The organism is Phenylobacterium composti DSM 19425, assembly GCF_059568645.1.
The window spans coordinates 110,692-165,416 of the sequence record NZ_JCANTT010000016.1 but is presented as its reverse complement, the minus strand read 5'-3'; the positions used below and the strand labels follow the sequence as shown (position 1 = coordinate 165,416).

52 protein-coding genes, 1 tRNA gene and 1 riboswitch (2 of these 54 only partly in view) are annotated in these 54,725 nt (G+C 70.0%); of the genes, 21 read left to right on the top strand and 32 right to left on the bottom strand.

Going from position 1 to position 54,725, the window contains the following annotated elements; translation table 11 throughout:
* On the top strand, positions 1 to 612 hold the 3' portion of the coding sequence (locus tag BO64_RS12440; protein ID WP_496403625.1) for a hypothetical protein. Its footprint begins 129 nt before the window's first position; 612 of the gene's 741 nt are visible here — the last part of the coding sequence; its start codon lies off the left edge, out of view; the stop codon is at positions 610 to 612.
* Between the two features lie 103 nt (positions 613 to 715).
* Positions 716 to 2,332 carry an FAD-dependent oxidoreductase gene (locus tag BO64_RS12435; RefSeq protein WP_496403624.1) on the top strand — a complete coding sequence of 539 codons (1,617 nt, stop codon included), beginning with the start codon at positions 716 to 718 and terminating at the stop codon, positions 2,330 to 2,332.
* On the opposite strand, the gene BO64_RS12430 is transcribed toward BO64_RS12435, so the two are convergent.
* The 3 genes from BO64_RS12430 to thiC all read right to left on the bottom strand — a co-directional run bounded on the left by BO64_RS12430 (position 2,329) and on the right by thiC (position 6,103).
* Positions 2,329 to 3,384: an acyltransferase family protein gene (locus tag BO64_RS12430; RefSeq protein WP_496403623.1), complete on the bottom strand. Its 1,056-nt coding sequence runs from the start codon at positions 3,382 to 3,384 to the stop codon at positions 2,329 to 2,331. The genes BO64_RS12435 and BO64_RS12430 overlap by 4 nt on opposite strands.
* A gap of 83 nt (positions 3,385 to 3,467) precedes the next feature.
* Positions 3,468 to 4,208 (bottom strand): FkbM family methyltransferase, encoded by a 741-nt coding sequence (locus BO64_RS12425; protein ID WP_496403622.1) that lies wholly within the window; start codon positions 4,206 to 4,208, stop codon positions 3,468 to 3,470.
* Between the two features lie 44 nt (positions 4,209 to 4,252).
* Positions 4,253 to 6,103, bottom strand: coding sequence for a phosphomethylpyrimidine synthase ThiC (gene thiC / locus BO64_RS12420; protein WP_496403621.1), 1,851 nt, complete (start codon positions 6,101 to 6,103; stop codon positions 4,253 to 4,255).
* 41 nt (positions 6,104 to 6,144) lie between these two features.
* A riboswitch (TPP riboswitch) is annotated at positions 6,145 to 6,252 on the bottom strand.
* Between the two features lie 122 nt (positions 6,253 to 6,374).
* On the opposite strand from thiC, the gene BO64_RS12415 reads away from it, so the two are divergent.
* From BO64_RS12415 to cuyB, 4 genes are all read left to right on the top strand, one after another.
* Positions 6,375 to 7,409, top strand: coding sequence for a DUF2804 domain-containing protein (locus tag BO64_RS12415; protein ID WP_496403620.1), 1,035 nt, complete (start codon positions 6,375 to 6,377; stop codon positions 7,407 to 7,409).
* Positions 7,410 to 7,479: 70 nt separating this feature from the next.
* Entirely contained in the window at positions 7,480 to 7,905 is a 426-nt protein-coding gene (locus BO64_RS12410) for a DUF6491 family protein (RefSeq protein ID WP_496403619.1), read from the top strand.
* A gap of 46 nt (positions 7,906 to 7,951) precedes the next feature.
* Complete coding sequence (gene cuyA, locus BO64_RS12405) at positions 7,952 to 8,968, top strand: D-cysteate sulfo-lyase (RefSeq protein WP_496403618.1); 1,017 nt, start codon at positions 7,952 to 7,954, stop codon at positions 8,966 to 8,968.
* On the top strand, positions 8,968 to 9,684 hold the full coding sequence (gene cuyB / locus BO64_RS12400; protein WP_496403617.1) for a cysteate racemase: 717 nt from the start codon (positions 8,968 to 8,970) through the stop codon (positions 9,682 to 9,684). Before cuyA ends, cuyB begins: the two co-directional genes overlap by 1 nt.
* A 15-nt stretch (positions 9,685 to 9,699) precedes the next feature.
* On the opposite strand, the gene ypfJ is transcribed toward cuyB, so the two are convergent.
* From ypfJ to BO64_RS12355, 9 genes are all read right to left on the bottom strand, one after another.
* The gene (gene ypfJ, locus BO64_RS12395; RefSeq protein WP_496403616.1) at positions 9,700 to 10,539 is read right to left on the bottom strand and encodes a KPN_02809 family neutral zinc metallopeptidase; all 840 of its coding nucleotides are present in this window, start codon (positions 10,537 to 10,539) and stop codon (positions 9,700 to 9,702) included.
* A gap of 41 nt (positions 10,540 to 10,580) precedes the next feature.
* On the bottom strand, positions 10,581 to 10,949 hold the full coding sequence (locus BO64_RS12390) for a hypothetical protein (protein WP_496403615.1): 369 nt from the start codon (positions 10,947 to 10,949) through the stop codon (positions 10,581 to 10,583).
* 48 nt (positions 10,950 to 10,997) lie between these two features.
* A complete protein-coding gene (locus BO64_RS12385; protein WP_496403614.1) occupies positions 10,998 to 11,561 on the bottom strand; it encodes a tetratricopeptide repeat protein in 564 nt (187 codons plus the stop codon).
* 65 nt (positions 11,562 to 11,626) lie between these two features.
* Entirely contained in the window at positions 11,627 to 12,529 is a 903-nt protein-coding gene (locus tag BO64_RS12380; RefSeq protein ID WP_496403613.1) for a DMT family transporter, read from the bottom strand.
* A gap of 60 nt (positions 12,530 to 12,589) precedes the next feature.
* The gene (locus tag BO64_RS12375; protein WP_496403612.1) at positions 12,590 to 13,693 is read right to left on the bottom strand and encodes a sensor histidine kinase; all 1,104 of its coding nucleotides are present in this window, start codon (positions 13,691 to 13,693) and stop codon (positions 12,590 to 12,592) included.
* Positions 13,694 to 13,916: 223 nt separating this feature from the next.
* Positions 13,917 to 16,994, bottom strand: a complete 3,078-nt coding sequence (locus tag BO64_RS12370) for a TonB-dependent receptor (protein WP_496403611.1) — start codon at positions 16,992 to 16,994, stop codon at positions 13,917 to 13,919.
* 162 nt (positions 16,995 to 17,156) lie between these two features.
* Entirely contained in the window at positions 17,157 to 17,894 is a 738-nt protein-coding gene (locus BO64_RS12365; protein WP_496403610.1) for a LytR/AlgR family response regulator transcription factor, read from the bottom strand.
* A 396-nt stretch (positions 17,895 to 18,290) separates the two neighbouring features.
* Positions 18,291 to 18,602 (bottom strand): TM2 domain-containing protein, encoded by a 312-nt coding sequence (locus BO64_RS12360; protein WP_496403609.1) that lies wholly within the window; start codon positions 18,600 to 18,602, stop codon positions 18,291 to 18,293.
* Positions 18,603 to 18,978: 376 nt separating this feature from the next.
* Positions 18,979 to 19,053, bottom strand: a tRNA-Gly gene (locus tag BO64_RS12355).
* Positions 19,054 to 19,176: 123 nt separating this feature from the next.
* Between BO64_RS12355 and BO64_RS12350 the strand changes: the two genes are divergently transcribed.
* From BO64_RS12350 to BO64_RS12340, 3 genes are read left to right on the top strand one after another with little or no spacing between them, the layout of a single operon-like run.
* Positions 19,177 to 20,595: a M20/M25/M40 family metallo-hydrolase gene (locus BO64_RS12350; RefSeq protein ID WP_496403608.1), complete on the top strand. Its 1,419-nt coding sequence runs from the start codon at positions 19,177 to 19,179 to the stop codon at positions 20,593 to 20,595.
* A gap of 44 nt (positions 20,596 to 20,639) precedes the next feature.
* The gene (locus tag BO64_RS12345; protein ID WP_496403607.1) at positions 20,640 to 21,431 is read left to right on the top strand and encodes a tryptophan 2,3-dioxygenase; all 792 of its coding nucleotides are present in this window, start codon (positions 20,640 to 20,642) and stop codon (positions 21,429 to 21,431) included.
* A complete protein-coding gene (locus BO64_RS12340; protein ID WP_496403606.1) occupies positions 21,407 to 22,606 on the top strand; it encodes a kynureninase/PvdN C-terminal domain-containing protein in 1,200 nt (399 codons plus the stop codon). Before BO64_RS12345 ends, BO64_RS12340 begins: the two co-directional genes overlap by 25 nt.
* On the opposite strand, the gene BO64_RS12335 is transcribed toward BO64_RS12340, so the two are convergent.
* A complete protein-coding gene (locus BO64_RS12335) occupies positions 22,603 to 23,622 on the bottom strand; it encodes a 2'-deoxycytidine 5'-triphosphate deaminase (RefSeq protein ID WP_496403605.1) in 1,020 nt (339 codons plus the stop codon). The two genes, BO64_RS12340 and BO64_RS12335, sit on opposite strands and share 4 nt — an antisense overlap.
* A gap of 239 nt (positions 23,623 to 23,861) precedes the next feature.
* Between BO64_RS12335 and metZ the strand changes: the two genes are divergently transcribed.
* Positions 23,862 to 25,046, top strand: a complete 1,185-nt coding sequence (gene metZ, locus BO64_RS12330) for an O-succinylhomoserine sulfhydrylase (RefSeq protein ID WP_496403604.1) — start codon at positions 23,862 to 23,864, stop codon at positions 25,044 to 25,046.
* 54 nt (positions 25,047 to 25,100) lie between these two features.
* Here metZ and BO64_RS12325 read toward each other — a convergent pair whose 3' ends face one another.
* The 7 genes from BO64_RS12325 to BO64_RS12295 form a co-directional block, all read right to left on the bottom strand.
* Positions 25,101 to 26,009, bottom strand: a complete 909-nt coding sequence (locus BO64_RS12325) for an Hsp33 family molecular chaperone (RefSeq protein WP_496403603.1) — start codon at positions 26,007 to 26,009, stop codon at positions 25,101 to 25,103.
* Positions 26,010 to 26,053: 44 nt separating this feature from the next.
* Positions 26,054 to 27,652 carry a serine hydrolase domain-containing protein gene (locus BO64_RS12320; protein WP_496403602.1) on the bottom strand — a complete coding sequence of 533 codons (1,599 nt, stop codon included), beginning with the start codon at positions 27,650 to 27,652 and terminating at the stop codon, positions 26,054 to 26,056.
* A 26-nt stretch (positions 27,653 to 27,678) separates the two neighbouring features.
* Positions 27,679 to 28,617: an ornithine carbamoyltransferase gene (gene argF, locus BO64_RS12315; protein ID WP_496403601.1), complete on the bottom strand. Its 939-nt coding sequence runs from the start codon at positions 28,615 to 28,617 to the stop codon at positions 27,679 to 27,681.
* A complete protein-coding gene (locus BO64_RS12310) occupies positions 28,614 to 29,798 on the bottom strand; it encodes an aspartate aminotransferase family protein (protein WP_496403679.1) in 1,185 nt (394 codons plus the stop codon). The genes argF and BO64_RS12310 overlap by 4 nt, the downstream gene beginning before the upstream one ends.
* A 222-nt stretch (positions 29,799 to 30,020) precedes the next feature.
* Positions 30,021 to 33,113, bottom strand: a complete 3,093-nt coding sequence (locus BO64_RS12305) for a TonB-dependent receptor plug domain-containing protein (protein WP_496403600.1) — start codon at positions 33,111 to 33,113, stop codon at positions 30,021 to 30,023.
* Positions 33,114 to 33,383: 270 nt separating this feature from the next.
* The gene (locus BO64_RS12300) at positions 33,384 to 34,007 is read right to left on the bottom strand and encodes a hypothetical protein (RefSeq protein WP_496403599.1); all 624 of its coding nucleotides are present in this window, start codon (positions 34,005 to 34,007) and stop codon (positions 33,384 to 33,386) included.
* On the bottom strand, positions 34,004 to 34,510 hold the full coding sequence (locus BO64_RS12295; RefSeq protein ID WP_496403598.1) for a hypothetical protein: 507 nt from the start codon (positions 34,508 to 34,510) through the stop codon (positions 34,004 to 34,006). Before BO64_RS12295 ends, BO64_RS12300 begins: the two co-directional genes overlap by 4 nt.
* A gap of 223 nt (positions 34,511 to 34,733) precedes the next feature.
* On the opposite strand from BO64_RS12295, the gene BO64_RS12290 reads away from it, so the two are divergent.
* Complete coding sequence (locus tag BO64_RS12290; protein ID WP_496403597.1) at positions 34,734 to 35,555, top strand: helix-turn-helix transcriptional regulator; 822 nt, start codon at positions 34,734 to 34,736, stop codon at positions 35,553 to 35,555.
* On the opposite strand, the gene BO64_RS12285 is transcribed toward BO64_RS12290, so the two are convergent.
* Positions 35,545 to 36,366, bottom strand: coding sequence for an ABC transporter permease (locus BO64_RS12285; RefSeq protein WP_496403596.1), 822 nt, complete (start codon positions 36,364 to 36,366; stop codon positions 35,545 to 35,547). The genes BO64_RS12290 and BO64_RS12285 overlap by 11 nt on opposite strands.
* A gap of 260 nt (positions 36,367 to 36,626) precedes the next feature.
* Here BO64_RS12285 and gcrA point away from each other — a divergent pair, with 260 nt between their 5' ends.
* The 3 genes from gcrA (at position 36,627) to BO64_RS12270 (ending at position 38,995) form a co-directional block, all read left to right on the top strand.
* Positions 36,627 to 37,139, top strand: coding sequence for a cell cycle sigma 70 cofactor GcrA (gene gcrA / locus BO64_RS12280; RefSeq protein ID WP_496403595.1), 513 nt, complete (start codon positions 36,627 to 36,629; stop codon positions 37,137 to 37,139).
* A 157-nt stretch (positions 37,140 to 37,296) separates the two neighbouring features.
* Positions 37,297 to 38,754: an exodeoxyribonuclease VII large subunit gene (gene xseA, locus BO64_RS12275; protein WP_496403594.1), complete on the top strand. Its 1,458-nt coding sequence runs from the start codon at positions 37,297 to 37,299 to the stop codon at positions 38,752 to 38,754.
* 28 nt (positions 38,755 to 38,782) lie between these two features.
* Entirely contained in the window at positions 38,783 to 38,995 is a 213-nt protein-coding gene (locus tag BO64_RS12270; RefSeq protein WP_496403593.1) for a DUF2093 domain-containing protein, read from the top strand.
* A 10-nt stretch (positions 38,996 to 39,005) separates the two neighbouring features.
* Here BO64_RS12270 and BO64_RS12265 read toward each other — a convergent pair whose 3' ends face one another.
* A complete protein-coding gene (locus BO64_RS12265; protein ID WP_496403592.1) occupies positions 39,006 to 39,914 on the bottom strand; it encodes a lysophospholipid acyltransferase family protein in 909 nt (302 codons plus the stop codon).
* An 87-nt stretch (positions 39,915 to 40,001) separates the two neighbouring features.
* Here BO64_RS12265 and BO64_RS12260 point away from each other — a divergent pair, with 87 nt between their 5' ends.
* Complete coding sequence (locus BO64_RS12260; RefSeq protein ID WP_496403591.1) at positions 40,002 to 40,391, top strand: helix-turn-helix domain-containing protein; 390 nt, start codon at positions 40,002 to 40,004, stop codon at positions 40,389 to 40,391.
* Between the two features lie 32 nt (positions 40,392 to 40,423).
* On the top strand, positions 40,424 to 41,251 hold the full coding sequence (gene hisN, locus BO64_RS12255; protein ID WP_496403590.1) for a histidinol-phosphatase: 828 nt from the start codon (positions 40,424 to 40,426) through the stop codon (positions 41,249 to 41,251).
* Between the two features lie 39 nt (positions 41,252 to 41,290).
* Here the strand turns inward: hisN and BO64_RS12250 are convergent, their stop codons facing one another.
* From BO64_RS12250 to BO64_RS12235, 4 genes are all read right to left on the bottom strand, one after another.
* A complete protein-coding gene (locus BO64_RS12250) occupies positions 41,291 to 42,793 on the bottom strand; it encodes an alpha/beta fold hydrolase (protein WP_496403589.1) in 1,503 nt (500 codons plus the stop codon).
* A 10-nt stretch (positions 42,794 to 42,803) separates the two neighbouring features.
* A complete protein-coding gene (locus BO64_RS12245; RefSeq protein WP_496403588.1) occupies positions 42,804 to 43,112 on the bottom strand; it encodes an SCP2 sterol-binding domain-containing protein in 309 nt (102 codons plus the stop codon).
* A 105-nt stretch (positions 43,113 to 43,217) separates the two neighbouring features.
* Entirely contained in the window at positions 43,218 to 44,120 is a 903-nt protein-coding gene (locus BO64_RS12240; RefSeq protein ID WP_496403587.1) for a class I SAM-dependent methyltransferase, read from the bottom strand.
* A gap of 89 nt (positions 44,121 to 44,209) precedes the next feature.
* Complete coding sequence (locus tag BO64_RS12235; RefSeq protein WP_496403586.1) at positions 44,210 to 45,040, bottom strand: class I SAM-dependent methyltransferase; 831 nt, start codon at positions 45,038 to 45,040, stop codon at positions 44,210 to 44,212.
* Between the two features lie 216 nt (positions 45,041 to 45,256).
* Between BO64_RS12235 and BO64_RS12230 the strand changes: the two genes are divergently transcribed.
* Positions 45,257 to 45,709, top strand: coding sequence for an Hsp20 family protein (locus BO64_RS12230; RefSeq protein WP_496403585.1), 453 nt, complete (start codon positions 45,257 to 45,259; stop codon positions 45,707 to 45,709).
* Positions 45,710 to 45,779: 70 nt separating this feature from the next.
* Here the strand turns inward: BO64_RS12230 and BO64_RS12225 are convergent, their stop codons facing one another.
* From BO64_RS12225 to gpmA, 3 genes are all read right to left on the bottom strand, one after another.
* Positions 45,780 to 47,000, bottom strand: coding sequence for a pentapeptide repeat-containing protein (locus tag BO64_RS12225; protein WP_496403584.1), 1,221 nt, complete (start codon positions 46,998 to 47,000; stop codon positions 45,780 to 45,782).
* A gap of 111 nt (positions 47,001 to 47,111) precedes the next feature.
* Positions 47,112 to 47,561 carry a riboflavin biosynthesis protein RibD gene (locus BO64_RS12220; RefSeq protein WP_496403583.1) on the bottom strand — a complete coding sequence of 150 codons (450 nt, stop codon included), beginning with the start codon at positions 47,559 to 47,561 and terminating at the stop codon, positions 47,112 to 47,114.
* Between the two features lie 9 nt (positions 47,562 to 47,570).
* Positions 47,571 to 48,281, bottom strand: a complete 711-nt coding sequence (gene gpmA, locus BO64_RS12215) for a 2,3-diphosphoglycerate-dependent phosphoglycerate mutase (protein WP_496403582.1) — start codon at positions 48,279 to 48,281, stop codon at positions 47,571 to 47,573.
* 82 nt (positions 48,282 to 48,363) lie between these two features.
* Here gpmA and BO64_RS12210 point away from each other — a divergent pair, with 82 nt between their 5' ends.
* From BO64_RS12210 to BO64_RS12200, 3 genes are all read left to right on the top strand, one after another.
* Complete coding sequence (locus BO64_RS12210) at positions 48,364 to 48,609, top strand: hypothetical protein (RefSeq protein WP_496403581.1); 246 nt, start codon at positions 48,364 to 48,366, stop codon at positions 48,607 to 48,609.
* On the top strand, positions 48,606 to 49,571 hold the full coding sequence (locus BO64_RS12205; protein WP_496403580.1) for a KpsF/GutQ family sugar-phosphate isomerase: 966 nt from the start codon (positions 48,606 to 48,608) through the stop codon (positions 49,569 to 49,571). Before BO64_RS12210 ends, BO64_RS12205 begins: the two co-directional genes overlap by 4 nt.
* 133 nt (positions 49,572 to 49,704) lie before the next feature.
* Positions 49,705 to 51,207: a phosphomannomutase/phosphoglucomutase gene (locus tag BO64_RS12200; RefSeq protein ID WP_496403579.1), complete on the top strand. Its 1,503-nt coding sequence runs from the start codon at positions 49,705 to 49,707 to the stop codon at positions 51,205 to 51,207.
* A gap of 6 nt (positions 51,208 to 51,213) precedes the next feature.
* Here BO64_RS12200 and BO64_RS12195 read toward each other — a convergent pair whose 3' ends face one another.
* Complete coding sequence (locus tag BO64_RS12195) at positions 51,214 to 52,158, bottom strand: hypothetical protein (protein ID WP_496403578.1); 945 nt, start codon at positions 52,156 to 52,158, stop codon at positions 51,214 to 51,216.
* Between the two features lie 125 nt (positions 52,159 to 52,283).
* Between BO64_RS12195 and BO64_RS12190 the strand changes: the two genes are divergently transcribed.
* Positions 52,284 to 53,588 (top strand): UDP-glucose dehydrogenase family protein, encoded by a 1,305-nt coding sequence (locus BO64_RS12190; RefSeq protein WP_496403577.1) that lies wholly within the window; start codon positions 52,284 to 52,286, stop codon positions 53,586 to 53,588.
* 28 nt (positions 53,589 to 53,616) lie between these two features.
* On the opposite strand, the gene BO64_RS12185 is transcribed toward BO64_RS12190, so the two are convergent.
* Together BO64_RS12185 and BO64_RS12180 are read right to left on the bottom strand one after the other, a co-directional pair.
* A complete protein-coding gene (locus BO64_RS12185) occupies positions 53,617 to 53,778 on the bottom strand; it encodes a hypothetical protein (RefSeq protein WP_496403576.1) in 162 nt (53 codons plus the stop codon).
* A 90-nt stretch (positions 53,779 to 53,868) separates the two neighbouring features.
* Positions 53,869 to 54,725, bottom strand: the 3' portion of a protein-coding gene (locus tag BO64_RS12180) for a c-type cytochrome (protein WP_496403575.1). It continues 1 nt past the right edge of the window; only the last 857 of its 858 coding nucleotides appear in the window; the start codon is cut by the window's right edge — 2 of its three bases fall inside, at positions 54,724 to 54,725; it ends in the stop codon at positions 53,869 to 53,871.

Here is a 54,725-nt window from a genome sequence, read left to right as displayed (position 1 = left end):
GATCTTGCGGCCCGGATGATGGCCGGCCTGCACATGCGCGGCGGCGATGTTCCCGAGAGGCGCCCTGCGCGCAGTTCCGGCTGGCGCGTGGGCCTGGCCGCCCTGGGCGTGGCCGGCTGCCTGGCGTCCGGCATGCTCGGCTGGACCGTCGCCGGCGAACGCGAGCTGGACGGCTGGCGCGAGGTCGATGGCGATGCGCCGCCCGGCTATGTGGAAGACGCCGCCGAATCCCGCCTGGCCATGGGCGTGCGCAGCCGGATGGCCTCGCAACGGGGAACGGCCACCTTCGACGCGGCCGAGGTCGCCCGGGTCCTGAACATGAAACCCCCGCGCCTGCCCGCCGACTGGCGGGTGCTGGACGCCCAGGTCTTTCCCACCGACGAGGGCCCGGGCCTGAACCTGCTGGTGGAGACGCCAAAGCAGGAACGCCTCATCCTCTTCGCCGTCAGGGCGCGCACCCTGGCCGGCGGGCGGCCCGAAATCGCCGTACGCGGCCGGGAAGCGGCGGTGTTCTGGGAACGCGGCCGGTCGGCCTATGTGCTGAGCGGCGATCTCGCCCACCATGAGCTCATGGCCAGGGCCGAGACGCTTCGGGCGGCCGAGGCGCTCTGATCGCCCGGAAGGCGCAGCCGCAAGGCCACATCCACAAGATAACGTCCGGTGAAATTGCCGGACGCCATTGGATCGGCGGCCGCTACGTCCTAGCTCTCCGCCCATGCATCGCGACCTGAACGACGCCGACGACCTGCGCCACCTGGACGCCGAGGTGTGCATCGTCGGCTGCGGCGCCGCCGGCATCACCACGGCCCGCCGCCTGCTGGAGCTTGGCCACTCGGTCCTGCTGCTGGAAAGCGGCGGCCTGGACTACGAGCGGTCCACCGCCGCCCTCAACGCCGGCGAGAACATCGGCGAGACCTACTACGACCTGGAGGACGCGCGGCTGCGCTTCTTCGGCGGCACCACCGCCATCTGGGGCGGCCGCATCGCCGAGTTCGACCCCATCGACCTGGAGCGCCGGGACTGGGTGCCGCACTCGGGCTGGCCGATCTCCTGGGATGAGCTTGCCCGCTACTACGGTCCGGCCAGGCGCGTGTTCGACGAGCCGGAAACGGCCCCGACGGTGGACGACCTGCGCGCGGCCGGCGCCCCTGCGCCCGATTTCGACGCCCGGCGGCTGGAGATCGGAGTGTGGAGCTTCGACCGGCGGTTCAACCGCTTCGTCTTCGAGGCCTGCGAAGACCTGGTGCGCCATCCCCGGTGCAAGATCATCACCCACGCCACGGTGACGGAGATAAAGCTCGACGCGTCGGGGCGGCATGTGACCGGCCTGGAGGCCCGCTCCCTGCGGCAGGGCGCCCTGAGCATCCGGGCGCGGGCCGTGGTGCTGGCCGCGGGCGGGCTGGAGAACCCCCGCCTGATGCTGGCCTCCGACAGCGTGGCGCGACACGGGATCGGCAACGACTACGACCAGGTCGGCCGCTACTTCATGGAACATCCCCACGCCCGCGGCGGACGGATCGTCGGCGGCAGCGCCTGGCGGCTGCTCAAGGCCTTCGGCCGCACCCACCGGCTGGGCGCCCGGGAGCTGGCCGGGCTCATCAAGCCCAGCCGCGAGACCCAGGCCGAACGCGGCCTCCTGAACACCTCCCTGACCATCGCCGCCCGCCAGGCGCCGGGCGCCGCCACCAACTGGGGCATGGCCGCCTATTCGCACCTGAAGCACGAGCTCGACCCGACCCGGGGCGGGCGGGCGCTATGGATGCTGACCAAGCAGGCGGTGAAGTGGGCGCAGCGGCGCACCGATCCCCTGCGCCCCTGGCTGCTCTACCGGCTGGGGCTGCGGGATCTGGCGCTGTCGATCCGCGCCGAACAGGCCCCGAACCCGCTGAGCCGCGTCCGGCTGACCACCCAGCGCGATCCCCTGGGCGTGCCGCGTCTCGCCCTCGACTGGCGGACAACGGCCCTCGACGTCCAGAGCGTGGCCGGGCTGGTGGATGTGCTTGACGGCGAACTGACGCGCCTTGGCCTCGGCCGGGTGGAGCCGGCGGACTGGCTGGCCGATCCCGAGGGCGGCTGGCGCACCGATCCGCTGATCGGCGCCCACCACATCGGCGGCTACCACCACATGGGCACGACCCGGATGTCGGATGATCCGCGCCACGGCGTCACCGACGCGACCGGGCGGGTGCACGGGGTCGAGAACCTCTTCATCGCCGGCAGCTCGGTGTTCCCGACCTCGGGCTGGGCCAACCCGACCCTGACCATCGTGGCCCTGGCCCTGCGCACCTCCGAATTCGTGGCGCAGTCGGCGGTGAAGGCGAAGGCGGCCTAGCCGCCCGCCGCGCCGTTGGCGGCGGCGGCCCGCGAGGCGCCCGGCAGCCGCAGGCGCAGCAGCGCCTTCAGCATCGGCCGCTCCACCCAGCGGTGGATGGCCCCGCCCGCCAGGACGGACAGGCCGACGCCGAGCCCCATCAGGACCAGGAACTGCGGCCAGCCCTCCAAGGGCAGGTCGCGGCCTCCCCACATGACGACGGCCAGGACGAGGGTGTGGAACAGATAGATGGCGTAGCTGGCGTCGCCCAGGGTCTCGAGAGTCTTCGGTCGATGCGCCCGCAGGAGCGGTTCAAAGGCTAGGCTCCCCGCCACCAGCGCGGCGCTGGAGGCCACGACCCACACCTTGGGCAGGTCGATCAGCGGCGTGGCGTGCGCCAAAAGGCCCAGGACGCCGAGGACCGCCAGTGGCCAGGCCCGGGCGAAGCTGACCCGGGCATGGGCCCAGGCGATCAGCACGCCGGAGAGGAAGGCCAGGAGAATGGGGCCGGTGAAGGCCCGGAGCACCGTGACGTCGGGCTTCAGGATGAAGCCCGACGCCACCAGACCGACGATGACCGCCGTCACCACCGGCACGACCCGGCGCACCGCAAGCCCCACGGCGAAGAGCACATAGAAGGCCATCTCGAAGGTCAGGGTCCAGCCGGGCACAAGCACCGGCCAGACGGTGTTGGGATGCGACGGGCTCTGGTGCGGGATCAGCCCCAGCGACAGCCACAGGTGCCCGGCGTCAGGCGTCGGCAGGCCGCGCAGCAGCAGCCAGATCAGCCAGGTGAGGGTGGCGATCCAGTAGAGCGGCGCGATGCGAATGACCCGGCGGCGCATGAACTCCGCCGGCGCCTGCTCGCGGGCGGTCGCATACATGATGAAGCCGCTGATCACGAAGAACACATCGACGCCGGTGGTGAGGTTCCACCCCACCATGGGATCGAACATCCAGGCCTTCGGATTGCGGGCGTGGTGGATCAGCACCATCAGGCAGGCCACGGCCCTCAGGACCTGGATCGACACCAGGACGCCGGGACGCGGCGGGGCTTCTGACGCGGGCTGCATCGGGGCCAATTAGCGCTTGTTCCCTCTCACAGAAAGCGGCGCCGCGTCGCAGCGCCCCCCAGTCAGTCCCGCAATGCGGTCGGTCAGGCGGGGTTGCGAAGAGAGAAGGAAATGTCCGTGGGCGGCTGAATGAAGTCGCGGCCGCGTTCGCTGACGCACTTCAGGAACGGCGCGGCGCTGGCCTGGCCCGGAAGCATCCAGTCGTGCAGCTCGATGGCGATCGCCGGGAAACGGTCCACCCAGTCGGTGTTGCTGGCGAACAGCTCGGCTTCGGCGCCCTCGATGTCGATCTTCGCCAGCAGCGGGGAGGTGTCTGGCGCCAGGTCGAGGATCGTCGCCATGGACATGGCCTGGACCGTGCCGATCTCCTGCCCTTCGGCGGCGGCGCCGGTTCGGTAGGCGTCGGTGGAACGGCCCGGATCCGTCAACCGGACGAAGCCATTGGCCGAAGCCACCGCAGCCTGGTGGCATTCCACTCCCGGCACGCCCGCCACATTGGTCTTCAGCAGGACGAAATTTCCCGCCTCAGGCTCGATGGCGATGATGTGGGCTTCCGGATAGTACGCGCGGAAGGCGCGGACGCTGGCCCCGATGTTCGCCCCGGCGTCAACGATCAACGGCCGCCTGCCCTCCGCGAGGATCCGCAGGTAGGTCTCGTCGATGAACAGGCGCCGGGCGATGCCGCCGTACCGGGCCAGCCGGTACGGATGATTCGTCCAGATATCCTCGATCGTTTTTCGGTCGCGGGTATTCGGGCGATAGAGCAGGTTGAAGCGCTCATCGCCTTCCAGACGGATGGTCAGGGACCGGGCTTGTTGCGTCATCGGCCGCGAGCCTTAGCACGCGGCCGTTTTCCAGACGACAACGACTACTCCGCCGGCGCGAGGGGCACCTGAATTTCGCTGCCCGCCTCGCGGAACTTCTGAGACATCTCGGCCATGCCCCGCTCCGCGTCCTGGGCCGCCACGTCGTTCTGCCCCCGGGCGGCGTCGCGGATGTCCTGGCTGATCTTCATCGAGCAGAACTTCGGGCCGCACATGGAGCAGAAGTGGGCGGTCTTGAACGCCTCCTTCGGCAGACTCTCGTCGTGGTACTCGCGGGCCGTCTCGGGATCGATGCCGAGGTTGAACTGGTCCTCCCAGCGGAACTCGAACCGGGCGCGGGAGACCGCATCGTCCCAGGCCCGGGCGGCGGGATGCCCCTTGGCGAGGTCGGCGGCGTGGGCGGCGAGCTTGTAGGTCATCACGCCGACCTTCACGTCCTCGCGGTTCGGCAGGCCCAGGTGCTCCTTGGGCGTGACGTAGCAAAGCATCGCCGTGCCGAACCAGCCGATCATGGCCGCGCCAATGGCCGAGGTGATGTGGTCGTAGCCGGGCGCCACATCAGTGGTGAGCGGGCCCAGGGTGTAGAAGGGCGCCTCGCCGCAGGCGGCGAGCTGCTTGTCCATGTTGGCCTTGATCTTGTGCATCGGCACGTGGCCGGGCCCCTCGATCATCACCTGGAGGTTGTGCTTCCAGGCGATCTGGGTGAGTTCGCCCAGCGTCTCCAGCTCGCCGAACTGGGCCGCGTCGTTGGCGTCGGCGATCGAGCCCGGCCGCAGGCCGTCGCCCAGCGAGAATGAGACGTCGTACGCCTTCATGATCTCGCAGATCTCTTCGAAGTGCTCGTAGAGGAAGTTCTCCTTGTGGTGCGCCAGGCACCACTTGGCCATGATCGAGCCGCCGCGCGAGACGATGCCGGTGACGCGCTTGGCGGTGAGCGGGATGTAGGCGAGCCGGACCCCCGCGTGGATCGTGAAATAGTCGACGCCCTGCTCGGCCTGTTCGATCAGGGTGTCGCGGAACACCTCCCAGGTGAGGTCCTCGGCCACGCCGCCCACCTTCTCCAGCGCCTGGTAGATCGGCACCGTGCCGATCGGCACCGGGCTGTTGCGGACGATCCAGTCGCGGATGTTGTGGATGTTCCGGCCGGTGGAGAGATCCATCACCGTGTCGGCGCCGCAGCGGATGGCCCAGACCATCTTGTCCACCTCGTCCGAGACGTGGCTGAGCACGGCCGAGTTGCCGATGTTGGCGTTGATCTTCACCAGGAAGTTCCGGCCGATGATCATCGGCTCAAGCTCGGTGTGGTTGATGTTGGCCGGGATGATCGCCCGGCCCCGGGCGATCTCGTCGCGGACGAACTCCGGCGTCACGAAGTCGGGGATCGAGGCGCCGAAGTCCTCGCCGTCGCGGATGAAGGCCTCGCCGGCCTTGCGGCGCATGTTCTCGCGGATGGCCACATATTCCATCTCGGGCGTGATGATGCCGCGCCGGGCGTATTCCAGCTGGGTCACGTTGCGCCCCGCCTTGGCCCGGTAGACGCGCCGGGGCGCCGTGAAGGCGGGGGCCAGATGCTCGCCCTTGGCGAAGCCGTTGTCCTCGGGCTTCACCTCCCGCGGAGTCTCGACGATCTCCACGTCGCCGCGCGACACCACCCACGGCTCGCGGACGCGGGGCAGCCCTTGCTCGATGTCGATCCTCACCGCCGGGTCCGTGTAGGGACCGGACGGGTCATAGAGGGTCAGCGGCGGCTCGCCGGCGGACGGATGCACCGCCACCTCGCGGAACGGGACCCGGATGTCGGGCCACAGCACCCCGGGCTCATAGACCTTCCTCGATCCCGGGCGCTCCCCGGTGGGAATGGCGGCGGCCTGGAGGGTTCCGGCAGGCTTGTTCATCGCGTGGCTCCGAATGGACGGATCACGGGCGCCGGTTGGGTCTTTGACTTGAGGCCCTTCCCTTCGCCGGCATGACCCGGATCAGGTTCGACGGGTCGTGGGCTCACCCACCTCTCAGCCGCTTGCGCGCGGCCCCCCGAGGATCGGCGAACGCTATCTCCGAACGGAGTTTTGGGGAAGAGCCAATGACGCGGCGGCAGGATCGCATCGCCCATCGACCTTCCCGCCGACGCTTGGTTTCATGGGCCGAACGAGAACGGGGGGAAATCTGATGGCTCAGATCGAGCTTGGTCCCGGCGACCTGCTGGACCGCCGCGGACGGCTGGCGCAGGCGGGATGGGCCCGGAACGAGGCCCGGCGCTACAGCCGGGCGGCCATCGCCGCCTCGCCCCTGCGGATCAAGGAGTGGGACTACTACTGCGTCCTCGCCGGCGACCACGGCCTCGCCGCCGTCGCCGCCGACAACGGCTACATGGGCCTTCTGTCGGTGGTCTGGTTCGACTTCCAGGCCCGGACCTACACCACCGAAAGCGTGATCCTCCCCTTCCCGCTCGGCCGCATGCGGATGCCCGAGAGCGCCGACGCGGGCGACGTGGTCCAGGATCACCCGCGGCTGAAGCTCGCCTTCCGCCACACGCCGCAAGGGCGGCGCCTGAGCATCGACTGCCCCGGCTTCGGCAAGGGGCGCGGTCTGGGCGCCGAGATCGACCTCGCCCAGCCGGCCATGGACCGCATGACCATCGCCACGCCGTGGAAGGGCGCGCCCAAGGCCTTCTACTACAACCAGAAGATCAACTGCCTGGCCGCCAGCGGGACGGTCACGGTCGGGGGCGAGGCCCATGCCTTCACCCCCGATCGCGCCTTCGCCGTGCTGGACTGGGGGCGCGGCGTCTGGACCTATCGCAACACTTGGTACTGGGGCTCGGCCTCGGGCCTGGTGGACGCCGTCCCGTTCGGTTTCAACATCGGCTACGGCTTCGGCGACACCTCTGCGGCGTCCGAAAACATGGTCTTCTACGGCGGTCGCGCCCACAAGCTGGACCAGGTGACGTTCCATCTCCCCGACCCCAGTCCGACCGGAACCTATGATGCGGCGCCCTGGCGGTTCTCCAGCAACGATGGACGCCTCGAGATGACCTTCGAGCCGGTCCTCGACCGCGTCGACCTCACCGACCTGAAGGTCCTGCGCTCCGACACCCATCAGGTGTTCGGCCGTTTTTCCGGAACCGCCGTGCTGGACGACAGGCGCAGGATCACGTTCGAGGGGCTGCAGGGCTTCGCCGAGAAGGTGCAGAACGCCTGGTAGCCGCAACGCCCCTGGCCCCGAGCCCGCGATCGGTCATAAGAAACTCACGCAGTCCTCCGGAGACAGCCCGATGAAGTTCCCCCGCGTCCTGTTCGCCGCCCCCGTCCTGGCGCTCGCCGCCTGCGCGCCCGCCGCCCCTACGACCAAGCCGCCTCTGCCGCCCGCCCCGCCGTCAGGCGCGGCCCTGGCCAGCGGCGACTGCTTCCGCAGCCACGACATCCGCGGCCATACGGTGGGCGACGCCCAGACCCTCTTCCTGCGGGTGAACCGCGGCGACGTCTATCGCGTGACCATGAGCAGCGCCTGCCTCGCCGGCGCCATCTCGTCCGACGCCATCATCACCCGCCAGCCGCCGGGCTCCAGCATCGTCTGCCGCCCCATCGACCTGGACATCGGCATCACCAAGAGCGGCTTCGAAAGCCGTTGCATTGTCGACTCCCTGGCCAAGCTCAGCCCCGCCGAGGTGGAAGCTCTGCCCCGCAAGCTGCGGCCCTGACGCGAGACGCTCGCATGGCTCCGTGGCCTCGTGCTACGGAGCCTCCATGCATTTCGCCCGATACAACCCCGTCCGCTTCGCCCATCTGCCCACCCCGCTGGAGCCCCTGCCCGGCCTGACCGAGGCGCTCGCCTCGCCCGATGGCGGCGGCCCGACGGTGTGGATCAAGCGCGACGACTGCACCGGCCTGGCCGGCGGCGGCAACAAGACCCGCAAGCTCGAGTTCCTGCTGGGCGACGCCCTGGCCAATGACGCCGACACCCTGGTCACGCAGGGCGCCGTGCAGTCCAACCACGTGCGCCAGACGGCCGCCGCCGCCGCCCGTTTCGGCCTGAAGTGCGAGGTGATCCTCGAGCATCGCACGGGCTCCGAGGCCGTGGACTACAACCGCTCGGGCAACGTCCTGCTGGACGAACTCCTCGGCGCCAAGATCCGCCACGTGCCCGGCGGCAGCGACATGAACCAGGCCCTGGCCAGCGTGGCCCAGGAAGTCGCCGACGCCGGCGGCCGGCCCTATGTGATCCCCGGCGGCGGCTCCAACTGCATCGGCGCCCTTGGCTATGCCGAATGCGCCCTGGAGCTTGTCAGCCAGGCAAATGAGCTGGGCCTGGAGATCGACCGCATCGTCACCGCCAGCGGCAGCGCCGGCACCCATGCGGGCCTGGTGGCGGGTCTGGCGGTGATGGGGGCCGACATCCCGGTGCTGGGCGTCAGCGTGCGCGCGCCCAAGGAAACCCAGGAAGCCAATGTCTTCAAGCTCGCCCGGGAGACCGGCGCCCTGCTCGGCTTCGAGGATCGGGTCGCCCGCGAGATGGTGGAGGTCGACGACGGCTATGTGGGCGCGGGCTATGGCCTGATCGACCAGGGCGTGATCGACGCCCTCACCCTGGCGGCGCGCTCGGACGCCATCCTCCTCGACCCCGTCTACACCGGCAAGGCGATGAAAGGCCTGATCGCCCTCTCCCGCGCCGGCGCCTTCGACGGCGAGACCGTGGTGTTCCTGCACACCGGCGGCGCGCAAGGGCTGTTCGGCTACCAAGGCGAACTGGACGGCAAGCTCTGATGAGCCCGCCGGAGATCGCGCCCGCCCTGACCCTCGGGGTCCTGGGCGGGATGGGCCCGGCGGCCACGCTGGAATTCCTGACGCGGCTGCAGGCCTACACTCCCGCCAATCGCGACCAGGACCACATCCGGGTCATCGCCGACATCAATCCGCAGGTTCCCGACCGCAACACCTCGGGCGTCAGCGCCGGAGCGGTGCTGGCCGAGATGGCGGGCGCCCTGCGCGGCGCCGGGGCCGAGGTGCTGGCCATGCCCTGCAACACCGCCCACGCCCATGCCGACCTGATCCAGCGGGCCTCGGGCCTGCCGCTGATAGACATGATCGACCTGGGGGCGGAGGCGGCGCAGGAAAGCGGCGCCCTGCGCGCCGGCGTGCTCGGCACCAAGGGCGCCCTGAAGCTCTACCGCGAGTATCTCGCCGCCCGCGGCATGGGCCTTGTCAGCCTGCCGGCCGAGCGCCAGGTGACGTTCATGGAGCTGCTCTATCGGATCAAGAGCGGCGACACCGGCCCCGACGTCCGCCGGGCCATGAAGGCCCTGGCCGACGAACTGGTGGCCGACGGCGCCGAGGTGCTGGTGGCCGGCTGCACCGAGGTCCCTCTGGTCCTGCCAACGGCCGAGGCCAAGGTGGACGTGATCGATCCCGGCGACCTCCTGGCCCGCCGCTGCGTCTCGGTCTGCCTCGGCTACGAAGCCGCCCCGATGGTGGGCGGCTGACGCCCCGGCTCTGGCCTAGAGCGTCCGCGCGCTGAAGGTGTCGCAGGCGGCGGGATCGCCCGCCTCGACGCCCCGCCGGAACCACCGCATCCGCTGTTCGGACGAGCCGTGGGTGAAGGCGTCGGGCATCACCTGGCCCTGGGCCTTGCGCTGGAGCGTGTCGTCGCCGACGGCCGCCGCCGCCCGCAGCCCGTCTTCGATATCGCGCGGATCGAGCTGGACCTGACCGCCGGACACTGCCGCCGCATGGGCCGCCCAGACGCCGGCGTAGCAGTCCGCCTGCAGTTCCAGTCGGACCGAACCACTCTCGGCGCCGCGCGCGCCCATGCGCCGGGCCTGATCGGACGCGCCGGTCAGGGTCTGGACATGGTGGCCGATCTCGTGGGCGATCACATAGGCCCGGGCCGCCTCGCCGCCGGCTCCGAACTTGCCCTCCAGCTCCTGCCAGAAGGAGAGGTCCAGATAGACCTTGCGGTCGGCCGGGCAATAGAACGGCCCCATGGCCGCCTGGCCCATGCCGCAGCCGGTGCCCGTGGCCTGGTCGTACAGCACCACCGCTTCCGGGGGACGATAGCCGGGCATCTGCCGGGTCCAGACGTCATCCACATTGGTGGCCACCACATCCACGAAGCGTCCGGCGTCGTCCGCAGGGCCGCCGCGAACGCCCTCCTGCTGCTGCACCTGTTGGCCGCCACCCAGCACCGCGGTGGTGGTGGACGGGTCGATGCCGAAGACGAAATAGCCGATGAGGGCGAGGATCACCCCGCCTGCCCCGAGGCCGCCGACCGCGCCCGCCGGGCCCAGGCCTCGACGGTCCTCGATGTTGCCGGAGCCCCGGCCGCCGGACCAGCGCATGGTGAAGCCTCCCGTGGATGCGAAGACCTAACGCGGCGAAGCTAGCGCCGGTTCTGGCTGATCTCCTGCACCCGACGGTTGGAGGCGGCAAGGGCGGCGTCCGGAATCGACGGCAGCCGCGAGGCGTCCGGCATCGCCGGCGGCCCCGGATAGGGCGGCTCGGGAAGGCGCACCGGCCGGCGTTCCGCCTCGATCCGCGCCGCCTGCTGCTCGGTGCGCAGGCGCGCGTCCAGGGCCATCAGTTCATTGTGCTGGGCGACCGACCGCTGCTGCTGCAACTGCTGCTGGGCGCGCAGCTCGTCCAGGCGAAGCTGGTCCCGGGCCAGGAGGTCCGCTGAGGTCTGGGCCAGGCCCGGCCCCGCGGCGGCGAAGGCGGCGGCAAGCACCGCGGTGAGAAGGAACGGGCGCATAGCTCCCATGTGGGGCAGGTCCGCCGGAAAGCCAGCTTGGCCGAGGGCCTAGCGGACCTGGATGGTGAAGCGCGCCAGTTCCTTGCGCGGAGCCTCCCACTCGGGGCTGAGCTCGGCGGCCTTGCGGTAGTCGAAATAGGCCTGCTTCAGGTCGTCCAGGCCCTCATGGGCCAGAGCGCGGTTGAAATAGGCCTTCTCGGGCTCGCCAACGCCCAGCTCGAGGGCGCGGTTGATGTCGGCCAGCCCCTCGGCGTAGCGACGCTGGCCGACCAGGGCGGCGCCGCGGTTGGCATAGGCCTCGGCAAGATCCGGCAGCACCTCCACCGCCCTGTCGAAGTCGCCCCGGGCGGCGTCGAATTCCAGGCGCCGCAGCTTCAGCACGCCGCGGTTTACGAAAGTCCCGGCGCGGTCGCGCTGGGACAGGAGCTCGGTCTCGAGCGCCTGGGTGCAGGCTGCTTCGAACCGGCGATCCGCCTCCCCGGCCAGGGCGGCGTTCGAGCACTGCCGGGCCATGCCTCCGCCGAGGACGGTCACTGACTGGGCTGCGGCCGCCTCCGCGGCGGCCAGGGTGGCCAGGGCCGCGGCGGCGGAATAGGCGAGCGTCTTCAGCATCGGACCAGCTCCCGGAGGATGCTTCGAGCGTCCTCCCGTAACGCCGGTCTGTCAACGAAGCGGCATCAGGCCGGCCGGCGGAAGCGCCGCAGCTCCCGATGCAGGATGTAGACGCCGCTGCCGGCGACGATGATTGCCCCCGCCACGGTCGCCGGATGGGGCAGCTCGCCCCAGATGACCAGGCCCAAGAGCGTCGCCCAGATGAGCTGGGTGTAGTCGAAGGGCGCCACTACGCCGACGGGCGCGGCGCGCAGCGCCTCGGTAAGGAACAGCTGGCCCACGCCGCCGACAAGGCCGGCGAGAACCAGTAGGCCCAGGGTTCCGGCGTCGGGCACGGACCAGCCGCCGATGAGCGACCCCACCAGGCCCAAGAGCGTGCCGCTCAGGGTGAAATAGAAGACGATGGTCGGCCCGCGCTCGGTGTCGGCGATCTGGCGGATAGCGACCATGGCCCCCGCGGCGCCGAGCGCGCCCAGGATGCCGAACGTCACGCCAGGCACGTTCATGTGCCCCGGCACAGGCCTGGCCATGATCAGCACGCCGATGAAGCCCACGACCACCGCCGCCCAGCGGTGCGGCCCGACCTTCTCGGACAGCAGCAGGGCCGACAGGGCGGTCATGAACAGGGGGGAAGCGAACGCCAGGGCGGTGGCGTCGGTGAGCGGCAGGTACTGCACCGCGGCGAAGCCGCCGGCCATGCCCACCAGCCCCACGGCCGCACGCACCAGATGGCCCATCGGACGCCTGGTCTTGAGCACTTCGAAGCCCGTGGTCCGCCAGATGTAGAGGCCGAGCGGCAGGAAGGCGAAGGCGTTGCGGAAGAAGATGATCTCGAAGAGCGGGACGCCCCGCTCGCCGCACCATTTCACCAGGGCCGAAAGCAGGGCCATGCAGGCCATGGCCGAGATGCGCAGGGTGATGCCGAGAAGCGGCCGATGGGACGGCCCATGCGAGGGAGCAGGAGACACCGGCTGCGTTTGCGGGGATGTGCGCGGCCCGTCAACCGGCCCGCACCGGGCGCCGCAGCGTCAAGCGGCCCGGCTGACCGCCTGGAAGCTGAGCGGCAGGCGAAGCTCGACCTCGAAGCCCGGCTCAAGCCGCCGCGTGATGATCGCGCCCTCCTCGCCGAACAGGGCGTCCAGGCGGGCGGCTACATTGGAAAGCCCGATGCCGGCGCCGGGCGACGCGGGGCCGGCGGCGTCCCCGTCGTCGGAGACGGAAAGCACCAGGGTCCGCCCCTCGGCCTGGGCGCGGACCCGCACTGACACCTGGCGCTTGGAGCCGGCGACGCCATGCTTGATGGCGTTCTCCACCAGGGGCTGGAGCAGGAAGTGCGGCACCATCGCGCCGTACAGCGCCTCAGGCGCCTCGATCTCCACCGCCAGCCGCTCGCCGAACCGGGCAGCCTCGATCTCGAGATAGGCGCCCACGACATCGAGCTCGTCCTGGAGCGGCACCGAGGCGCCCGGCGGGACGCCCAGCGAGGCGCGGAAGAAGCTGGAAAGCCGGCCCACCACCGTCACCGCCTCGCCATTGCGGCCCGCCCCGACCAGGGAGGTGACGGCGTTCAGGGCGTTGAACAGGAAGTGCGGATTGATCTGGAAGCGCAGGGCCGCCAGCTGGGCCTCCTGAGCGGCGGCGCGAGCGGCGGCCAGGCTGCGCTCGCGCTCCTCGGCCTGGATGGCGGCGAGCGTCAGGGCCACAGCGCAGGCGAAGATCGCGTGGACGGCGGCCAGGGACGTGAAGTTGGTGAGCAGCAGCAGCTCCCACTTCGCCGCCAGGGAGCTGCGGCCCATGATGCTCTCGGGCTTCAGCATCGCCAGGAAGAGCATGGTGTCGCAGATCGAATGCCCGACCAGCGAGGCCAGGGTCGAGCCCACCGCCACGGCGATGCGCGGGGCGCGAGACAGGCGCCGCGCCTTCCATTGGCCGAGGAAGGTGCCGAAGCAGAACATCACGCCGAGGGTGGCGCAGCCCACCATGTAGAGGGCGGTCATCTTGTCGACGCCGCGCGTCCACAAAAGCGGGGCGAGGTAGAAGCTCTGGTTGACGATCCAGAGGACGACGCACCAGAGCATCGCCTGGGCGCCGAGGCGAACGCCCTGCCGATCCATGAGGCGGCGGTCTTTCAAGCGCGGGGCCCCTCGCCAGCCCGGGAGAGGTCCCGGAACCTGAACCTTATCATGGGCGGACGGCCCGCCTAGGGCGCGTCCATCGCAGAAAATCCGCCGCTCGTCGCAACCGGCTCGCGCGACAGGAAGAACGGGAGGGCCGCTACTTCGGGGCGGAGCGACCCTCCCACATCCCGCGCCGGATCTTGGGGGGATACGGCGCGGGACGATCGGAGACCCCTGCCTAGAAGGCGTAGCGCAGGGTGAAGCGGACGCTGCGCGGCGTCTGGTACGAGCGCGGCATGCCGTAGGTGGGGATCACCACGCCGGGCGCGCCGCCGGTCTCACCCTGTTCCACGATCCGGGTCACAGCCTTCTCGTTGAACAGGTTGAACACGTCGACCGCCGCGCTCACTGCGCCGAAGCCGTCCCGAGCCTGGACCACGTCCCAGGTGACGTTGAGGTCGGTGTTGGTGACCCAGTCCGTGCGTCCTTCCGAACCGCGCGGGGTGAGCGTCGGCTGGCCGTTGCGGACACAGTACCAGGCGCTCGGGGTGTTGCCCGGGGTCGGATCATCCGGGTGATAGCCGATGCAGCCATAGGGACGGCCCGACTGGGCGTAGAAGCTCGCCCCCACCCGCAGTCGCTCGGTCGCCTGGACGAAGCCGTACAGCTTGAAGGTGTGGCGGTGGTCGTTCGGCAGGTAGCCGTAGCCGCCGTCGGCCAGGAAGTGGGCGTCGTAGTCCTGGGTGATCGAGGCGTCGGTCTGGCCGATGTCCGACTTCACCGCGCCTTCGTAATTGCCCTTGGACTTGGCCCACACATACGAGCCCTGCAGCGCCCAGCGGCCGTCGAACGGACGCTCGAAGGTGAACTCCAGGGCGTCGTACTTGCGCTTCACCTTCGACATGGCGAGGTCCGCCTCGGTGAAGGTCACCTCCTGCAGGTTCGGGCCGCCCGGCCCGTTCAGCAGGTCCAGCATCAGGCGGACCGACTTGCCGGGGTTGAACATCACATAGTGGCCGCTGAACCGGTCGTTGGCGGTGAGGCCGTCCACCACCGCGCAGCCGGCGTCGTTGGTGCGGGCGCAATAGCGGTCGAGCACCCCGCCGTGGCCGAGGTCGGTGTCCTCGATGGTCGAGGCCAGGTTCCGGTGCACATAGCGCAGGCCGGCCCGCCAGCCGTCGAACATGCCGCCGGCGAACTGGTGCTCGTAGCCGAGGATGAACTCCTCCTCGTACATCGGGTCGATATCGGCGTTGACGATCTCCCGCGGGTCGGGGGCGATGGCCCGGGCGAAGATCGCATCCTCGCGCAGGCGCTCGCCGACGATCGGCACGCCGTTGGCGTCGCGGGCCAGGCTGCCGTCCGGATTGACCGTCACGGCGCGGTACTCCACGTGGAAGTCCTCGCCCGAGACGGCGCGGATCGAGGTGTTGGTGGCGATCGGCAGGTAGTAGCGGCCGAACGAGCCGTAGACCTTGTCACGCCCTTCGCCGCGCGGGTCCCAGGTGAAGCCCAGGCGCGGGGCGATCTGGTCGTCGAGCTTGATGTAGCTCTCCCCGGCGCGGTTCTTGTAGTTGTATTGGTCGAGGCGGACGCCGGCCTGGATGGTCAGGGTGTCGGTGATGTCCCACGAGTCCTGGATGTAGGCCGCCGTCTGGCTGGCGTCGTACTCGCCGCCCGAGCCGAAGAAGGTGGTCTGGGCGTAGGCCTGCGGCGGCAGGTCCGTCCCCGGCACCGTCCTGAAGAAGACGTCCATGTAGAAGCCGCCGTTGTAGAGGTGGACATCGGTCGACTTCAGGTCCTCCCGGTCGTAGCCCACGCGGAAGTGGTGGCGACCGAAGAAGTTCGCATAGATGTCGGCGTCCACCCGGTAGGTCTTGCGCACGTCCTCGCCCACCGGCTGGAGCGAGCCTGCGGCGTTGGCGGCGGTCAGGAAGATGTTGGTGGTCGTGCGGCGGTCGCGGACGCGCGGGGTGTCCACGAGGTCGCCCTCGTCCTGCTGGTCCGACTTCACCTGCCCGTAGAGGGCCGAGAGAGTGAACCAGTCGGTGAAGGCCCCGGTGTACTTGTAGATCTGGTTGAAGCCGCCGGCCTTCTCCGTATAGCCGAGGCCCTCGCCGATGATGCCCCGGCGGGCGTCAAAATCGAAGAAGCGCCGGTTGATCTTCGAGGCGTCCGAGAACAGGGTCGCCTCAAGCCGCTGGGTGTCGGTGATGTTCAGGTCGAACTTGGCGAGCCAGCGCGGGCTGTCGCTCTTCTCGTAGTTCTGGGTGCCCTGATAGAGGCTCTCGCCGTCGAAGCCCTGCGAGGAGACGCCGTAGTACTCCTCGGTGCGGCGCACGTTGTAGAGGCCGAAGAAGAACAGGCGGTCCTTCAGGATCGGGCCGCTCAGATAGACCGAGGTGTCCAGGGTCTCCAGGCTGGCGGCGTTGTTGTAGACGCGCGCGCCCGACACCCCGGCCCCGCCCGAGGCGTAGGCGTCCGGCGCGTTGGTCGACAGGGTCTTCGGCGAATAGGTCACTGTGGCGCCGCCGCGCCACTCGTTGGAGCCCGAGCGGGTGATGATGTTCACCACCCCGCCGGTGGCGCGACCGAACTCGGCCTGGTAGCCGCCGGTCTTCACGTCGATCGACTGGATCGCGTCGAACGGCAGGTCCGCGTAGCCGAGCAGGTTACGCAGGTCCGTCACGTTCAGGCCGTTGATGTAGTAAACGCTCTCGGCCGCCGAGGTGCCGCCCACCACCAGGGTCGACTGGTTACGCCGCGAGCTCGCCGCGATGGTGGCGTCGGGACGCGACACGCCGGGCGCCAGCAGGGCGACATTGGCGATCAAACGGCCCACCGGCACCTGCTGGGCCAGTTCCTGCACATCGATCACCTGGCCGATGTCGGTCCGGGCGAAGTCCTGGGTGCGGCGGGTCCCGGTGACCACCAGCTCGTCCACCGCGCCCCCGCCCAGGGTGAAGTTGAACGAAGAGCCGCCCGGCTGGACGCTGACCGCCTGGTTGTACAGCTCGCCCGCCGAACCGCTGACGTCCGCGGAATAGGGGCCCACCGGCAGGGCGTTGATCTGGTAGCGGCCGTTGGCGTCGGTGGTCGCCTGGCGCGACACGCCCTGGCCCGACCGCACGGTCACGGTCGCGCCGGCCACCGGCGCGCCGTCCGCAGTCTCCACACGGCCCGACAGGTTGCCCGAGGTGTAGTCCTGGGCCACGGCGAGGCCCGGCAGCGCCGCGGGGATCGTCAGCCCGAACACGGCCGCCCCGGCGTACAGCGTCGAGGCCAGCAGCCGGCCTCGGATGGTCGAAATCGTCACCTTGAATGCTCCAGCCATGCCGAGACGGCGGCCGACCGGCGGCCGCGCCTCGCGCATCCCCAAGCGGCGCTCTTCGGCGTCGCCTCTGGCCGGGAAGCTGGCAGGACCGATACGGGCTTTGTGGAGCTTTGCGACGAATGCCGCTGCGGTTGCGGCGAAGCCCTAGATCAACCCCAGGGCCTCGGCCACGCGCTTGACGTAGCTCACCCCGACCTCGACGACGGCCCCGTCCTCGGTGTGGAGACGCATGGCGCTGCGGCCCGTCCGCTCCACCCGCGCCACCGCGTCGGGCCGCACGAAGGCCGAGCGGTGCACGCGCAGCAGCTTGGCCGGGTCCAGCCGCTCGGCCAGCTCGGACATGGTCGCCCGCAGGATGTAGGTCTTGGTGGCTGTATGGATCAGCGCGTAGTCGCGCGCCGCCTCGATCCGGCGGATCTGGTCGACCCGGACCCGGACATAGCCGTCCCGGCGACGGATCCACAGCTCCTCGTCATAGCCGCCCTGGGCCCCGGGCGGCTCCGGCTTCGCAGACGCCGCCTCGATGCGCTCATAGGCCTCGCGCATCTCCCGCCGGCGGCGGGCCCGGCGCACGGCCTCGGCCAGCCGGTCCAGCTGAACCGGCTTCAACAGATAGTCGACGGCCTCGATTTCGAAGGCCTCCGGCGCATGCTCGGCGAAGGCCGTGACGAACACCACCTCCGGCCCGGCCTGCATCCCGCGGGCCACCGCCAGGCCGCAGCGGCCGGGCATCTGGATGTCGAGGAGCACCAGATCGGGTCGATCGGCGGCGATCTTCTCCATCGCCTCGTCCCCATCGGCCGCGCAACCGACCAACTCCACCTCAGGAAGGCCATCAAGACAACGCACGAGCCAGTCCGCGGCCAGCGGCTCGTCGTCCACCACAAGAACTCGCAAAGTCAGGCGACCCAAGACTACGGCGCGCGGGTACGGCGCCCCCCGAACCCGGACCTAGTGCAATTTCCCCGACGACAGGATAGCAGCGTTCGTCGTGGCGCTCGCCAGGCGCCCGTCGCAACAATCGTCGCATTCGTCGCAACGCCGCCGGGCACGAAGCGGAATGCCAAGATCAGGAACGCCCCAACGAGAACTACTATGACACCGATCACCGCAGCTCCAAGCCAAGGCTGTCGCCAGAAGTACAGCCCCCAAGGGCGCCCAGTACGACTACAGCGGTGATCAAAACGGTACCTATGCGCCCAACCGCACCAGGCCCGAACTTCGATTGAACTACCCCCGACAATAAGCGGAAGAAGTCCCCCCTGGCCGTTCCGACACCTACGCTGCCTCGGCCGCGTCACGTCCGCCGCCCATGGCCAGCATGTCCGTGGTCAGGCGCTTCCGGATCTGATCACGCTTTTCGCGGATCATGCCCGGGATCAGTAACCCATCAATAAGCAGCCAAACGAAGCCCACAAGGATGAAGTAAGTCAGGATTTGGATGACCGCCGAAAGCGGCCGGCCGAGATAGAACCTATGAGCCGAGATAATCCCGAGGAAGAACCACAACAGGTAGGCGGTGCCGGTGCTGGGGCCATCGTTAGTGACACGTTGCTCAATGAGAGACAGCTGCGCGGTGCTGAGCGCCATAATAAATACCCCCCACGCGCGCTCGATCGCGCGCCCCTTGGCCACCTAAGCGCGAACGACGTTCTGTCGCAACCAACCTTTGCGCGCAGGAACATATCGCGAGCATCAGGCGCTGAGCGTACGAGTCCGCGCCATGTCAGATCGCCGATGTCCTGGGCTGGGAAGAGGAGCGCGTCGAGCGCCTGCTCGCCACCTACGCCGATCGCGCGACAGCATTGTCATGGACCTAGCCGAGCGGATTCGACGCAAAGAGGAAGGGGAAGGCTGACGCCTCGGGGGTCGACGTGACGGCGACCAAACTGGCAACAAAACCCCCCGACTTTTTCCCGACCACAGGTCGAAAATCCAAAAGCGGGACGCTAAGTCATTGAAAATATGGAGCGGGTGAGGGGAATCGAACCCCTGACATTCAGCTTGGGAAGCTGACGTTCTACCTCTGAACTACACCCGCATCAGGTCCGCGGACGAACCGGACGCCTCCTTTAGCGGCGATGGCGCTCGCCCTCAAGCTCGAGCGTGGACAGCCTGGCGCTGACGGGTGAAGCTGCGGGTCCAGTTTGGGGGACTTTCGTCGATGAAGCGTTGGAGCGTGCTCGCCGTCGCGGCGGCGATGACCGTGGCCGGGGCGGCCTGCGCCCAGACCTCGCTGCGGCCGGACCAGCAGGCCTTCCGGGCCCTCTACAAGGAGCTGGTGGAGACCAACACCACCCTCTCCGCCGGCAGTTGCACGGAAGCGGCGGCCAAGGCCGGGGCGCATCTGAAGGGGGCGGGCTTCCCCGAGGCCGACCTGCACCATTTCGCCGATCCCGCCCATCCGAAGGAAGGCGGCCTGGTGGCGGTGCTGCCCGGCCGCGATCCCAAGGCGAAGCCGATCCTGCTCATGGCCCACCTGGACGTGGTCGAGGCCCGGCGCGAGGACTGGGAGCGCGATCCGTTCACCCTGGTGGAGGAAGACGGCTTCTTCTACGCCCGCGGCGCGGCCGACGATAAGGCGGACGTGGCGATCTACACCGACAGCCTGGCGCGGCTGAAGCGCGAGGGCGTCCGGCTGAAACGCACCGTGAAGCTGGCCCTGACCTGCGGCGAGGAGTCCGTCCAGGCCTTCAACGGCATGCAGTGGCTGGTGGAAAACCGGCGCGACCTGATCGACGCCGAGTTCGCCATCAACGAGGGCGGCGGCGGCGTCATCAGCCCCGACGGCCGACGGCTGTTCATCGAGGTCCAGGTCGGCGAGAAGGCCACCCAGAACTACCGACTGGAGGCCCGCAATCCCGGCGGCCACAGCTCCCGGCCGGTGCCGGACAACGCCATCTACCAGCTGGCCCAGGCGCTGCTGAAGGTGCAGGCCTATCGCTTCCCGGTCCGGTTCAACGAGATCAGCCGGGCCAACTTCACCGCCCTGGCCGCCGCCCCCACGACCGATCCGGCCATCGCCCAGGCGCTGAAGCGGCTGCTGGCCGATCCCAACGACGCCGAGGCCGACCGCATCGCCTCGGCCGATCCGGACATCAACCGCCTGCTGCGCACCACCTGCGTCGCCACCCTGCTGGAGGCGGGCCACGCCAGCAACGCCTTGCCCCAGCGGGCGGCCGGCAACATCAACTGCCGCATCCTGCCCGGCGAGACGCTGGAAGGCACGAAAGCGGCGCTTGAGCAGGCGATCGGCGATCCGGGGATCAGCGTCACCCTGGCGCCGCCCGTGCGCCCCCTGGCCAAGGTCGCGCCCCTGGACCCCCGCATCCTCGGGACGGCCCAGCGGCTGATCGACAAGCGCTTCGGCGGCGGCCTGAAGCTGCAGCCGGTGATGCAGGCGGGCTACACCGACGCCCTGTGGCTCGGCCAGGCGAACATCCCCGTCTATGGCCTGTCGGGCATCTTCTTCGACACCGACGGCAACGGCGCCCACGGGGTCAATGAACGCCTGCGGGCGACCTCGCTCTATGAAGGCCGCGACTTCCAGCATGAGCTGATCCAGGCGCTCGGCAACCTCTGACTTTCGGCTGGCGGGGGCTGGGCCTGGAGCCTAGCTTCCCGCCCATGTCGGACCCCATGACCTATGCGCGCTACCTCGCGCTCGACGAACTGCTCGCCGCCCAGAAGCCGCTGAGCGACCGTCACGACGAACTGCTGTTCATCGTCATCCATCAGACCAAGGAGCTCTGGCTCAAGGAGATCATCCACGAGGTCGGCCTCGCCCGCCGGCTGGTGGCGGCCGGCGACCTGGAGCCCGCCTACAAGGCCCTGGCCCGCGTCTCGCGAATCCAGACCATCATGACGCTCTCGTGGGACGTGCTGGCGACCATGACGCCCGCCGACTACCTGAGCTTCCGCGGATACCTGGGCACCAGCTCGGGCTTCCAGAGCCACCAGTTCCGGACCCTCGAATATCTCCTCGGCCTGAAGGACGACAGCTTCCTGCGCTTCCACGCCGACCGTCCCGAGGCCCTGGCCGAACTGAAGGCCGCCCTGGAGACGCCCAGCCTCTATGACGTGGCCATCGCCCAGCTGCCGAAGCACGGGCTTTTCGTGCCCGAGGTGGTGCTGAACCGTGACGTCGCCCAGACCTACACGCCCTCGCCCGAGGTGGAGGCCGCCTGGCTCGAGGTCTACCGCGACACCAAGCGCTACTGGGAGCTCTACCAGCTGGCCGAGAAGCTCGTGGACCTGGACGACGCCCTGGTCACCTGGCGGCACAAGCATGTCCTCACCGTGGAGCGGATCATCGGCGGGCGGCCCGGCACCGGCGGCACTGAAGGGGCGGGCTATCTGGCCAGGACTCTCCAGCGCCGCTGCTTCCCGGAGCTGTGGTCCCTGAGGACCAGGCTTTGACCGCGCGCAAGGACCTGTTCTCCCGGGCGCTCGCCGCCGCCCCCGGGCGCCTGCACCTGGCCGCCCACAGCCACCACCTGTGGCCCGACGCCACCTTCGACGCCCAGATGGAGGCCTGGACCGACGCCGCGGCCCTGGCCGACCGCAAGTGGGACAAGGCCCTGGGCGAGATCTGGCCCGCAGCCCAGGCGCTGGTAGCCGCCGAGCTCTCCCTGCCCTCGCCCGAGACGGTGGTCTTCGCCCCCAACACCCGCACCCTGCTGGCCGTGCTGGTCTCGGCCGTCCCGCGACGGCCGGTGCGGGTGCTGTCCACCGATGGAGAGTTCCACTCGTTCCGGCGGCAGGCCGCCCGCTGGGTCGAGAGCGGGCAGATCGAGCTGACCCTGGTCCCCAGCGAGGCGTCCGACTTTGCAGCGCGCTTCCTCGGGGCGGCGCGGAGCGGCGGCTTCGATCTGATCTTCGCCAGCCACGTGTTCTTCCGGACCGGCCGGGTGTTCGAGGAGGTCTGGAGCCTGGCCGAACTCGCCCGGCCCGAGGGCCCCTGGGTGGTGGTGGACGGCTATCACGGCTTCCGCGCCGTCCCGACGGACCTTTCGGGCCACGCCGAGCGGCTGCTCTACCTGGCCGGGGGCTACAAGTACGCCATGGCCGGCGAGGGGGCGGCCTTCCTGCATGCTCCGCCTGGCTTCGGCCCGAGACCTGCGCTCACCGGCTGGTACGCCGAGTTTGGCGATCTGGAGGGGCCCGCCGGCGGCGTCGGCTATACGCGCGATGCGCGACGCTTCATGGGCGCCACCTTCGATCCCTCAGGACTGTACCGCTTCGTGGCCGCAGGCCGCATGCTGGCCGCCGAGGGCCTGACGACGGCGGACATCGTCCGACATGCGACCACCCTGCAGCTCCGGCTACTGGACGAGATCGCCGCGGGCGGCGCCGGGCCGTTGTCAGAGGCCCAGGTGCTCAACCCGCCGGGGCGCGGGGCTCAGGCCCGGTTCCTGGCGCTCCGGCATCCCCGGGCGCTTCAGTGGAAACAGGCGCTGATGGCCAGGGACGTGATCGTCGACGTGCGCGACGATGTCTTTCGCATCGGCCTCTCCATCTACCACGACGAGGCCGACATCGCGGCCTTCTGCGACGCCTGCCGGGCGCTCGGGACGGCGTCGGCCCGCCGCTAGTCGTCCCAGACCTTGAAGTGCTTGGAGAGCTTCAGGCCCTGGCGCTGGTAGTGCGAGCCGAGGTCGCCATAGAGCCGCGTGGGCCTTTCGGTTAGCGGCTCATACACGAGGCGGGCGACCGTCTGGCCGTCCTCCAGGATGAAGGGCGTCTCGTGGCTGCGGACCTCCAGCACGCCCTTGGAGCCCTTGCCGTGCGCCTCGTCGGTGCCGAAGCCCGGATCGAAGAAGCCCGCATAGTGCACCCGAAACTCGCCCACCGAGGGATCGATGGGCGTCATCTCGGCCGCCTCCAGAACAGGGATCTCCACCGCCTCCTTCGAGGCCAGGATGTAGAACTCGCCGGGATCCAGCAGCAGCTGGCCGTTGCGCGGAACCAGGGGCTCCCAGAAGTCGCGGGGGTCGTGGCCGTCCACATGGTCGAGGTCGACGACGCCGGCATGGCGGCGGCCCCGGAAGCCGGCGATCTCGCCGGTCAGGTCGACGCCGACGCTCTCGATCCTCAGCCGCTCGGGCGCGCCGCGCTTGAGGCGCAGCTGGTTCAGCCGGGTGCCGGTGCGGACCAGCACCGAGAAGGTCTGGGGCGCGATCTCGATGTAGGTGGGGCCGGCGTAGCCCTCGGCCACGTCGTCGAAGGCGCCGCCGGCGTCGGTGAGCAGGCGCACGAAGACGTCCACCCGGCCGGTGGAGCTCTTGGGATTGGCCCGAGCCGAGACGCCCGGCGGCAGGGCGAGGCGCTCCTGCAGCTCGGCGATATAGACGCAGCCCCGCTCCAGCACCGCGCCCCGGGTCAGGTCGAGCTCGTGCATCGCCACCTCGGCGATCCGCTCGCGCACCAGATGGCGGCCCGGCAGGAACGAGGCCCGCACGCGCCAGGCCCTCGCGCCCAGGCGCAGGTCGAGGCTGGCCGGCTGGACCTGATCAGGATCCCAGGACGTCTCGGAGGTGATCGCCCGGGCCGCGATCAGGCTCTCGATGGATTGGCAGGGCAGGATGCCCGGGCGTTCAGCGTCGCTCATGGGCGGCGCAGACTTAGCCGAGAACGACGATGTGGCAAGAAGAACCACAAAAAGCATGAGAGCGGGGCACGAAACGCCCGCCGCCGCGCCCCCGGCTTGGCCGCCCGGTGGGACGCCTGGTGGGACGCCTGGTGGGACGCCCAGTGGGACTTTGAGCCGCGGCGCGCGAACCGGCCCTTGACCGGCGTGGCGCAACGGCGTTCGTGGCGCCAGCTTTTCTGCAGGTGATGGAGGCCGTGATGGCGGAAGATCCGCGCGATTGGGAGATCGAGACCCAGGCGGTGCGCGGCGGCCTCATGCGCACTGAACACGGGGAGATGTCGGAAGCCCTGTTCCTGACGCAGAGCTTCTCCTACGACAGCGCCGCGGCGGCCGACGCCCGCTTCGCCGGCGAGGCGCCTGGCTTCATCTACCAGCGCTTCGGCAACCCCACGACCGAGATCTTCGAGCAGCGCCTGGCCCTGATCGAGGGCGCCGAGGCGTGCAAGGCGACGGCCTCGGGCATGGCGGCGGTGCAGCTCGCCCTGATGGGCCTGGTACGGGCCGGCGACCACATCGTGGCCGGCCGGGCCCTGTTCGGCTCCTGCCGCTGGATCCTGTCGGAATGGATGCCGCGCTTCGGGGTCGAGACCACCTATGTGGACGCCACCGACATCGAGGCCTGGAGGAACGCTGTCCGCCCCAACACCAAGGCCTTCCTCGTGGAAAGCCCGGCCAATCCGCTGCTGGAGGTGACCGACATCGCCGCCGTGGCCGAGGTGGCCAGGGCCGCCAACGCCAGGCTGGTGGTGGACAACGTCTTCGCCACCCCCGTCTTCCAGAAGCCCCTGCCGCTGGGCGCCGACGTGGTGGTCTATTCGGCCACCAAGCACATCGACGGCCAGGGCCGGGTGCTGGGCGGCGCCATCCTGGGCTCGGCCCAGCTGCTGCTCGACACCTACAAGGACATGCACCGGCACACCGGCCCGGCGCTCTCGCCCTTCAACGCCTGGGTGCTGCTGAAGGGCCTGGAGCACATGGAGCTGCGCGTCCGGCGCCAGACCGAGAACGCCGGCAAGGTGGCCGACGCCATCGCCGCCCACGGCAAGGCCAGGAAAGTCGTCTATTGCGGCCGCCCGGACCACCCGCAGGCCGAGGTGATCGCCCGGCAGATGAGCGGCGGCGGCAATGTGGTGGCCTTCGACCTCGGCAGCCGCGAGGCCGCCTGGCGCTTCCTCGACGCCCTGGAGATCGTCGACATCTCCAACAACCTGGGCGACGCCAAGTCGATGGCCACGCACCCGTCGACCACCACTCACCGCTCCATGCCCGAGGAGGAGCGCGTCTCCATCGGCCTCACCCAGGGCTGGGTGCGGATGAGCGTCGGGCTGGAAGGGCCGAACGACCTGGTGCGCGACGTGACCCGGGCGCTGGACGCCGTCTGAGGCCGCACCGCCGCTTGAGGGGCTTCCGGGCGGAAGCCCCCGCCGGCTCTCGACCTAGGCCGCAGGCTCCAGGGCCGCCGGCTCCACCGCATAGACCCGCGAGCAGTATTCGCAGGTCACATGGATGCGGCCGTCAGCCTCGATCATGCCCTCGCGGTCCTCGACCGGGAACGACTTCAGGACCGTCTCGATGCGGTCCTGCGAGCAGCGGCAGAAGGCGCGCAGCATCTTCGAGCCGAACACCCGCACCCCGTCCTCGTGGAAGAGCCGCCACAGGAGGGTGTTGGAGTTGAGCTCGGTGTCGAGCATCTCGTCCTCACCCAGGGTCTCGAAGAGCGCCTGCGTCCGTTCCCAGGCCTCGAGGGTGGAGCCGCGGCTCTCGTCCCCGGCGATGTACTGGATCAGGACGCCGCCGGCCCGCCACTTGCGGTCGGCCCCTTCCCCGCCCTGCCCCACGGCGAGGCGAACCCGAGTCGGGGTCTGTTCGGACTGGGCGAAATACTGCTCGGCGCACAGGGCCAGGGTCTCGCCCTCGATGGCGGTGATCCCCTGGTAGCGGTCCATGTCCGCGCCCTGGTCCACGGTCATGATGAAGACGCCGTCGCCCAGCAGCGAGCGCGCCCCGGGACGCTGGAAGCCCTGGGAGGCGGCCTCCACCTCGTCCGGATCGAAGCGGCAGTAGCCGCGCAGGCCGCCAGAGGTGTCGTAGTCGGCCACCAGGTAGCGCACGGCCCCGGCCCCGCGCGCCTCGACGATCAGACGGCCGTTGAACTTCAGGTTCGACCCGACGAGGGCGGCGAGCGCACAGGCCTCGCCCAGCAGGTTCGCGACCGGCTCGGGATAGTTGTGACCGCGCAGGATCTCGTCGATCGCGGGGCCCAGGCGCGCCACGCGGCCGCGCACGGGTTCGCCTTCGATCTGGAAGGCGCCGACCAGGTCGTCGGGAACGGAAGGATTGGACATGGGCGCCAATATAGGTTGCGTCTGCGGCTTTGCGAGCCAGTGCGTCAGCGGGTCCGCCGGAAGCGGAGGTCGCGGACGCGGGCGGTGGTGAAGCGAAGGGTCTCGACCTGCCCCTCGGCATTGCGGATCAGACGGACGACACCGCCATGCACCAGGAAGGTGTCCTTGGCCAGGGCCTCGAGCGTCTGGCGATAGCTGGGCCGGTCCGCCGGCTGCAGGATCAGCCGCCCCTGCCAGTAGCTGAGGCGCAGCGTGCCCTGGGCCTCGTCGCTGGTGTAGAGGCCGGCCGCCGCCGACAGCTCGGCCGGGGTGTGGGCGTGGCTGGTCAGGCGGCGGAAGCGCGAGACGTCGCCGTCCGCCCGGCGGCGCTCAAAGCCCTCGGCGGTGAAGATCACCAGGTCCGAGCCGATGCGGTAGCGCGCCTCGCGTTCGGAATAGACCAGCGGCCCGCTGGCCAGGCGCAGCATCCCGTTCTCGCGGACGATGCGCCCCACCTGGCCCGTGGCCTCGTCGAGATAGACGCCGGGCCGGATCTCCAGCTCCTTCGGCGGCGTCGGCGAGGCGACCTCGTCGGCCGCGGCGGGCGGGACGATGGCGAAGTCGGCGATCCGGCGGCCGAGGCCCACGGCGTCGGCTTCGGCGGTGTTGCAGAGCACCGCCACCGAGACCTTCTCCGCGGGATAGTAGGCCAGCCAGGTGCGATAGCCGGCGGTGGAGCCCGAGTGCGCCACCTCCTTGCGACCGAGACGCTGCTCGATCTGCAGGCCCCGGGCGTAGCTGATCCGCCGCCCGCCGGTGAGGACGCCCTGGACCTGCATCTCGGCGTAGAGGCCGGGCGCCAGGCGATCCTCGGCGAGGGCCCGGTTCCAGGTCAGCAGGTCGGATACGGTGGTGAGCAGACCGCCGTGGCCGTAGGTGCTCTCGAACGGCATGTCCTGCGCCGGCCCGGCGCGATAGGCGATGGCCCGGCCGGGCACGATGCGGCGGAAGTCGTCGCGCCACTGGGTGCGGCTCATGCCCAGGGGCTTGAAGATCCGTTCGTTGCTGAACTGGGAGAGCGTCTGGCCGCTCACCCGGCGCACCACCTCGGCGGCGAGGATGTAGCCGGTGTTGGTGTAGGAGTACTCGGCCCCCGGGACGTAGTTCAGCGACCGCTGCCGGAAGGCGATGGTGAGCGCCTCCTCGTTCGTATAGGCGCGGGTCGTCCGCGGCCAGCCGGCCAGCTGGGCCACGTCGCCCCAGTCGCGCAGGCCGCTCGTATGGTTGAGCAGCTGCTCGATGGTCACCGGCGTCGGATAGGCCCACAGCTCGGGGATGTACTTGCGCACATCGTCCTTGAGGCTCAGCCGCCCATCGCGCGCCAGCAGTAGGATCGCGGCGGCGGTGAACTGCTTGGCCACCGAGCCGGACTCGAAGACCGTGTCCGGCGTATTGGGCACGCCGTGCTCCAGGTCGGCCATGCCCCAGGCGCGGGTCAGCACCGGCTGGTTCGGCCGGTCGAGCCCTACGGCGCAGCCGGGCGTCGTAGCCGAAAAGCGCGAGAAGATGCCGTCGAGGTCGGCGGCCGTCTGGGCGCGGGCCTGCGCCGCCGAAAGCGCGAGCGCCCCGGCCAGCAACCCCGCCCGAACCGCGGAAAGCCTCATGGTTTCCCCGCTCTCACTCCGTCCGGCTAGATCGCCCCGAAGCACCAGGCCAGGATCGACTTCTGGGCGTGCAGGCGGTTCTCGGCCTCGTCCCAGATCAGGCTCTGCGGGCCGTCGATGACGGCGTCCACCACCTCCTCGCCCCGATGGGCGGGCAGGCAATGCAGGAAGACCGCATCGGCGGCGGCCTCGGCCATCAGCGCCTCGTCCACCTGATAGGGCTCAAGCGCCTCGAAGCGCTCGTCATGGTCGGTGTCGCCCATGGAGACCCAGGTGTCGGTGACCACGCAGTGGGCGCCCCGGACGGCCTCGCGCGGATCGTCGGCAGTCTCCACCTGGCCGTTCTGCTCGGCGGCGCGGGCCAGGTCCACGAGGTCGGGATGATAAATGGCCGGCGTGGCGATCTTCAGCCGGAAGCCCAGCTTGGGGGCGGCGTGGATGAAGCTGGCGCACACGTTGTTGCCATCGCCCACCCAGGCGATGGTCTTGCCCTCCACCGGCCCGCGATGCTCCTCGAAGGTCATCAGGTCGGCCAGGATCTGGCAGGGATGGCTCTTGTCCGACAGGCCGTTGATCACCGGGATGGTGGAGGCCAGGGCGAAGCGTTCGATGTCCTCGTGGTTGTTGGCGCGGATCATCACCGCATCCACCATCCGCGAGAGCACCCGGGCGGTGTCCTCGATGGGCTCGCCGCGCCCCAGCTGCATGTCCGCAGCGTTGGAGATGATCACATCGCCGCCAAGCTGGCGCATGGCCGCGTCGAACGAGAAGCGCGTCCGGGTGGAGTTCTTCTCGAAGATCATCGCCAGGGTCCGGCCGTCGGCCGGGCGATCCGGGTCGGGCCGCCCCTTGGGCCAGCCGGCGCGGGCGGCCTTGCGGGCCTTGGCGTCCTCGAGGATGGCCCGAATCTCCGCGGCGTCCAGCCGCCAGAGGTCCAGGAAGTGGCGGGGCGACGGGCCGCTCACGCCGCGGCCGCCTTGGCCTTGGCCCGCGCCGTCTCGCAGGCGCGTTCCAGCGACTCCATGGCCTCGCGAGCCTCGTCGAGGGAGAGCGTCAGCGGCGGCAGCAGCCGCACGCAGTTGTCGCCGCCGCCGGCGATCAGCAGCTTCTGGTCGCGGGCGTGCTGCATGAATTCGCGGTTGGGCGTGGCCAGCTTGATACCGATCAGCAGGCCCTTGCCGCGGATGTCGACGACCACGTCGGGGTAGCGGTCCTTCAGGCCCGAGAGCTGCTGGTTGAAGTAGCCGGCGACTTCCTGGACGTGCTCCATCAGCTCGGGCTTCGCCAGTTCCTCGACCGAGGCCACGCCCACGGCCATGGCCAGCGGATTGCCGCCATAGGTGGAGCCGTGCGAGCCGGGCGTCATGCCCTTGGCCGCCTCGGCGGTGGCGAGGCAGGCGCCCACCGGGAAGCCGCCGCCCAGGGCCTTGGCCACGGCCATGATGTCGGGATCGGCGGCCCCATCGGCCCACTGGTGGGCGAACAACCGGCCGGTCCTGCCGAGGCCGCACTGGATCTCGTCATAGATCAGCAGGGTCCCGGTCTCGTCGCAGAGCTGGCGAATGGCCTTGAGATCGGCCTCGGACCAGGAGCGCGCGCCGCCCTCGCCCTGCACGGGCTCGAGCAGAATGGCCGCGGTGGTCGGGCCGACCAGCTTCTTCAGCCCCTCGACGTCGCCGAACTTGGCCTGAACGAAGCCGGGCAGTTGAGGGCCGAAGCCTTCCACATAGCTGGGATTGCCCGCCGCGAAGATGGTGGCCAGCGTCCGACCGTGGAACGAGCCGTCGAAGCCGATGATGTCGATCCGCTCAGGCTGGCCGTTGGCCCAGTGATACTTGCGCGCCGTCTTGATGGCGCACTCGATGGCCTCGGCGCCCGAGTTGGTGAAGAAGGCCACGTCGGCGAAGGTGTGCCGCGTCAGGAGGTCGGCCAGCTTCTCCTGGTTCGGGATTCGGAAGATGTTGGACGTGTGCCAGAGCTTTTCGGCCTGGTCCTTCACCGCCTGCACGAGCTTGGGGTGGGAATGGCCGAGGGCGGTCACCGCGATGCCGGCCATGCAGTCCAGGTAGGCCTCGCCTTCGGCCGTGTAGAGGCGCGAGCCCTCGCCTCGCTCGAACGCCAGCGGGGCGCGTGCATAGACGCCCATGAGATGGTCGCTGGGGACGGGCGCGGCGGCTTGGCCGGCGGTCTTATCGGTCAACGAAGGAGCCCTCCGAAAAGGCAGCGTCCCCGCGCTTTTGGCACGGGGACCGGAAGGCCTGGCCTTTTCCGCCTCGAACGACGTGATGTCAACGATTTAGCGGGCGGGCGGAACGGGGGATGCAAGGCCGCCCGCTCCGCCCGCCGACCGAGCCTTCCGCCTGCCGGGTCAGAAGTCGGCGCGCACCCCGAAGAACAGGTACCGGCCGAGGGAGTCGTAGGTCATCGGGTAGGTGTTCCCGCTGCATGGTCCGGTCGGACAGTTGCTGATCGACCCGGCGCCCGAGGACGCCAGCGGCGGCTCCTTGTCGAAGAGGTTGTTCACCCCGAAGCGCAGGGTGACGTTTTCACGCACGCCCCAGGTGCCGGCCAGGTCGAAGTAGTTTTGGCTGCCCAGCCGCGCGTCAGGCCCCCTGCCGTGGCTCGCCCCCGAGAACTCGGCGTCCACGTCCACGCCCGAGATGTGACGCCAGGTGCCCGACAGTTCGACATTCCACGGCGTACGCCAGGTGGCCCGGAGCTTGTGCCGCCATTCCACCAGCGGCGCCCCGGTGGAGACCGCCGAGCCGGTGCACACCGTGCCGTAGAGGCCGGCGCAGTCGAAGGGCTCGTCGCCCGGCAGGGTGGTGATGGCGTACTTGTCGAGCCAGCTGCCTTGGAAGTTGAAGCTCAGGCCGCCGAACCGGTCGAGCCCGCGCGTCGCACCGAAGTCGCCGAAGTCGAAGCGGTAGTTGGCCTCGACGTCGACGCCTTCGACCTCCAGGGCGCCGGTGTTGAAGGTGGTGTCGACGATGTAGCCGTTCTGCGACAGCCACAGCGAGCCGGTGCCCGGCGCGCGCCGGATAAGGCCGCAGAAGAAGGCGTCGCCGGTGGCGGCGCAGCGCTCAAGCGTCACGTCCTGGCCGATCTGGCCGATCCGGTCTTTCAGCTTGATCCGGTACCAGTCCACCGAGGCCGAGAAGCCCGGGATGAAGGCCGGCGTGAAGACCACGCCCACGGAATAGGTGTCCGAGGTCTCGGGCTGGAGGTCGGGGTTGCCGCCGACCTGGCCGTTATACTGGCCGGCCAGGTTCGGGACGATGTTGCCGTACTGCGCCGCGGTGACGCCGGTGCGGGCGCACTGATCCAGGGTCCAGGTCGGCGTCGTGCCCTCGCAGGGATCGGTCGAGCCGTTGAGCACCACGTTCAGGGTCGAGAAGAGCTCCACCACGTTCGGGGCCCGGACCGCCCGGTTGTAGCCGCCGCGGAACCGGACGTCGGGCGTGGGCGACCATTCGCCGGCCAGCTTGTAGGTGTCGGTGGAGAAGCCCAGCGAATAGTCCGACCAACGGTAGCCCACCTCGGCCGACAGATTGTGGAAGAACGGCCGGTCCTGGACGAGCGGAATGCGCGCCTCGCCGAACAGCTCATAGAGGTCGTAGGCCCCCTGCGTCGGCAGGGTGGCGCCGCCCTGGCCGGCGAGGTCGCCGGTCTGGAAGGCCACGTCGGTGTTTCGTTGCAGCCGTTCGCGCCGGTACTCCGTGCCGACGGCGAAGCCGACCCCGTCGTTGGCCCATGGCAGCTTCACCCCGTACTGACCGAGGTCGCCGGTCAGCGACGCCGAGACGACGGTCTGGACATACTCCCCGTTCTGGAAGCCGGGCGTCTGCAGATAGTCGATGGCCTCCTGGGACGGTCCCGCCAGGGAGAAGATGTCATAGGGCCGGCAGGCCGGATCGAAGTTGGCCCCGGCGAGCGCAGGCGCCGCCGAGCGACAGGCCGGCAGGCCCGTGGTCGGGTCGATCACCACGTCCAGCGCCTTGGCCGAGCGGGCCAGGGAGAAGTCGTTGAAGAACACCTGCTGGTACTCGACCGCGCCGTGCTGGCCGTAGATGTCGTACTGGAAGCCGTTGTCGAACTCGCCCCGCAGGCCGATCACGCCGCGATAGCTGGTGTGGCGCAGGTCCGAGATCCGCCCGCCGCCTTCGACGTTCCGGCGCAGCACCGCCACCGAAGCCTGCTGGCCGGGCGTGGTCGGGTCGGCGTCGGTGTTAAGGCCGATCGAGGCCGGATTGGCCGGATCATCCGGCAGTTGGTCGATGGTGGGGGCGCAGAACGCGGCCACCATGTCGGCGGTGAGGAACGGGTTGCCGTCGCAGTTGATGTTCATGTTCTGGCCGAACACGCCCGACGGCGCGATCTGCGACGCCGTGTGGTCGTCCATGAACATCAGCTGGGTGTAGAACTCGACCTTCTGGCTGAACTGGTAGTTGGCGAAGGCGCCCAGGGTGTAGCGCGTGTCCGGCCGCTGGAAGTGGTTGTACGGCGCGAAATTGAAGGCGTCGCGGTTAGCGTCATAGAGACGGAAACCCCGGCCGCCGGGCGCGTTCGGATCAAGCGTGATGCCCGTCAGCGCCCCGCCGCCCGGCAGGAACTGCGCCGGCGCCGTGGTGCCCGAGCCCGAGCAGATCCAGCCGTCATAGGACGCCGCCGCCGAGGATGTGGCGATGTTGCAGGCGCTGTAGTCGCGGTTGTCCTGGGTCACGGCCTGGACATTGCGATAGCCCGCATAGGCCGTGACGTTGCCCTTGCCGTCAGGCGAATTGACCCCGACCACGAGGTTGAGGTCGGTGGTGCCGCCGTCCCAGACGTCCTTCTCCGGAACCCGGAAGGCCGACGGATCGAGGGCCCCGGCCGCCCGGCGGCGGATGACCTCCTGGAGCGAGTCGTTGTTGTTGGTGTGCTGGTAGCCTGAGTACTGGGCGTCGAGACGCACGCCTTCGAAATTGCGCTGCATCTTGAAGTTCACGACGCCGGCCACGGCGTCGGCGCCGTACACGGCCGAAGCGCCGCCGGTCACCACCTCGACCCGCTCCACCAGGGCCGCGGGGATGAAGTTCAGGTCAGGCGCCGTCAGAGCCGCGGTGGCCGCCGGCGTGCCGATGTGCAGGCGGCGGCCGTCGATCAGCACCAGGGTGCGGTTGGGACCAAGGCCCCGCAGGTCGACCGTGGCGGTGCCGGTGGCGCCGTTGGCGATCATCGCCCCCTGGCCGGCGAACACCTGGGGCAGCTGGTTCACCAGGTCCTCGGTCCGGGTGACGCCGCGGGTCAGCACGTCCTGAGCCCCTACGACCGTCACCGGGCTGGCGCTGGTCAGGTTCGGCTGCGGGATCCGCGAGCCGGTCACCACCACTTCCGAGATCTCGCCCGCCCCCTGGGCCAGGGCCGGACTGGCGACCGCGCCGGCCATGCCCAGGCCCATCAGCACCGTCGATGAGAGCAACAGCCCTCGCTTCCCCTTCAACAACATCAGAAAACCCTCCAAGCGCCCCCGTCGGGCGACGTTCACGTCGTCATCGCAGCGCCCCGAAAAGCAGACGGGCCGCCCAATGCGCTTGGGTAGGAAGTCAAAGGCGCGACGGTCAATCTACATATACCGCCACTATGTTCATAGCGTGAAGTTGTCGTAGATCGGATACACAGGTTACGATTGGTTACGGCGAAATCCCATAAATATAGTTTCTACGGATATACTATATGGATTAGAACTCCTCTAGCGCCTCGCGACGCGCCCCAGGACGTTCACCGTCCACGCCTGGATCTGGCGGCTCACCGCCAGGAGTTCTGTGAAGGCGGCCGCATCGCCCGCATCGGCCAAGGCCATCAGCCGTCGCAGTTCGGCGCAGACCTCGCTGGCGGTGCGGGGCGGGCGCCCGCCCCGCGCACCCGCGTGCTCCACGGCCCGCGCCGCCAGGGCGTCCTGCAGGCTCAGGGGCGCGAACAGGGCGTCCAGCTGCTCCAGAAGCTCGGCGTCGTCATCGGCGGCGGGCAGAACATCTTCGCCCTCGCCCAGCGCATAGATCACCAGCGCCCGGGCCTCGGAGGCCGCCTTCTTCCGCGCGCCATAGGTCATGTCCCGGGCGCGGCCCACCACCTCGGCCGCGATCAGTATGGCCCGGGGGCGGCGGACCAGCCTGCGGCTCTCCAGCGCCAAGGCGACGACGGCGATCAGCTTGGCCGTCCCGCGCCGATCCCAGGGGCCGTGGGCGCTCCCCCAGACCTCGAGCCCGGCCATGAGCTGCTGGTAGAGCCGCTCGGCCGAGGCCAGAAGGTGGCTTGCGCCCGCGACGCCGTTGCGCCGCGCCGACGGCGCGAATTGCAGAGCGGCGGCGCTCATTCCGCCCGCGCCCACTCAGCCCGCACCCGGCCGCGCAGGATGAACATCATCGCCAGGCCCACCCCGACATGGGCCAGGACGTCGGCCAGCGAGACGAAGCCGCTCCAGCGCGGGAACGCCTCCGGCCAGCGCAACGGCAGGACGATCCCATACATCACCGCGTAGAGGACAAGGCCATAGAGCAGGCCGAAGACCCAGGGCCGCCGATAGACGCCAAGCGCCTTGGCCCCCACCAGGGCGAGACCGCCGGCCATGGCCAGGGCGATGCCGAAGTGCGTGGCGAGGCCGAGGGCCGCCGAAGCCCAGCCCAGGTCCAGGGCGGACCGGCCGAGCCAGCCCGAAGCTACGCCCTGCCACACCCTCTGGAATGAACGGCCCGACGCTGCGCCCACGACCGTGGCGTACACGAGGTCGACAGCGCCGCCGCCGAGCGCCGCGGCGCTCAGTCGGGTCAGGGTTAGGCGAGGGGCCGGCGTCGCCGGCGCGAGGATGACGATGGCCATCTTGCGGTGTCCTCCCGATCTGGTCCGGGAGGTTTGCGACTACGCCGCCGAGCGTCGCGCACGTTCCGCCACGATTGAGCACGATCCGATGATGACAGGCCCCCTCGCCGCGACGGCGTTTTGACTTCCCGGCGAAATGGGCGCTCGCTCAAGGCCGAGGCGAGCGATGAACTATCCAGTCCGGTTTTCCCCAGTGGGGTTTGCCCCAGCCCGGTTTGCCCATGTGCCGTCGCCATTCCTGGAGCACGGCGAGACCCGCCAGTGGGGCGGCCTGGCCGCGCGGCGCATACGCGCCAGTCCTGGGCGTCACGACGGGGGCGCGGACAGCGCCCATCGGCTGCTCTTCTACCTGACCGGCGGGGTGACGGCGGAATGCGCCAGCGAGGGCCTGCGACAGCGGCGGGTGCTCACCCCTGCCGACTTCGACATGATCCCCGCCGGCGCGAGCGGATCCTGGGAAGATGACGAGGCGACGGACATGGTCGCCGTCCGGCTCGCCCCCGACCTGGTCTCGCAGACGGCCGAGGCCCTGGAGATCCGGGGTTCCGCGGCCCTGGCGCCCAAGCTCGGCGCGCGCGATCCGCTGATCCAGCACCTCGTGGGCGCAGTCATGGCCGAGCTCGACGCGCCCGCGCCGGCGGGACGGCTCTATGCCGACAGCCTGGCCTCGGCCCTGGCCGTTCGGCTGCTGCACGACTTCGGCCCCCGGGCGCCCGCGCGCCAGGTGCTCTCCAAGCCGCAGCTGCGGCGCATCGTCGAATATGTAGAGACCCGGCTGGACGGGGAGCTGACGCTAGCGGAGATCGCCAGGGTAGCGGGGATCAGCGTCCCACACCTCACCAGCCTCTTCCGCCGCACCATGGGCCAGTCGGTGCACGCCTATGTCATGGAGCGTCGCGTGCTCCGGGCCCGCGCGCTGATCCTCGATCGCCGGACCAGCGTCGCCGAGGCCGCCCTGGAGTCCGGCTTCGCCCACCAGAGCCACCTCGCCCGCTGGATGCGGCGGCTCCTGGGGATGACGCCCGGCCAGCTGCTCAGGTCTTGATCTTGTAGCCCACCGTGAACAGCCGCAGGCAGGCCCAGCCGGTGGCGAGCACGAGCGCGGCGGTCATCACCACCCCCACCATCAGGTTGCTCTCGGCCTGGCCAACAAAGCCGTAACGGAAGCCGTCGATCAGATAGAAGAAGGGATTGTAGTGGCTGGCCGTGCGGAACGGCTCCGGCAGGCGCTCCACCAAGTAGAAGGTGCCCGACAGGAAGGTCATCGGCATGATGACGAAGTTGGTCACCGCCGCCATGTGGTCGAACTTCTCGGCCCACAGCCCGGCCATGATGCCCACGAAGCCCATGATCAGGGCCGCGCCCAGGCCGAAATAGAGGATCGCCCAGGGCTGCGAGACCGGAAGGCGCGCGAAGGGCAACACCGCCAGCAGGCTGACCGCGCCCACGAGCACCCCGCGGGTCGCCGCCCCGGCCCCGAAGCCGGCCACGTGCTCGGCCGGGGTCAGCGGCGGGGTCAGGAAGTCCCCCATGAGGCCGTTGAACTTCGCCTGCAGCAGCGACGAGGACGAGTTGGCGAAGGCGTTGGAGAGGATCTGCATCATCACCAGGCCGGGAGCCACGAAAGTCCCGTAGTCCACGCCGTGGACCTCGCGGCCGCCGCCCACGGCCACCACGAACACCAGCATGTACAGCAGGGCCGTCACCACCGGCGCGGCCAGGGTCTGCATCCCGACCTTGATGAAGCGCCGGACCTCCCGGAGGTAGAGGGTCTTCAGCCCCTCCCAATTGACCCCCGGATAGGCGCGCGGGGCGGGCGGCAGGACGACTTCGGCATCGGGAGGCAGGTCTCGCATGGCCGCATCATGTGCGCCCGGCGGGCGCGCGCCGCAAGCCCGGGCGGCCGCCGGGCGCGGCCGCGCTCTGGAAGAACGCAGTCGCGCCATTTTGACCCAACATCTAGTTCCTGTGGATGAGAGGCATGGCGCCTATTGTGGCTCTTTAGGAGTTGTTTACTACTGATAGTGGCTGGTGAGCGGCGAGGACGCCGGGCGCCACAAGATGTTGAATCCCGAGGGCTGGGGAGCCCTCGCAACCCTCTGGGTGGGAGGTGGATATGGGCTGGACGGACGAGCGGGTCGAACTTCTGAAGAAGCTCTGGCAGGACGGCCTCTCGGCCAGCCAGATCGCCAAGCAGCTGGGCGGCGTCACCCGTAACGCCGTCATCGGCAAGGTGCACCGCCTCGGCCTGTCAGGCCGGGCCGCGCCCTCCAAGCCGCAGCGCACGGTCTTCAAGGCCCCGCGCCCGGCGCGCGTCGCCCCGGCGGCGCCGTCGGCCCCGCGCCGCATCGCCGAGCCGGTCCCGGTGGCCGCGGCGGCCCCGGCGCCTGCGCCGGTGCGCTACGTGGACGAGGCCCCGGGCATGGCCACGGTGCTGACCCTGGGCACCCACATGTGCAAGTGGCCGATCGGCGATCCGGCCCTGGACACCTTCACCTTCTGCGGCCGCCGTTCGGAAGAGAACGGCCCCTACTGCCACGAGCATGCGCAGGTGGCCTATCAGCCCGCGCAGACCAAGAAGAAGGCCAGCGCCGCCGAGCTGGCCCGCAGCCTGCGCCGCTACATCTGACGAAATCCGCGCAAGCGGCCTGACCGATCCGTTGGGGATGGGGGGGCGCGTCCACGCCGCCGGGTGCGTATCGCCCGCAGGGCCTGGACGCGCCCCTTTCGGTTTTCGGACCTGCCGCACGCTTCGCGCCGGCGGGCAAGGCGGCTAGATAGGGCCCATGAGCGAAGCGGCGACGAACTCCGATCCGAGCAGCAATGCCAGGCCGTATTCCGTCTCGGAGCTGGCGTTCGCCCTCAAGCGCACCCTGGAGGACGCCTACGGCTTCGTGCGGCTGCGGGGCGAGCTCTCCAAGGTCACGCATCACTCCAACGGCCACGTCTATCTGACGCTGAAGGACGACAAGGCCGCCATCGACGGGGTGGTCTGGAAGGGCAATGTCCGCAACCTCTCCATCCGGCCCGAGCAGGGGCTGGAGGTGGTGGTGACCGGCAAGATCACCGCCTATCCGCAGGGGTCGCGCTACCAGATCGTCATCGAGACCATGGAGGCCGCCGGGATCGGCGCCCTCCTGGCCCAGCTGGAAAGGCTCAAGGCCAAGCTCAACGCCGAGGGGCTGTTCGCCCCCGAGCGCAAGAAGCGCCTCCCCGAGATGCCGGCGGTGGTGGGCGTCGTCACCAGCCCCACTGGTGCGGTGATCCGCGACATCCTGCACCGCATCCGCGACCGCTGGCCCTGCCATGTGGTGGTCTGGCCCGTGGTGGTGCAGGGCGACGCCGCCGCCGCTCAGGTGAGCGCCGCCATCCGCGGCTTCTGCGCCCTTGATCCGGACGGCCCGACGCCGCGCCCCGACGTGCTGATCGTCGCCCGCGGCGGCGGCTCCGTGGAGGACCTCTGGCCCTTCAACGACGAGGGACTGGCCCGCACGGTGGCCGCCTGCTCGATCCCGCTGATCAGCGCTGTCGGCCACGAGACCGACACCACCCTGATCGATTTCGTCTCCGACCGCCGCGCTCCGACGCCCACGGCGGCCGCCGAGATGGCCACGCCCGTCCTCGCCGAGCTGAAGGCGCTCGTCCTCGACTATGGCGCCCGGATGCAGCGCTGCGGCGGGCGGATGGTGGAGGACCGCCGGGGCCGGGTGCAGCACGCCGACCGGGCGCTGCGGCGCGTGCCCGACCTCGTTGAACTGGCCGCCCAGCGGTTCGGGATCGTCTCGGGCCGGCTGGGGGCGGGCCTGGCGCGCAACGCCGCCGCTCATGAGCGCGACCTGGTGCGGGTGGCCTCGCGTCTCTCGCCCCTGCTGCTGAAACGGCCGCAGGCGGTGCAGAAGGAGCGGCTCGACGCCCTCTCCGCCCGGTTACGGCCCAGCATGGACCGGCGGCTGGAGCGGCTGTCGGAACGGCTGGAGGCGCTGGGCAAGCTCTACGCCAGCGTCGATCCCGACCGGCCGCTGCAGCGGGGCTTCGCCCGGGTGACCCGGGCCGACGGCAGCCTGGTCCATGCCGGCGCCGCCCTGGCCAGCGGCGAGGAGGTGTCGATCAAGTTCGGCGACAGCGTCACACGCAAGGCGGTGATCGACGGCGCCGGCGCGGTGGCCCCGGCCGCCCCCGCCGCCCCCCGGCCCGCGGCGAAGAAGCCCAGGCCGCCGGCCCCGGAACAGGGCGACCTGTTCTGAACCGCGCCAAGGGACTAAATAGGCGACCATGAACGCCCACGACCCCGCCGGCGGCGATGTCGCCAAGCTCCACTACGGCGACGGCGACTTCGCCGTGCTCAAGCCCGGCCGCTATGTGATCTGCGCCGTCAGCGGCCAGAAGGTGCCCCTGGAAGCCCTCCGCTACTGGAGCGCCGAGCTGCAGGAGGCCTACGCCGGCCCGGCGGAGGCCCTGCAACGCTGGAAGGAAACCCAGGGCTGAGGCTCGCGCCTCAGCGCTTGTAGACCTCGCTCGGCCAGCGCCGATGCACCCAGAACCAGTCGTGCGGTCGCGCCCGGATGCGGGCCTCGATGAAGGCGTTCACGCGGTGGACGCCCGCGGCGATGTCGGCCTCGCGGTCGCCGGTGTCCTCCAGGTAGATCGGCTCGTGCACGATCACCTTGAAGCGCGCGCCCGGCCCGGTGCGCTCGACGCTCAGCGGCTGCAACGGCGCGCCGAACCTTAGGGCGAAGGTGGACGGCCCCGGCGCCGTATGGGCCATGACCCCGAACAGCGGCGCGGCCACGCCCCCGTTGAACTTCTGGTCATTCATCAGCGCCACGGACTCGCCCCGCCCCAGGGCCCGCATCAACTCGCGGGCCCCTTCCAGCCCCTTGGGCGCGAGCAGCCGCACTCCGTAGCGGAAGCGGTTCCGCCTCACCCGGGCGTCCACATGGGGGTTGTTCATGGCCCGGTAGGTGACCTGACAGGGCACGCCGGCCTCGACAATCGCCCGGGCCATGATCTCGAAGTTCGAGAAATGGCCCGAGATAAACACCACCGGCCCGCCCCCGTTTGCGATCTCCAGGAGGCGCTCGCGGTTCTCCACGGTGATCCGTCCCGGCTCGGCGACGATGCGGTCCAGGATCGGGAACTCGGCGATCCAGCGGCCCAGCTCCTCCCACTGGGCCCGCAACAGGTCAGCGATCTCGGCGTCGGCCGCCTCCGGGAAGGCGATCTGGAAGTTGCGCTCGGCCACCCGCTGCGCGCTGGTGAGCGGCCCCAGGGTGCGGAACAGCCACGCGCCGAAGTTGGACACCGCATCGATCGGGAACAGGCGGGCGAGCCCCGCCGCCGCGTCGAAGGCAAGGGCCTCCAGCCGCCAGGCCAGGTCTTGGGCGAAGGTGGGCGTCTCGGCCATCGGCCTCCAATAGTGGCCCGCGCCTTGCCGGAAAAGGCTGCAACGGTCCCAAACCGAGACACGGGACGCGGATGCGCGAGCTGTCCTATGGATCCGATCGACCTCCATCTCGGCCGCAAGCTCCGGCGGCGGCGCAAGCTCCTGGGCCTGACGCAGCAGCAGCTGGCGATCGCTTGCGGCGTGCGCTTCCAGCAGATCCAGAAATACGAGTGCGGCGCCAACCGCATGTCGGCGGCGAGGCTGTGGCGTCTGGCTGAGGCCCTGCAGGCGCCGGTGAGCTATTTCTACGAGGGGCTCGATGGTCAGCCGACCGAGCCGCGGCCGGATGAGGCGGCTGTGCTCACCCGCAAGGAGACGCAAGAGCTTCTGCAGGCCTATTACGCCCTCGGCGAGCGGCCGCGCCGGCGACTCCTGGAGTTGGCCAAGGCCATGAACCTGCAGACCGCGCCCGAGCTGGAGGCCGCGGCCGGCGCTTAAGATCGGCGCGAAGACAGGCTAAAGCGGTGGCCATGTCCCTCGCTCCCGAGACGCTCGCCGAACTCGACGCCTTCCTGCTCGAGCTGAACCGCGCCGCCGCCGACGCCATCCTGCCGCTGTTCCGCGCCGATCACGGCCTGATCGACAAGGGGGTGGCGGGCGCCCAGGGCTATCGCGCCTTCGACCCCGTCACCGAGGCCGACCGCGGCGCGGAGCGGGCGATCCGCGCCCTCATCGCCGAGCGCTATCCCGACCACGGGGTCATCGGAGAGGAGTACGGCGAGGACCGGCCCGACGCCGAGTTCGTCTGGGTCCTGGACCCGGTGGACGGCACCCGGGCCTTCATCGCCGGCCTGCCCCTGTGGTGCGTGCTGATCGGCCTTCGCCATCAGGGTCGGCCGGTGCTGGGCTCCATCGGCCAGCCCTATCTCGGCGAGATCTATCTCGGCTCGTCCGCCGGCTCGCGGCTGATCTCGCCCGCGGGCGAACGGCCGCTGCAGGTGCGCCCCTGCCCCAGGCTGACCGACGCCATCATCGCCACCACCGACCCCGAAGCCTGCTTCACCGGCGCCGAGCTCGGCGCCTGGACGCAGGTGCGCGCCGCCGCCCGCCTCGCCCGGCTGGGCTGCGACGCCTACGCCTACGCCATGGTGGCGGCGGGCACGATGGACATGGTGATCGAGGCCGGGCTGAGGGCCTGGGACATCGACGCCGCGATCCCCGTGATCGAGGGGGCGGGCGGACTGGTCACCGACTGGCGCGGCCGGCCGGTGGGCCCGAACGGCGGGCAGATCGTCATCGCCGGCGACCGGGCCTGCCTCGACGAGGCCCTGGTGGCGCTGAAGCGCTCGGCCGCCTGAACGGACGCGCCCCCGCGGGAGCGGAGGCGCCTCTCATCCTCAGGCCTTGGCAGGGGCCTTGCTGGCCGCGCTCTTGGCGGGCGCCTTCTTCGCAGCCGGAGCCTTGGCCGCAGCCGCGGGCTTGGCGGCGGCCTTCGGGGCAGCGGCCTTCTTGGCGGCGGGGGCCTTCGCCGCGGCCGCCTTGGGCGCAGCCTTGGCGGCGGGCTTGGCCGCAGCCTTCGGAGCCGCAGACGCCTTCGCCTTGGCCGGAGCCTTCGCCTTAGCCGGAGCCTTCGCCTTGGCGGGGGCCTTCGCAGCGGTGGTGGCCGACGCCTTCTTGGCCTCCACAGCCTTGGCCGCGGCCTTCGGCGCTGCAGCCTTGGCGGTCGCCGGCTTCTTGGCCGGGGCCTTGACGGCCGCGGGCTTCGCCGCCGCCTTGGTCGCAGCGGCCTTCTTCGCCGCGGGCTTCTTGGCGGCCGCAGCCTTCGGGGCCGGTTCCGCCGAGGCCGGAGCCGGCGCAGCGACCTCGGCCGGCGCCTCGGCGACGGGGGCGGGCTCGGCCTTGGGCGCTTCCGCCTGCGGAGCCGGGGCCGGCGCAGGGGCCTTGGGGGCCTCGGCGGGCTTCGGCGCAGCCTTGCCGGTGAGCGCGTCGAAGACCCTCAGGAAGATGTTACGCATGTCGTCCGTCTCCATCAGGATTTCGTGGTAGGCGCCGGGAACGGTCTCGAGCCGTCCCTGCGGGAGGTTGCGGGCCGCCGCGGCCTGGGCGGCGTTGTCGACAAGCCGGTCCTCGGCCGCCGAGACGATTTCCACCGGAATGGTCACCTCCCGCAGCCGCTCGGGCTGGGCGAGGAAGGCGGTGGCGCGGAGCGCGAAATCCAGCCAGCCCCAGGTCGGCCCGCCGAGCGCCAGTTCGGGCATGGCGGCGATCTGGGCCCGGTAGCGCATGAAGCGGCGCCGGTCGTGGGTGAGGATGTTGCCCTCGAACGCCTCGTCGGAGGCCTGGGCCGTCACATAGGCCCCCGCCCGACCGAGGGCGATGTTGAGCCGGGTCAGGAGCCGCGCCATCGTCGGCCGAACCTTGCCGAACTGGATGCCCAGCATCGGCGCGGAGAGCACGGCGCCCGAGAAGCGCTTTTCCCCATGGGCCAGGGCCAGCAGGGTCAGGCAACCGCCCATGGAGTGCCCCACCGCCACCCAGGGCCGGGGCAACCGATCCTCGAAGGCGTCCAGCAGACGGCGGAAGTCATCCAGGAAGGCGTCGTAACCCTGGGCATGGCCCTTCAGCCGATCCGGCAGCGCCCGGGCCGACAGGCCCTGGCCGCGCCAGTCATGAGCCAGCACCACGAAGCCGCGCTCCAGGAAGTCGCGGATGGTCTCGAAATACTTTTCGATCGGCTCGGTCCGCCCGCCAGACAGGACCACAGATCCCCGCGCCGGCCCGGCGGGCCGGAACAGGGCCGCGCGCAGCCGGGCGCCATCGGCGCCGGCGAACCACTCGGCCACGCCGCCGGCGGGAACCGGATCCTCGGCGATGTCGAGAAGGGGCGCGGGCTCTGTCATCTGAGCTCGCCTACACGGCCTTTGAAAACAGAGCCTGAATTTCTGGCTGGAGCTTCATCGCCAGCCCCATGTCCGACAGCTTCATGCGGCCCGTCATCATGGCGCGCATGGGATCGAGCTCGCGCTTGCCCAGGGCGATGAGGTCCGCCCGGCTGATGCGGACGGTCAGGTCTGCGGGCAGGTCCTCGTTGGTGACCTCGGCGCCGGCCACATGGATGAACCCCTCGCCCTTCAGGTCCAGCTTGACGGTGCGCGACAAGCCGCCGCTGGCCGCCGTCGCGCCGCGAATCCGTTCCGTCAGTTCTTCAAGCGTCGCCATGCGCCCCGCCGCGCTACCCCCGACTCACCGCCGAGCTTCGCCTTACGCGCGAAATGTGTAAACGGGCCGTGAACGCCGTTATGCGGCCCTGAGGCGCAACGGCGCCTAGGCAGGCTTGGCCGCGGGAGCGCCTGCGGGTTTGACGAACTTCAGCGTCATCCGGTCGCTTTCGCCGATGGCGTCGTACTTGCTGCGGTCGAAGTTCGGGTCGGCCGGCTCGCCGAAGGGCGAGGTGCGGCGCACCGGCGGCAGGGTCCAGACGCCGAAGGGATGGTCCTTGGTGTCCTTCGGATTGGCGTTGATCTCGCTGGTCGCCTCCAGTTGGAAGCCCGCCTCCTCGGCAAGCTTGATGGCGTAGGCCTGCTCCACATAGCCGTTCGAGGCCAGTAGGTCCGGCACGCCGCCCGGGGTGGCGCGATGCTCCTCGATCCCCAGGACGCCGCCCGGCTTCAGAGCCAGGAAGGCGTCGCGGAACGCCTTCTCGGCGATGCCCGCGGCCATCCAGTTGTGCAGATTGCGCAGGAACAGCACGACGTCGGCGCTGCCCGCCGGCGCCACGGGCCCGCTGGTGGGACCGAAGGTGGTGAGCTCCACCTTGCCGTACAGCTTGGGATTGCCGGTGAAGCGCTGGGCGTAGGCGTCCAGGACGGCCCGGGCGGCGGCGTCGTTGGGATCGACCAACTGCTGCTGGGCTGCATAGAGCTTGCCGCCGGTGGCCGCGAGGAACGGTGCGAGGATGTCGGTGTACCACCCCGCGCCCGGCCAGAACTCCACCACCGTGGCCCCCGGCTTCAGCCCCCAGAACTTCAGGCTCTCCACCGGATGGCGGAAGGGATCGCGGGCCTTGTCGGCCGGCAGGCGCCAGGCGCCGGCCACGGCGCCCTCCAGCGTCTTCGGATTGGCGGCCGCCGCCTTGGGCTGCCCGTCGGACGGCGCGGGCTGTTTCGGCCCGCAGGCGGCGAGTGCGGCGGCGCTCGCCAGCACCGCGCGGCGGGAAAGAAGCATCATCGGCCCTGCAACCTGTGTCGTCCGCCCCCCGGCAGCCGGCAGGACCCGGGCTTAGCCGGATCGCCGCCGGGGGTCAAAGCCGCAGGCCCTTAGCCGGCCTTCACAAAGCGGAGCGTCATGCGGTCGCTCTCGCCGATGGCGTCGTACTTGGCCCGGTCGAAGGCCGGGTCCGGCTGCTGGCCGCGGGGCGCGCTCTGGCGGGTGGGCGGCAGGGTCCAGACGCCGAAGGGATGATCCTTGGTGTCCTTCGGATTGGCGTTGATCTCGGAGCGGGCGTCGAGCTTGAAGCCGGCCTTCTCGGCGGCGGCGATCACCGTGGCTTCCGACATGTACCCGTCGGACCAGTTGGGCGCTTCGGGCAGGGGATCCTTGCGATGCTCTTCCACGGCCAGGACGCCGCCGGGCTTCAGCACGGCGTGGAAGTCCTTCATCGCCTTCTCCAGCATGGCCGGATTGGGCGCCCAGTTGTGGATGTTGCGGGCGGTGATGACCATGTCGGCCGAGCCCGGCGGGCCGAGCGGGCCCGAGGTCGGGCCGAAGCCCACATAGGTGATCTTCCCGAAGGTCGCCTCGTCCGCGTACTTCTGCTCGAAGGCGGCGCGCGCCTGCTTGGCCGCCTCGGAAATCTGGGGGTTGGCGAGGTCGGCGGCGGTGGCGATGTAGGTCCCGCCGGTGGCCTTGGCATAGGGAGCCAGGATCTCGGTCCAGTAGCCCGTGCCGGGGCTGATCTCGACCACCGTCTGCTTCGGCTTCAGCCCCCAGAAGGTCAGGGTCTCCACCGGATGGCGGTGGGCGTCGCGCGCCTTGTGGGCCTCGCTGCGCTGCGGGCCGGCCACGGCCGCCTGCAGCTGGGCGTCGGCGGCGACGGCGGGGGCCGCGATCGTCAGGACGACGGCGGCGGCGAGAAGCGGACGCAGCATGGCGGATGACCCTCCCAAGTCGAAATCACCGGGCGAGACCCTACGTGGCCAAGCCCGCGACGCAAGGCCTTGAACGCGCTTTTCCGGCACCTACCTCCATGAGCGGAAGGCGCTGGATGTCCGGGCCTTCCGGTGTGCTCACGGGCGCTTCTTCGAGGTCCGGCCGCGCACCCAACCCAAATCGCAACCTTGCTTAGACAAGAAGGATGTGACCGCATGCGTACGATCGACTTCTCCCCCCTGTACCGCTCTGTCGTGGGCTTTGACCGGCTGGCCTCGCTGCTCGAGACCGCCGCGGCCGACGCCGCCACCGGCTATCCGCCCTACAACATCGAGCGGACCGACGAGAACACCTACCGCATCGACATCGCGGTGGCGGGTTTCCGTCCCGAAGAACTCCATGTGGAGGTGAAGGAGAACCTCCTCACCGTCCAGGGCCGCAAGGCCGCCAACGACGAGGGCCGGCAGTTCCTGCATCGCGGCCTGGCCGAGCGCAATTTCGAGCGCCGGTTCCAACTCGCCGACTATGTGGTGGTGACCGACGCCAATCTCGCCGACGGCCTGCTCTCGATCTCGCTGAAGCGCGAGCTTCCCGAGGCGCTGAAGCCGCGGACCATCGAGATCAGCACCGGCCCCTCGAAGCTGATCGAAGGCGAGAAGGCGGCCTAAGGTCGGCCTTCCGGCCTCTCAGCCGAAAAGCGAAGGCGGCGTCCGCAAGGGCGCCGCCTTTTTCATGGCCTCAGAGCTCCAGCGGCCGCTGCAGCGGCGGGCGACACCCGCGGGCGTCCACCTCGTCGATCAGGGCGCCGTCGAAGTCCGCCTCGGCAAGGCGGGCGTAGCGCATCCGGGCGCCGGTCAGGTTCGCCGGCGTGCCCCGCCCCGACGCCAGGGGCAGCGCGCCCACGAGGGCCCCGCTGAGGTCGGCCCGCGTGAGGTTCGCCCCCACCAGCCGGGCGCCGCGCAGGTCCGCGCCCGCAAGATTGGCGTCCCGCAGGTCCGCGCCCTCCAGGTTCGCCCCCTGCAGGTGCACGCCGGACAGGTCGAGGCCGGCGAAGCTGGCGTTCTTGGCGCTGATGGCCGTCAGCCGCAGGCCCTTGAGTTCGCCAAGGGCCGGGCGCAGGTCCTCGCCGTCCAGCACGGCGGGCCGGCCGTCCTTGCCTCCGGTGCGGACCCAGGCGTCATGGCCCCGGGCCTTGGCGATGAGCTGCTGGGCGCGGAGCACTGTCGGGCGGTCCGGCGGCTCGCGCACCTGATGAAACTTGGCGCCGGCCCTGCGCGCCGCGGCCAGCGACATCACGCCGAGATCGGCGCGAGTGAAGTCGGCCTGCGAGAGATCGGCCCCGCCCACGTCGGCCCGGGTCAGGACCGCCTCCACAAAGACGGCGCCGCGCAGGCAGGCGTCGGTGAGCCTAGTCTCCCGCAGGGAGGCGTCGGTGAAGTCCGCCCCGGCGCCGTACGCCCCGTCGAGCAGCGCCCCGTCGAGGACGGCGCCCGCAAGGATCGCGCCGTCGAGCTGCGCCGTGCGCGGCTCTTCGACCACCGCCGGAAAGCCCTTGCTGGGATGCGGCTTGGCCATCTTGCCCGGCCGCAGGTCTGCCTCCCTCAGGTCCGCGCCCGTGAGGTTCGCCCCGGAGAGGCAGGCGCCCCGCAGGTTCGCCCTGGAGAGATCCGCCTGGCGCAGGTCGGCCTGCCGCAGGTCACAGCCCGAAAGGTTGGCCCCGGCCAGCCGCGCGCCCGATAGCCGGGCGAAGTCGAACACCGAGCCGGTGAAATCCGCTCCGGAAAGGTCGCGGCCATCGAGGTTCAGGCCCGAGAAGTCCACGAAGGGCAGCGACAGGCGCTTGCCGCCCCGGCCGGCGAGGTGGCGGGCATGGGCGTCCAGCAGCAGGCCCAGCTCGCCGTCGCTGAGCCGCCTGCGGCCAACGAGAACGGGCGCGACGACCAGCTCAGATGACATCATCGAGGCCGCCGGCGCCCTGGCGGACGCGCGACGACGAGGTTCCGGGCGTGGGTGACGGACATCAGGGCCTGGGTCCGGATACGACTTCGAACAACGTTACACCGCAACCAATTAACGGCGGATTTCCAGCGATTTAGCGGGGGAGTAGGCGACGTAGAGCGCCTCTGCCTCAGCCCCCAACACCCCGAGATCGAAGCTCACGCCTGCAGCGCGCAGTCGCTCGGCGCCCCGCCCGGCCGCAAAGACCGAAGGATCGGCGCGGGCCACCACCACCCGCGCGACCCTCGCCCGGGCCAAGAGTTCGCTGCACGACGGCGCGCCGGACGAACGCTCGCCGCAGGGTTCGAGGGTGACATAGGCCGTGGCGCCCAGGGCGCGCTCGCCCGCCAGGGCCAAGGCCGCCTCCTCGGCGTGAGGGCGGCCTCCGTCGCCGGTGGCCCCCTCGCCGACGATCTCACCGTCCCGGACGAGCACGCAGCCGACCGCCGGGTTCTCCCCCGTGCGGCCGACCTGGCCTCGCGCCACAGCGATGGCGCGGCGCATGAAATCCTCGTCCGTCATGGGCCGACCTTAGATCGGCGGCAGCTCCGTGGCACGCGCCGCATCGAGGTAGCGGGCCGACGTAGGCTTCAGGTTCCCGTCGAGTTCGATGACCAGCGGGTTGCCGGTAGGGATCTCGACGCCGACGATGGCCTCGTCAGAGACGCCGAACAGCAGCTTGACGATGGCCCGCAGCGAGTTGCCGTGCGCGGCCACCAGCAGGGTCTCGCCGCGCTTCAGGCAGGGGGCGATGTCGCTCTCCCAGTAGGGCTGCACCCGCTCCAGGGTGGTCTTCAGGCTCTCGGTGTCGGGCAGCTTGGCGCCGGCGTAGCGGCGGTCCTTCGAGAAGTCGAATTCGCCGCCGGGCGCCAGCGGCGGCGGCGGGATGTCATAGGAGCGGCGCCAGATCTTCACCTGCTCCTCGCCGTGCTTTTCGGCGGTCTCGGCCTTGTTGAGGCCGGTGAGCCCCCCGTAGTGCCGCTCGTTCAGCCGCCAGTCCTTGGTCTCCGGCACGAAGGCCTGCTTGGCCGCCCACAGGGCGATCCAGGAGGTGCGGATGGCCCGGGTCTGCACCGAGGTGAAGCAGCGGTCGATGGCCAGGCCCGCCTCGGCGATCAGCTCGCCGCCCTTCTTGGCCTCGGCCTCGCCCTGGGGCGTCAGGTCCACGTCCACCCAGCCGGTGAAGCGGTTTTCCAGGTTCCACTGGCTCTGGCCGTGACGCAGCAGGATCAGGGTGGGCAAGGCGGGTCTCCTCTTTGGCGGGAAGAGAGCGGCTAGGACCCGAGGCTTTCGCCGTCAAGCCGGCGCGGGCTATAGAGCGCCCATGCTGGATCGCCTCTACCTGCCGTTGCTGGGGCTGGCCGCCGTGGCCGCCGTCGGCCTGGCGCTCGTCTGGCCGCAGGGCCTGGGCGACCGCTCGCCGGGGCCGTTCGGCCATACGCCCGTGCAGCGGACGGCCGAGGCCCAGGCCGCCATGAAGCGCGAACACGAGGCCGCCGTGCGCCGCACCGAGCAGGCGCGGGAGGCCGTCCGCAACATCCAGAATCAGGCCCTCGCCCCGTCCCAATGAGCGCAGAAGAGACCATCGCCCTCGGCCGCCGCGTGCTCGAGACCGAGGCGGACGCCCTGTCACGCATGGCGCGCGAACTCGGCCCCTCGTTCGCCGAGGCCGTAGAGGCCCTGTTCACCGCCCGCGGCCGGATCATCTGCACCGGCATGGGCAAGTCGGGTCATGTGGCGCGCAAGATCGCCGCCACCCTCGCCTCCACCGGCTCCACCGCCACCTTCGTCCACCCGAGCGAGGCCAGCCACGGCGACCTCGGCATGATCGGCGCCGACGACGTCATCCTGGCCCTGAGCAAGACCGGCGAGACCCGGGAACTGGCCGACGTGATCGCCTATGCAGCGCGTTTCGACATTCCGCTGATCGCCCTCACCGCCGTCGCCGACGGCACCCTCGCCCGGGCCGCGGACATCGTCCTGCTGCTGCCCGACGCCCCCGAGGCCACCGCGGCGGTGAACGCCCCCACCACCTCCACCACCTTGCAGATCGCCCTCGGCGACGCCCTCGCCGTGGCCCTGCTGGAGCGGCGCGGCTTCAAGCCCAGCGACTTCAGGGTCTTCCACCCGGGCGGCAAGCTGGGCGCCATGCTGCGCACCGCCGCCGACCTGATGCACGGCCGCGAGGAGCTGCCGCTCGTCTCCCCGGAAACGCCCATGCGTCAGGCCCTGCTGGTCATGACCCAGAAGCGCTGGGGCGTCGTGGGCGTGGTCGACACCGAGGGCCGCCTGCTGGGGGCCATCACCGACGGCGATCTCCGCCGCCATATCGACGGCCTCATGGACCACACCGCCGGGGAGGTGATGACGCCGGGTCCGAAGAAGACCGTGGCCCCCTCCATGCTGGCCGGCGAGGCCCTGGCCCTGATGAGCGACCCGCCGCCGGCGGTGACCGTCCTCTTCGTCGTCGAGGACGGCCGCCCGGTGGGCATTCTGCACGTGCACGACCTGTTGCGCGCCGGGGTGATGTAGAAAAACCTCGTCGCCGGCGCCCCCCGCCGATCAAATGACAGGCCCGGTTCCGAAGCTGGGCCCTATGCGTTCGGGTGGCAGGGGGACGCCCAGCCAAGTAAACAGATCCGCGATCCGTAACGCCGGAGTTCCGATGCTGCCCGCCCCCCGCGCCGACCTTGTCCCGAACACCTTCGCCTACGAGATTCAGCCGCTGGTGAAGGCGACGGGCTTTCGGGAATACGACGCCCGCTGGCTTTTCGGTCCCGACATCAACCTGCTGGGCGTCCAGGCCCTGGGCCTGGGCCTTGGGACCTACATCCAGGAGCTGGGCCAGAAGCGGATCGTCGTCGGGCACGACTTCCGCTCCTATTCCCTGTCGATCAAGCAGGCCCTGACCATCGGCCTGGTGGCCGCCGGCTGCGAGGTGCTGGACATTGGCCTCGCGGTTTCGCCGATGGCCTATTTCGCCCAGTTCGACCTCGATGCGCCGTGCGTGGCCATGGTCACCGCCAGCCACAACGAGAACGGCTGGACCGGCGTGAAGATGGGCGCCCAGAAGCCCCTCACCTTCGGCCCCGACGAAATGGGCCGCCTGAAGGAGATCGTCCTCAAGGGCGAGTGGGTGCAGCGCCCCGGCGGCTCGGTGGAGCATGTGGCCGGCGTCGCCGAGCGCTACATCGCCGATGTGGCGGTCCGAGCCCGCCTGACCCGGCCGCTGAAGGTGGTGGCCGCCTGCGGCAACGGCACCGCCGGCGCCTTCGCGCCCGAGGCCCTGCGCCGGATGGGCGTGGCCGAGGTGATCGAGATGGACTGCGATCTGGACTTCACCTTCCCCAAGTACAACCCCAATCCGGAAGACAGCGTCATGCTGCACGCCATGGCCAAGGCGGTGCGCGAGCACGGCGCGGACGTGGCCCTGGGCTTTGACGGCGACGGCGACCGCTGCGGGGTGGTGGACGACGAGGGCGAGGAGGTCTTCGCCGACAAGATCGGCCTGATGCTGGCCCGCGACCTGTCGGCCCTGCACAAGGACGCCACCTTCGTGGTGGACGTGAAGTCCACGGGCCTGTTCGCCACCGACGAGGTCCTCAAGGCCAATGGCGCCAGGACCGTCTATTGGAAGACCGGCCACAGCTACATCAAGCGCAAGACCGCCGAACTGGGCGCCCTCGCCGGCTTCGAGAAGAGCGGCCACTTCTTCTTCAACCCGCCCATCGGCCGCGGCTACGACGACGGCCTGGTGGCGGCCGCCGCGATCCTGGCGATGCTGGACCGCAACCCGGGCAAGAAGCTGTCCGACCTGAAGAAGGCCCTGCCCGTGGCCTTCACCTCCCTGACCATGAGCCCCCACTGCGCCGACGAGGAAAAGTACGCCGTCGTCGAGGACGTGGTGCGCGAGTATGTCGACCTCGCCAAGGCCGGCGGCGCCATCCTCGGGCGGAAGATCACCGACGTGGTCACCGTCAATGGGGCCCGCGTGGCCCTGGAGGACGGCTCCTGGGTGCTGGTGCGCGCCTCGTCCAACAAGCCCGAGCTGGTGGTGGTGGTGGAGAGCACCCAATCCGAGGACGACATGCGCCGTCTCTTCCATGAGGAGGTGAAGCCCCGCCTCGCCAGGCGCCCGCAGGTGGGCGCCTACAATCAGGAAATCTGAATTCGGTCAGTGGTCCCGTTCGTAGAGCGGGCGGATGCTGAAGCCGGAGCGGAGCATCTCGCGCAGGTCCGCTAGGGTCGCCACATGTAGCCGTCCCTTTGCAGCGGCGATCATCGCTCCGAAGGTGCGATCAGCGTCGGCGGTCCGGCCCTGCTCCCATTGATACTGCATCTTGGCGAGCCACAGGCGAGGCGCAAACTGCTCTCCCCGGTCGAGCGCCATCGTCGAGGTCCGCGCGATCGCCTGATCGAGCAGCGGCTCCACTGACCGTCCGGTGAGAGCCAGATCGACCTCCAACAGGTCCTCCACGCTTGGCGTGCGGACAACACGGGCCGTCATCGACGACGCGGCGGACCGCTCGAAGGCCAGAATCCCCCGTGCGACCAAAGCCTCAGCCGCCGCGACCAACGTCGCGGACCAGTGATAGAAATAGTCCTGAAAGACCACCCGCGCCTCCGGCACGAGGCTTGGGAAAAAGCGGAACAGGATGAACTTGAACTCGTCGTAGAACTTGGGCGCGTCGAGGTGCATGAGACTGATCGGCGCGCCATCGTGCTCGATGTCCCGCAACTCGGCCCGGCGAGTGACCAGCAGGCCGGCCTCCTCCGCAGCGCCGAGGTAGCGCCGATAGACCTTCTGGAAATCCACCCGGCCATTGGCTCGCTCGACCAGATCAAGAACGCCGCCCTGCCCGGCGAAGGCGAACACATGGGGCGCAAACCCCTCGCCCTCCGCGCAACCGAAGCTGTCGTAGGTCCGCAAGACCGGGCCGTCCGCCGGGGTCCACCACTGGCTGGCGCCATTGACGAGACAGGCCGAGCTTCGCCCAAAGAACGTGCCGAACTCGACGATGACCGCGCCGGCAACGATCGGCGGCCGAGCCGCGAGCTCGGTTAGCAGAGCCTGTTCAACAGGCTCGATCATTCCCGGGATTTTCTGTGCGTCGATCATTCGGCCTCCTGCGCGGGGGCAACATACGGACTGCCCATCCAATGCAAAGGCTGAAGAGGCCGTGGAAGGTTGTGAACGTGCCACGCTCATGCTGAAAGCGGCCGACGACTCTTAGGGGACTCCGTATGAAAGTCGCGATGATCGGGACGGGCTATGTGGGCCTGGTGTCTGGCGCTTGCTTCGCCGACTTCGGCCACACGGTCACCTGCATCGACAAGGACGCCGCCAAGATCGAGCGTCTGAAGGCGGGCGGCATCCCGATTTACGAGCCGGGCCTGGACGTGCTGGTCGCCCAGAACGTCAAGGCGGGCCGGCTGTTCTTCGCCACCGACGCCCGCGACGCCGTGCGCGAGGCCGACGCGGTGTTCATCGCCGTGGGCACCCCCTCGCGGCGGGGGGACGGCCATGCGGACCTCTCCTACGTCTATGCGGCGGCCGAGGAGGTGGCGGGGCTGGTGGACGGCTTCACCGTCGTGGTCACCAAGTCCACCGTGCCGGTGGGTACGGGCGATGAGATCGAGGCCATCTTCCGGCGCGTGCGGCCCGACGCCGACGTGGCCGTGGTGTCCAACCCCGAATTCCTGCGCGAAGGCGCCGCCATCGAGGACTTCAAGCGGCCCGACCGGGTGGTGGTCGGCACCGACGACGAGCGGGCCCGGGAACTGATGCGCGAGCTCTACCGGCCGCTGTACCTCAACGAGACGCCCATGGTGTTCACCGGCCGGCGGACCAGCGAGCTGATCAAGTACGCCGGCAACGCCTTCCTGGCCCTGAAGATCACCTTCATCAACGAGATGGCCGACCTCTGTGAGGCGGTGGGCGCGGACGTGCAGCAGGTGGCCCGGGGCATCGGCCTCGACGGGCGGATCGGCGGCAAGTTCCTCAACGCCGGCCCCGGCTACGGCGGCTCCTGCTTCCCGAAGGACACCCTGGCCCTGGTGCGGACGGCCCGCGACTATGGCGCGCCGGTGGAGCTGATCGAAACCACCGTCAAGGTGAACGACGAGCGCAAGCGCGCCATGGCCCGCAAGGTGATCAAGGCCCTGGACGGCGAGGTGAAGGGCAAGACCGTCGGGGTCCTCGGCCTGACCTTCAAGCCCAACACCGACGACATGCGCGACGCTCCGTCGCTCGCCATCATCCCCGCCCTGCAGGACAAGGGCGCCAGGGTGCAGGCCTTCGACCCCGAGGGCATGACCGAGGCCCGGCACATGCTGACGGACGTGGCCTTCAAGGACGATCCCTACGCCGTGGCCGAGGGCGCCGACGTTCTGGTCATCATCACCGAGTGGGATCAGTTCCGGGCGCTCGATCTCGACCGGATCAAGCTGCTCATGCGCCGGCCGGTGCTGGTGGACCTGCGCAACATCTACAATCCCGACGACATGCGCGCGCGGGGCTTCGCCTACGTCAGCGTCGGCCGGCCGTAGGCGCGGGTCTCACGGACAGCGGGGGCGTCTAGAACCCGAAGGCGCCCAGGCTCATGAACGCCCGGGCGATCCAGACCACCCCGGCCCAGAAGGCCGTGGCCAGGACGCCGACAAAGGCGAGGCAGGCGATCGAGGCGGTGGGCCGCCAAGCCTGCCGCGCCACGCCCCAATGGACGAGGTCGCGTCGCATTCTTCCTCCCAAGTCGTAGCTCTGTAGTCCCCGGTTCGTGACCGTGGTTACGTCGACTGTGACACAAGAGTTAAGGCCTGGGTAGGGTTGCTATTGGGCCGCGGCGATCTCCCGCTCGGCCCGGGCCTTCAGGTATTCGTGAAGAGCAGTGACTTCGGAGTCCGACAGGGCGCTGAACCGCGACTTCGCGACCAGTCCCATCAGTCCGTCCAGCTTCCGGTCGCCGGCCGCGAGTCCTTCGTGGAGCAGCTTGCCGAACGCCTCGCGGTCATAGGCCGCGGCGACGGTCAGGTCCGGCGACTTGAGCAGCTCCATGCCCTTCAGGTCTGCGCCATGGCATTCAACGCACAGCCGCGCCAGCCGCCGGCCCTGGGCGTGGCCCGGCCCCACGTCGGGCAGGATGATCGGCCCACGGGTGCGCACCAGGGTCGCCTCGGACTGGAACTTGCCCATCAGCACGCCCACCCGCAGCATCGGGCTCACCTGCAGCCGCGGCTGGACCTCGCCGCCGGGGCTGAAGCTGCGCACATAGGCGATGAGGTCGGCGACCTCCTGGTCGCCAAGCTGCGAGAAGGCGTAGGACGGCATGACCCACAGCGCGCGGCCGTCCGCCCCCACGCCATGGCGGATGGCCGCCTCCAGTTCGGCGTCGGACTGCCGGGCGGCGGCCAGGGTCAGGTTCGGCCCCCACGCCCGCATCATCTCGTCCTCATGGAAGAGCTGTCCCCGAAGGTCCGCCCCGTGGCAGTCGTGGCAGCCGTTCAGCCTGGCGATCCGGGCCCCCCGCGCCGCCGAGGGCGACTGCGCCGAGATCAGCCGCACGGGCGGCGCCTCCGCCGGCCAGCGCAGCATCGCTTCGGACGCCGCAAGACCGCCGGCCACCACGCACAGGGCGAACACCACCACGCCGGCCAGGCCATAGCCGGCCCACTTCAGGACACGCTTCA

What these genes read in the sequence shown, in the direction of transcription:
- BO64_RS12410 (WP_496403619.1), top strand. Translation starts at nt 7,480, where the DNA reads ATGAAGTTCCCCCGCGTCCTGTTCGCCGCCCCCGTCCTGGCGCTCGCC.
- BO64_RS12350 (WP_496403608.1), top strand. Translation starts at nt 19,177, where the DNA reads ATGAAGCGTTGGAGCGTGCTCGCCGTCGCGGCGGCGATGACCGTGGCC.
- BO64_RS12360 (WP_496403609.1), bottom strand. Translation starts at nt 18,602, where the DNA reads ATGGCGCTCAGCACCGCGCAGCTGTCTCTCATTGAGCAACGTGTCACT.
- BO64_RS12320 (WP_496403602.1), bottom strand. Translation starts at nt 27,652, where the DNA reads ATGAGGCTTTCCGCGGTTCGGGCGGGGTTGCTGGCCGGGGCGCTCGCG.
- BO64_RS12235 (WP_496403586.1), bottom strand. Translation starts at nt 45,040, where the DNA reads ATGCTGCGTCCGCTTCTCGCCGCCGCCGTCGTCCTGACGATCGCGGCC.
- BO64_RS12425 (WP_496403622.1), bottom strand. Translation starts at nt 4,208, where the DNA reads ATGACGCAACAAGCCCGGTCCCTGACCATCCGTCTGGAAGGCGATGAG.
- BO64_RS12245 (WP_496403588.1), bottom strand. Translation starts at nt 43,112, where the DNA reads ATGGCGACGCTTGAAGAACTGACGGAACGGATTCGCGGCGCGACGGCG.
- BO64_RS12430 (WP_496403623.1), bottom strand. Translation starts at nt 3,384, where the DNA reads ATGCAGCCCGCGTCAGAAGCCCCGCCGCGTCCCGGCGTCCTGGTGTCG.
- BO64_RS12435 (WP_496403624.1), top strand. Translation starts at nt 716, where the DNA reads ATGCATCGCGACCTGAACGACGCCGACGACCTGCGCCACCTGGACGCC.
- BO64_RS12300 (WP_496403599.1), bottom strand. Translation starts at nt 34,007, where the DNA reads ATGAGCGCCGCCGCTCTGCAATTCGCGCCGTCGGCGCGGCGCAACGGC.
- BO64_RS12265 (WP_496403592.1), bottom strand. Translation starts at nt 39,914, where the DNA reads ATGGCCGAGACGCCCACCTTCGCCCAAGACCTGGCCTGGCGGCTGGAG.
- thiC (WP_496403621.1), bottom strand. Translation starts at nt 6,103, where the DNA reads ATGAACAAGCCTGCCGGAACCCTCCAGGCCGCCGCCATTCCCACCGGG.
- BO64_RS12270 (WP_496403593.1), top strand. Translation starts at nt 38,783, where the DNA reads ATGAACGCCCACGACCCCGCCGGCGGCGATGTCGCCAAGCTCCACTAC.
- BO64_RS12195 (WP_496403578.1), bottom strand. Translation starts at nt 52,158, where the DNA reads ATGATCGACGCACAGAAAATCCCGGGAATGATCGAGCCTGTTGAACAG.
- BO64_RS12390 (WP_496403615.1), bottom strand. Translation starts at nt 10,949, where the DNA reads ATGCGCCCGTTCCTTCTCACCGCGGTGCTTGCCGCCGCCTTCGCCGCC.
- BO64_RS12185 (WP_496403576.1), bottom strand. Translation starts at nt 53,778, where the DNA reads ATGCGACGCGACCTCGTCCATTGGGGCGTGGCGCGGCAGGCTTGGCGG.
- metZ (WP_496403604.1), top strand. Translation starts at nt 23,862, where the DNA reads ATGGCGGAAGATCCGCGCGATTGGGAGATCGAGACCCAGGCGGTGCGC.
- BO64_RS12190 (WP_496403577.1), top strand. Translation starts at nt 52,284, where the DNA reads ATGAAAGTCGCGATGATCGGGACGGGCTATGTGGGCCTGGTGTCTGGC.
- BO64_RS12310 (WP_496403679.1), bottom strand. Translation starts at nt 29,798, where the DNA reads ATGGGCGTCTATGCACGCGCCCCGCTGGCGTTCGAGCGAGGCGAGGGC.
- BO64_RS12220 (WP_496403583.1), bottom strand. Translation starts at nt 47,561, where the DNA reads ATGACGGACGAGGATTTCATGCGCCGCGCCATCGCTGTGGCGCGAGGC.
- BO64_RS12325 (WP_496403603.1), bottom strand. Translation starts at nt 26,009, where the DNA reads ATGTCCAATCCTTCCGTTCCCGACGACCTGGTCGGCGCCTTCCAGATC.
- hisN (WP_496403590.1), top strand. Translation starts at nt 40,424, where the DNA reads ATGTCCCTCGCTCCCGAGACGCTCGCCGAACTCGACGCCTTCCTGCTC.
- BO64_RS12200 (WP_496403579.1), top strand. Translation starts at nt 49,705, where the DNA reads ATGCTGCCCGCCCCCCGCGCCGACCTTGTCCCGAACACCTTCGCCTAC.
- cuyB (WP_496403617.1), top strand. Translation starts at nt 8,968, where the DNA reads ATGAGCCCGCCGGAGATCGCGCCCGCCCTGACCCTCGGGGTCCTGGGC.
- ypfJ (WP_496403616.1), bottom strand. Translation starts at nt 10,539, where the DNA reads ATGCGCTGGTCCGGCGGCCGGGGCTCCGGCAACATCGAGGACCGTCGA.
- BO64_RS12295 (WP_496403598.1), bottom strand. Translation starts at nt 34,510, where the DNA reads ATGGCCATCGTCATCCTCGCGCCGGCGACGCCGGCCCCTCGCCTAACC.
- BO64_RS12205 (WP_496403580.1), top strand. Translation starts at nt 48,606, where the DNA reads ATGAGCGCAGAAGAGACCATCGCCCTCGGCCGCCGCGTGCTCGAGACC.
- BO64_RS12335 (WP_496403605.1), bottom strand. Translation starts at nt 23,622, where the DNA reads ATGAGCGACGCTGAACGCCCGGGCATCCTGCCCTGCCAATCCATCGAG.
- BO64_RS12385 (WP_496403614.1), bottom strand. Translation starts at nt 11,561, where the DNA reads ATGCTGAAGACGCTCGCCTATTCCGCCGCCGCGGCCCTGGCCACCCTG.
- BO64_RS12230 (WP_496403585.1), top strand. Translation starts at nt 45,257, where the DNA reads ATGCGTACGATCGACTTCTCCCCCCTGTACCGCTCTGTCGTGGGCTTT.
- BO64_RS12210 (WP_496403581.1), top strand. Translation starts at nt 48,364, where the DNA reads ATGCTGGATCGCCTCTACCTGCCGTTGCTGGGGCTGGCCGCCGTGGCC.
- BO64_RS12260 (WP_496403591.1), top strand. Translation starts at nt 40,002, where the DNA reads ATGGATCCGATCGACCTCCATCTCGGCCGCAAGCTCCGGCGGCGGCGC.
- xseA (WP_496403594.1), top strand. Translation starts at nt 37,297, where the DNA reads ATGAGCGAAGCGGCGACGAACTCCGATCCGAGCAGCAATGCCAGGCCG.
- cuyA (WP_496403618.1), top strand. Translation starts at nt 7,952, where the DNA reads ATGCATTTCGCCCGATACAACCCCGTCCGCTTCGCCCATCTGCCCACC.
- BO64_RS12345 (WP_496403607.1), top strand. Translation starts at nt 20,640, where the DNA reads ATGTCGGACCCCATGACCTATGCGCGCTACCTCGCGCTCGACGAACTG.
- BO64_RS12250 (WP_496403589.1), bottom strand. Translation starts at nt 42,793, where the DNA reads ATGACAGAGCCCGCGCCCCTTCTCGACATCGCCGAGGATCCGGTTCCC.
- BO64_RS12225 (WP_496403584.1), bottom strand. Translation starts at nt 47,000, where the DNA reads ATGATGTCATCTGAGCTGGTCGTCGCGCCCGTTCTCGTTGGCCGCAGG.
- BO64_RS12285 (WP_496403596.1), bottom strand. Translation starts at nt 36,366, where the DNA reads ATGCGAGACCTGCCTCCCGATGCCGAAGTCGTCCTGCCGCCCGCCCCG.
- BO64_RS12415 (WP_496403620.1), top strand. Translation starts at nt 6,375, where the DNA reads ATGGCTCAGATCGAGCTTGGTCCCGGCGACCTGCTGGACCGCCGCGGA.
- gcrA (WP_496403595.1), top strand. Translation starts at nt 36,627, where the DNA reads ATGGGCTGGACGGACGAGCGGGTCGAACTTCTGAAGAAGCTCTGGCAG.
- BO64_RS12240 (WP_496403587.1), bottom strand. Translation starts at nt 44,120, where the DNA reads ATGATGCTTCTTTCCCGCCGCGCGGTGCTGGCGAGCGCCGCCGCACTC.